Here is a 46,728-nt window from a genome sequence, read left to right as displayed (position 1 = left end):
GCGGCACGGGCCAATCCGGATGTGACCCATTCGGTGGAACATTGGGTCCGCTGCTGGGACGAGCAGCGGCGTTCCATCGAGTTCCGCTTCCGGTTCGTCCGGGAGAAGCTCGTCTTCATCATCCTCGACAACACCGACCAGCGGCTCATGGAGGCCGAGCTCCGGCACATCGGCAGGGTCGACACGCTGACGGGCACGGCGAACCGGCGCGCGTTCATGGAAGAGGCGGAGCGCGCGCGTGGCGATGCGCGGACCGCAGGGGCGCCGCTGTCGGTGCTGATGATCGACATCGACCATTTCAAATCGATCAACGATCGCTACGGCCATTCGACGGGAGACGAGGTGCTCGTGGCCGTTGCCGCGCGGATCCGGGCAAGCCTTGGCGAGGGGGAAGTGCTGGCGCGGATCGGCGGCGAGGAATTCGCGATCGTGCTGCCGGGCATCTCGGGGGAGGCGGCCCGGGCCGCCGCGGACCGCGTCCGTGTGTCGATCAGCGGCTCTCCGATGTCGTCCGCCACCGGGCCGGTCGAGGTGACGGTCAGCATCGGCGCCACCGAGTATGGTGGCGGGGACGACAGCGTGGAGGATCTGCTCCGGCAGGCGGACCGGGCGCTCTACGAGGCGAAGGCGCGCGGCCGCAACTGCGTCGTCTGGGACGTCGCCGGCGGCTGATGCCGGTCGCCGCTTCCGGCGCGACCGGCTTTTGGAGGACACGATGCCCGCATCCGATCTCGCCTTCTGGTCCGCGACCGAGCTCCTCCACGGGTTCGCGCGTCGAACCGTCTCGCCCGTCGAGGCGACGGAGGCTGCGCTGTCGCAGATCACGCGCCTCAACGGGGAGCTGAACGCCTTCTGTCTGGTCGATGAAGTGGCTGCCCGGGACAGCGCCAGGGCCTCCGAGGCGCGCTGGACCCGCGGGGCTCCGCTCGGACCGGTGGATGGCGTTCCCACCTCGATCAAGGACCTTTCGCTGACGCGCGGCTGGCCGACCTTGAGGGGATCGAAGACGACCGATCCGGCGGGGCCCTGGGACGTCGACGCGCCGTTCGTCGCGCGGATGCGCGATAGCGGGGCCGTGCTGCTCGGCAAGACCACCACGCCGGAATTCGGCTGGAAGGGCGTCACCGACGGCCCGCTCACCGGGGTCACCCGCAACCCCTGGGATCCCGAGAAGACACCCGGGGGCAGTTCAGGCGGCGCGGCGGTCGCCTGCGCCACGGGCATGGGCGCGCTGCATCAGGGCTCGGACGGCGGCGGCTCGGTGCGCATACCTGCGGCCTTCACGGGGGTCTACGGCATCAAGCCGACGTTCGGCCGGGTGCCGGCCTATCCGTCCTCCCCCTTTGGCACCGTCGCGCATATCGGCCCGCTGACGCGCACCGTCGCCGACGCGGCGCTGATGCTGTCGGTGATGAGCGGACCGGACCCGCGCGACTGGTACGCCATGACCGAGGCCGCGGATTTCGCGCACGCCTGCCGGATGCCGGTGCGGGGATGGCGGATCGCGTTCTGCCCGGACCTCGGCGTGGGAACGCTCGATCCGGAGGTGGCGACGCTGGTGGCTGCGGCCGCGGCGGCGTTCGCCGAGCTCGGGGCCGTCGTCGAGACCATCGAGCCGCCGTTCGAGAACGCCGAGCCGATCTTCCGGGCCCACTGGTTCGCGGGCGCCGCCAACCTGCTCGCCAGCATCCCCGCCGAGCGGCGCGAGCGCGTCGATCCCGGCCTGCTCGCGGTCGCGGGCGAGGGCGCCGAGATCCCGCTGCTTTCCTATCTGGCTGCGGTCAAGGCGCGCGAAACGCTGGGCGCCCGGATGAACGCGTTCCACGAGACGTGGGACCTGCTGCTGACACCGACGCTGCCGATCCCCGCGTTCGACGTCGGGCTGGAGGTGCCGCCGGGGTCGGGGATGGAGCGCTGGACCGAATGGACCCCGTTCTCCTATCCCTTCAACCTGACCCAGCAACCGGCCGCCTCCATTCCGTGCGGTCGCACGACGTCCGGGCTGCCCGTCGGGCTGCAGATCGTCGCGGCAAAGGGCCGGGACGACAGGGTGCTCGCCGCGTCGGCGGCCTTCGAGGCGCTACATCCGATCGAGCTGCCGCACCTCTGACCGCGGCCGTCGGTCCGGACGGGCGGCCTTAGGGACGGAAGCGGGAAAACGCGCGCCCGAGCGCACGGACGCCGAGCCGGATCGGCCGGGTGATCCAGTAGAGCGCGTGGAGGCGCGGCGGCAGCGGCAGGGCCTGATAGTCGGCCACCTGCGGGCCGGCCAGCGCCGTCAGCGCCGCCAGGCGCGCGGTCCAGCGATCGCGGAACCGCCAGCGGCGGCGGAGATCCTCGCCAGCGCCGGCGAGAAGGGCCAGGCCCCGGTATTCACGTGCAATCCGCTCGGGCGCGCGCGCCGGATCGAGATGCGCCAGGCAGTCGGCGGCGAACGCGGTCGCCATCGGCGGGGGCGATGGCTGCCTGCCCTCGACGATCGCCGACAGCGTCTCCGGCAGCAGCATCGCGGCGTCGACGACGCGGCTGAAGCCGCTCTCCGCCGCGCGGCGACGGACCGCGTCGGCGTCGAACGAGGGGTGCCGCATCATCATCGACAGGTCGAGCACCCAATGCAGCCTGGACCAGCGATGCTGGGCGTGGTGCGCGCAGATGTAGACGAACAGGTCCGTCGTGGAGAGGACGGGCCACGGGCGCTTCCAGATCTCGATCGTCTCCGCGCGGGCGAGGAGGTCCGCCGTGGGAAAGGCGTTTCCGGAGGCGTCCACCCGATGGTGGATCTCGACCGTCACGCCGTCCGGAGAGACCAGTGCGACCTCCTTGGAGAGATGCGCGATCGCGATCGCATGATCGACGGGCCGGCCACCGCCCCGATCGACCCGCAGCCGTCCGATCAGGTCGTAGCCGGCACCCATCAGGCTGCGCAGGAGCCGCTCGATGTCGGATGGCGCGACCAGGACGTCGATGTCGCGCGCCACCCGCAGGCCGGGCGATCCGTAATAGCGGGCGCCGAGGGTGAGGCCCTTGAACATGGCGTGGGAGACGTCGAGGGGGGCCAGGTGGTCGTCGCGAAGCCCGCCCATGGTTGCCTGCAGCAGCAGAGCCTTCTTCAGGCGGCCCGACACGGCCTGCTTGAGCGGGCCCAGGCGCGCCTCGGCCGCCGGACCGGCGACCTCGTTCAGCCGCGACAGGACGACCGGCGCCAGGAAGTGGTGATTGAAGAGGCGGACGGCTTCGGGCCAGTCGGCGTCCGGGATCGCGGCCGCGGCCGCATCGATGGTGGCGGTATCGCAGGCGCACGCGCAGGCGAGCGCGAGCCGCTGGTCAGGGCGCAGCGTATCGGTGGGACCCTGCCGAAGCCTCATCGTCTCGCCATCACGTCGTCGCACCGATCTGGGTGGAGGAGATCCTTCCCCGGCTGAGGTGGTGGACGAAATCCGGTGCCCAGGTCCAGGGATCCCGGTGGGTGATGACCAGGATGGTCGTGCGCCCGCGCAGGCCGGCGACCGTGACGGCGAGCTTCTGCTCGGTTTCGGCGTCCAGGGCGCTGGAGGGTTCGTCGAGGATCAGCAGGCGCGGCCGGCGCACCAGCGCGCGGGCCAGCGAAAGCCGCTGGCGCTCGCCACCCGAAAGCCGCCCGCCGCGCGGCCCGAGCGGCTCGTCGAGACCCAGCGGAAGCTGCCGGACGAAATCCTCGGCGGCGGCCAGGCTCAGGGCCTCCCACAGCGCATCGTCCGCGACGTCGCCGGTGTTCCAGACGAGGTTTTCCCGCACGGTCCCGGCGTGGATGAGCGAGTCCTGCGGCACGTAGGCGACGTGCCGGCGCCAGGCATGGGTCGTGTCCTCGGTCAGCATTTCGCCGTCGATCGAGAGATGCCCGGACGTGGGGCGAAGCAGCCCGCCCAGCACGTCGGCAAGGGTCGACTTGCCGCTTCCCGAGGGACCGCACAGCACGCTGATGGCGCCCTTCGGCAGGCTGAGAGAAAGGCCGTCCAGCACGATGGGCATGTCCGGGCCGTGGCGCAGCCTGACCTCATGACAGCCGATCGCTTCCTCCAGCGACGGCGCTTCCGCGTGCACGACGGGATCGGCCGCGGCCTCGGCCTCGGCGGTGAGGGCAACGATCGACTCATAGGCCGGCAGCGCGTGAGAGACGGAAACCGCGCCCTGCATGATCTGCTGGGCCATCGGCGTGGCCCTCATCAGCACTCCGGCGAACACGAGAACCTCGGGCCCGGTGAGATGATGCGTCGCCAGCGTCAGCTGGATCACCAGCGCGACAACGATCGCGGCCGCCACCTGAAGGGTGAGCCGCAGCCGGACCGTGTCACCGATGAAGGCGAACTGGCTGTCCCGAAGCGAGGTCATGCGAAGGGCGAACTGGCGGATCCGCCAGTCCTCGCCCTGATGCGCCTTGGCGATCTTCAGCGTGTCGAAGAACCGGCCGATGTCGTCGGAGAGGTCCGATTGCGCGCGGCTGAGCTGCGCTCCATGCGCCGCCGCGCTCATCCGGCCCCGGGTCACGATCGCCGCGATCAGGCCGACGGCCACGACGACGGCAAGCGTGGCCGGAATGGAAATCCACAGCGCCACGGCCATCTGGGCAACGAGCAGCAGCCCAAGCACCGGCAGCCGCAGCAGGAAATGTGTCCCCTGCTGCAGGCGGGTCATCTCCCATCCCAGCACGTTCGTCGCCCGTCCCTGGGACTGGCGCGCCAGGAAGGGCCAGTCCGCATGGCACAGCGCGGTCGCCAGCCGGATCCGCAGGTTCACGATGAACGTGAGCTGCATGCGCGACATGACGATTTCCTGCCGCGCGCCGAGCAGGGCCCGGCAGATGCCCGTCACGGCGAGCAGGCCCAGCAGGGCCGCGGTCGTCGTGGGAAGATGAAAGCCGCCCAGCCCGGCGGCGATCCGCTGCGGCATTACGGCCTGCCCGGTAATGGCGCCCAGCAGCGGCAGCGCCAGCGAAAGGCTGATCGCCTCGAAGAGCGCCGTCAGCACGAAAAGGCCGAGCGCGGCCGCCACCCTGCGCGCCCCGATCTCGGCGATGAAATGCGCAAGCAGAGGCTTCAGCGAGGACGCAAGGCGACGAGATAACATGCAGGTCCGTGTGTGCGGCAGCGGGTCGGGAGGATCGATCTCGGATCGATCAGGACGAGGCCAGGTCGGCGAGCGGCACGAAGTTTGCGGTGTCGGCGCCGCCGCCCAGAACGATTGCCTCCCCGACCATCAGCCACGCGTGGGCGGCGAGGGCGTCGTTCTCCTTGCGCACACCCAGGCGGATGCTCGAGCCGATCCCGCGCCGCCACAGCAGCATCGATCCGGCGAGCGCGCGCACGAGGCAGGTGCTCTTCCAGGGAAGCCGGTCGGCGACACGCTCCACCCGGATGCCGATGGTCCGTCCGAACGCGTGCCGTGCGTTGGCCTCGATCCCGCCGCTGGGCTTGCGGACGTCAAACAGCCGCGCGGTCAGCCGAAACGGCAGGCCGAAGACGAGCCCCTGGGCGATCAGCAGCGCAAGGAATGTTTCGGCTCCCTTCATCGCGCGAAGGAAGACGGATGTCGGAGAGGCCACTCGGTGTTGTCCTTCGCACGTCCTGTCGGGCGACGCGGAGTGTAGCCGATTTTCTCGGCGATGCGGGGTCGATTTCGTGCAGTTCCGCGCCCCCGAGAAGGGGCGGGAGCCTTTCGATGCGCTGCCGGGGTGGCGCGGCGTCAGACGCCGAGGCTGGCCATCTGTCCGGCCGGATAGCGCGTGCCGGCGGCCACGCCCGGCTGGAACGCCGCGTCGAGGGCCTTGAGCGTCTCGGCCGACGGCGACACCGACAGCGCCGCCACGTTCTCGTCGAGCCATTTGCGCTGCTTGGTGCCCGGCAGCGGAACGATGGTCTTGCCGCGCGACGCCACCCACGCCAGCGCCAGCTGCGCCGGAGAGCAGGACTCCCTGGCCGCGAGCTCCGACAGCGTCTCCAGGAGCTTCACGTTGCGAGCCAGGTTCTCCGCCGCGAAGCGGGGATGCTGGCGGCGCCGGTCGCCCTCTTCCAGGCTGTCCTCGCCGGTGATGGTGCCGGTCAGGAAGCCGCGCCCGAGCGGCGAGTAGGCGACGTATCCGACCCCCAGCTCGGCACACAGCGGCAGCAGCTCCGCCTCGCAGTCGCGCGTCCACAGCGAGTATTCGGTCTGCAGCGCCGCGATGGGGTGCGTGGCGTGGGCGCGCTTCAGGGTCTCCGGCGAGGCCTCGGAGAGGCCGATGTGGCGGATCTTGCCTTCACGCTTCAGGTCGGCGAGCGCCCCCACGGTGTCCTCGATGGGGACGGTCGGATCGATGCGGTGGACGTAGTAGAGGTCGATGGTATCCACCCCCAGCCGCCGGAGGCTCGCCTCGCACGACTGGCGCGCGAACTCCGGATCGCCCTTGGCGCCGGGGCGGCCGTCGGGCAGGCGGATGTTGCCGAACTTGCTGGCGATCACCGCCCTGTCGCGACGGTCCTTCAGGGCCCGGCCGACCAACTCCTCGTTCTTTCCGCCGCCATAGGCGTCGGAGGTGTCGATCAGGTCGATGCCGTGCTCGAGCGCGCGGTGGATGGTGGCGATCGCCTCGCCCTCGTCCGGCGTCCCGTAGATCTGGGTCATGCTCATGCAGCCGAGCCCGATCGCGGAGACTTCCAGCTCGCCCAGCATCCGTCGTTCCATGGTCGTCACTCCCGTTGGCTGCCGGCAGGGTCCGGCGTCGTCGTCATCTCTACATGAGGCCGGGGAGGAACAACACGATCCCCGGGAACGCCGCCATCAGGCCGATCAGCACCAGGTCGCATCCGAGGAACGGCGCCGCCGCGATGGCCACCTGGCGCAGCGTCGTTCCCTTGGGTGCCACCCCCAGCATGACGAACAGAAGCAGCCCGAACGGCGGCGTCGTCTGGCTCATTTCCAGCGCGATCAGCATCAGGATGCCGAACCACAGCGGGTTGATGTCCAGCGCCACGATCAGCGGGAAGAAGATCGGGATGGTGATCAGCATGATGGACACCGGGTCCATGAACATGCCGAGGATCAGCAGCGAGATGAAGATCATCACCAGCACGACCGCCAGCGGCACGTCGAACGAGGTGGCGAAGGCGAGCATGCCCGAGCTCGCGCCCGAATAGGCGAGCAGCTGGCTGAAGATCGACGAGTTCAGGATGATGAAGAACACCATGCCGCTGACCTTGATGGTCGACAGCATCGACGTCTTCAGCACCTCGAGGCTGAAGAGGCGGAAGGCGAAGGTGAGGATCAGCACACCCACCACGCCGAAGGCGGCGGATTCGGTCGGCGTGGCGATGCCGAAGATGATCAGGCCGATCACCATGAACACGACCAGCGCCATCGGGGTGATGTTGACGAGCGCCAGCTTCAGCCCCTGGCGCCAGGGCACTTCCTCGATGTCGTAGCGCGGCGTGAGCGACGGGTTCACGCGGATCTGCACGGTGATGAGGATCGTGAAGAGGATCGCCAGCAGCAGGCCGGGAATGATGCCGGCGATCAGGAACCGCCCGACGTCGATGCCCGCGAGCGAGGCGAGCAGCACGCCCAGCGTCGAGGGCGGGATGATCATGGCGAGGCCGCCGGTGCCCAGGATGGGTCCCAGCGACATCCGCCAGTGATAGCCGCGGCGCTGCATCTCCGGCACCATCAGCGAGCCCAGCATCGCCGTGTTCGCCATCGAGGAGCCGGTGAGGGTGGAGAAGATCGTGCCGCCGGCGACCGTCAGGTAGCAGAGCCGTCCGGGGATCCGTCCGAAGAAGGTGTCCAGCGTGTCGAACACGCGGATCGCCAGCCCGGAATAGAAGAACAGCGACCCCATGAAGATGAAGAACGGGACCGGCGCCAGCTGGAAGCGGGTGATCAGCGAGGTGGAGTTGTCCACCACCTGCAGCAGCGAGCCGGGGCCACCGATGAAGACCAGCGCGCCGATGATGTTCGTCACCATGAAGGCGAAGGCCACGGGGACGGCGAAGAACATGAACCCGATGACCATGAAGATCAGCAGGGCGAGGGCGTAATACCATTCCATCTACATGGACTCCGGGGCGGCGTCGCGGACGTACATGGAATCGAAGCCCAGCAGATAGCGGGTGAACTCGATCGCGATCATCGTGAAGCAGATCGGGAACAGCACGTAGAGCGCCCAGTAGGGGACATCGACCGAGCGTTCGTCGACGTAGCCGTAGCGCAGCGCCTCGTCGAACAGCAGGCCGCCCTCGTAGGCGAACACGAGGGAGACCGCGATGCAGAGGCAGTAGACGATCTTCTCGCAGATCCGCTTCGACTTCGGCCCGAGCTGGGTGAACAGCACCTCGGCCGTCACGTGCCCCTTTTCCCGCACCAGGTAGGGCGCCGCCAAAAGCACGAAGTAGAGGAGCACGTATTCGACGAAGGCGACGGTGAAGCCGAAGGGCTGGAACCCCAGGGCCCGCATCGACACGTCGACCACGACAAGGAGGATCCCCGCTCCGATGAGCGTGCCGGCCAGCACGACACAGCCGATCAGGATGGCGTTGTAGAGCCGCCAGAGCACGAACATCGCAGCGGGTTACCTTGCGTTGGGGTCGAAACGGTCGATGGAGGCGGCCGGTGGAACGGCCGTCAGTTCTTGGCGTCCAGGAGCGCGCGCAGCTTCTTGGACTCTTCCTCGCCGACCTTGTCGGTCACCCGGGCCCACATGGCGTCGTTGGCGATGGCGAGATACTTCTCGCCGTCCGCGCCTTCCATGGTGAGCGCCTGGACGCCGGCCTTGTCGGCCGCCGCGATGTCGTCCTTGTTGCGGTCGATCATCTCCTGCACCGAGGCCAGCTCGTAGGCGCGCGCCGTGTCGGTCAGGATCTTCTTCGCCTCGTCGGACATGCCGTCCCAGGCGCGGTTGGAGACCAGCACCACGTTGGCGAGGTGATAGAAGGACGGCTCGATGCGGTACTTCACGGCGTTGGCGAGACCGATCGAGGCGAGACCAACGGTGGGCCAGCCGAAGCCGTCGATGACGCCGCGTTCCAGCCCGGTCGGCACGTCGCCCGACGGGATCTGCACGGTGGTGGCGTTCAGCGCTTCCTCGATCGGGCGATAGGCGCCGGTCGTGCGCATCGACATGCCGCTGAGGTCGACGACCCCGTCCTTCATCGCCGGCTTCTTGTTGGTGTATAGATAGTAGCCCGATCCCGGGCCCGTCTCCGACCACGCGAGGAAGTGGGCGTCGAGCTTGTCGTCGAAGATGTCGGCGAACAGGTCGAACGCGCCGTTCTCGTGCAGCTTCTCCACGCCGACGGTCTGCAGCATCATCGACTGGGCCTGCGGCACGACGCCGGAGACGTAGGCGGCGGGGATGAACAGGATGTCGATGACGCCGCGCTGGAGCGCCTGCGGGGCGCGGTCGGCGGGGGTCACCTCCGGGCCGCCGAGCAGGTCGACCTTCACGACGCCCTTGCCGGCCGCGTTCAGCGGCTCGATGAAGTGCTTGATGTAGCTCTGCGAGAGCGCGTGCTGGGTCGGCAGCGCGGTCTGGGTCTTGAGCGTGACTTCGGCGGCCGACGCGATGGTGCCCGTGCAGGCGCCCGCGACGGCGATGACGGCGAGTTTCGCCAGGGTCTGGTGGATCCGCATGCTGTTTCCTCCCGTTTGATGGTCTTGTCGTCTTGTCTGCCCCTCGCCCGAAAGGCGCGGGGCGCGATTGGCGGGGCGGACGAACGGCACGTCCCGCATGAGGTCCCTGGCCGGCTTCCCTCCGCCGGACAGGCGTCCCGTGACCGACCGGGCGGACCGGTGCCGGCCCCTCAGCCGACCGGGTTCGTCAGTTCCCCGAGCCCGGTGATGGCGACGCTCATGGTGTCGCCCTTGGCCAGGTATTTCGGCGGCGTGAAGCCGATGCCGACGCCCGCCGGCGTGCCGGTCGCGATGATGTCGCCCGGCAGCAGCGTCATGGTCGCCGTGATGGTCTCGATCAGCGTCGGAATGTCGAAGATGAGGTCGGCGACGCTCGCCGACTGGCGCGTCTCGCCGTTCACCGTGGTGGTCAGCTCCAGGCGGGTGACGTCGCCGACTTCATCGGCGGTGACCAGCCACGGCCCCATCGGGCAGAAGGTGTCGATGCCCTTGCCGATGACCCACTGGTTGTGCTTGCGCTGCAGCTCCCGCGACGTCACGTCGTTGATGATCACGTAGCCGAAGACCACGTCGTAGGCGTCGGCCTTGGCGACCTGGAACGCCTTCGTGCCGATGACCAGCCCCAGTTCGCCCTCGTAGTCGACGGTGCCGGTGGGATCGAGCGATCCGCGCACCACGTCGCCCGGCCCGACCACGCTTGTGGTCGCCTTGGTGAAGATGATCGGCGCCGTCGGAGAGGCTTCCTTGCCGCTGGAATCGAAGCCGCTGGAGTGAAACTCCTTGGCGTGCTCGTGATAGTTCTTGCCGACGCACAGGATGTCGCGCAGCGGCGTCGGGATCGGCGCCACGATCCGCACGTCGGCGAGCGGAACGCGCCGTCCGTTCGCCCCCGACCAGGTCTTTGTACCGGCCCCGGCCTCGATGAGGCCGCGCACCGCGTAGCCCGCGTCCGCCCCTTCCGAACAGACCACCACGTCCGTCCCGTCCACGTAGCCGGCGATCAGCCCGCCGTCGAATTCACATGTCACCAGCTTCATAATATCGACAACATCCGTTTCTCTCGATAATAATGCAATACATATCGAAAACGGCGTGTCAAATCGGAACGTGCGCGCCCGGCGGATTGCGCGGTAGGATCCGCCCCCGTTCGAGGAAGAGGACGTCAGACTGTGGTGTACGAGTCGTCGCAGACGAAGGACGACCTTCAGCCGGCCGCGCTGGTGCGCGACGGGTCGGAAACGCTCACCCAGGTGGCCTATCGCGCCATCCGCAGCGATGTCATCCGCGGCGTGCGGCCGCCGGGCGAGCGGCTGCGCATCGAAAAGCTCAAGCAGATCTACGACATCGGGCCGACGCCGATCCGCGAGGCGCTGCAGAAGCTCAACGCCGAGCAGCTGGTGCTGAGCGAGGGCAATCGCGGCTTCACCGTCGCGCCGCTCGACCCGGACGAGTTCCGCGATCTCAACATCGCCCGCACGGAGGTGGAGATCGCCGCGCTCCGGCTGTCCATCGCCAAGGGCGATGGGGCCTGGGAGGCCCGTGTGGTCGCCGCGAGCTACACCATGGACAAGGAAGACAAGCTGCTGGCCCGCGACGCCACCGTCGCCGACAGCTGGGAGCGCGCCAACGCGGCCTTCCACACGGCGATGGTCGATGCCTGCGGGTCCCGCTGGCTGCTGCACAGCCGGGACACGCTCCAGGATCTCTGCGAGCGCTATCGCCGGGCCTCGGTGCACCGCAACCGCGGCGAGCGGGATCTCGCCGGCGAGCACGCCGCCATTGCGAGCGCGGTGCTGGCGCGCGACGTCGAGGCCGCCTGCGACCTGACGCGCCGCCACTTCGAGCTCACCGCGACGAACCTCGACGTGGTGGTTCCGCCCGCCGGCAAAGCGCGATCGAAGCGCTGATGGTTGCAGAGATTCTGCTGTTCCTCGCCGTGGGTCTCGCGGGCGGGGTGGTCAACGCCGCCGCCGGCGGCGCCAAGCTGTTCGTGTTTCCGCTGCTGCTGGCGACGGGTCTGCCGCCGCTGGCGGCCAACGCCACCGGCACCGTCGCGCTCTGGCCGGCAACCCTGCCGGCCGCCTGGCACTACCGGCGGGAACTGTTCGCCGACTGGAAGCTGCTCGCGCTGACGCTGCTACCGGGCCTCGCCGGGGCGCTGTGCGGCGCGCTGGTGCTCATCAGCTCGTCGGAATCGGCTTTCGTGGCGGTCACGCCGTTCCTGCTGGCCATCGCGGTCACCGCCATCCTGCTCGGCCGGCGGCTCGCCACGCTGATGCAGCGCATCCTGCCCCAGCGCTCGATACTCTGGATCGCCGGGGTCCTGATGTTCGGGGTGGGCTTCTACGGCGGCTACTTCGGCGCCGGCATGGGCTTCATGCTGCTGGCGGTGCTGGCCACGACCTTCGGCGGCGATCTTCACCGCGCCAACGCGAAGAAGAACCTGTTCGCCTTCTGCATCAATTCCGTCGCGGTCATCCCGCTGATGATGTCGGGGTACGTGAACCTGCTCGCCGCCGTGCTGGTGCTCATCGGCGGGCTGACCGGCGGCTATCTGGGCGGTCACATCATCCGCAGGGTTCCGGACTGGCTGCTGCGCGTCGTGGTGGCCTCGCTGGGGCTCATCCTGACGGCGTTCTTCCTGCTGCGGTGAGGGCCGGGCGGGGTCCGTCGAGGGGCGGACGGGGTGCGAACGAACAAGAAGAGGGGAAACGACCATGGCAATGGACGCGGCCGAAATCGTCGGCCTGACGCTGAACGGGGTGGATGTGGAGGTGCGGGTCGATCCCGACACCCCGCTGCTCTACGTGCTGCGCACCATGCTGGGGGCGAAGGGGGCCCGCTTCGGCTGCGGCGTCGGGCTTTGCGGCGCCTGCACCGTCGTGATCGACGGCAAGGCCGAATTCTCCTGCGACATGCCGGTGTCGGTTGCCGCCGGCCGCCGGATCGAGACCATCGAGGGCCTTGCCGCCGAGGTCCCGCCCCACCCCCTCATCGAGGAGGTGATCGAGCGCCAGGCGGCCCAGTGCGGCTACTGCCTGCCGGGCATCGTCATGGCGAGCAAGGCGTTCCTCGACCGCACGCCGCGGCCCAGCCGCCAGGAGATCGCCGAGGCGCTGGACGGCAACCTGTGCCGCTGCGGCACCCATCACCGCATTCTCGATGCGGTGGAATCCGCAGCGAAGCGGATGGCGGAGGACGCGCGATGAAGATCCCCCCGCCGCTGGCCGGCGCCCCCCTCATCTCCGACTGGGTCCGCTTCGCGCGCGACCGGCGCCTCACGGTCCTGTCCGGCCGCGTCGAACTCGGTCAGGGCAACATGACGGCGCTGGCCCAGATCGCCGCCGACGAGCTCGACGTGGATCCGGCGGCCGTCGCCATCACCGGCGCCGACACCACCCGCACGCCGAACGAGGGGTTCACCTCGGGCAGCATGTCGATCGTTCAGGGCGGCATGGCGATCCGCTTCGCCGCCTCCGCCGCCCGGCACGTGCTGCTGGCCGAGGCGGCCAAGCTGCTGCAGCAGGACGTGGCCGCCCTCTCCATCGTCGACGGCGCGGTGCTGCGCGACGGGCTCGACGCCGAGCTCGATCTCTGGCGGCTCGCCGAAACGGCCGACCTCGACGTGCCGGTCCTGGATCACGCAGCGCCGAAGCCGCCGGAGGCGAGGCGCGTCGCCGGAACGTCCCTGCCGAGGATCGATATCGCCGAGCGCGTCACCGGCCATCCCTTCGTGCACGATCTCGAACCGGACGGGCTCCTGCACGGCCGCCCGGTTCATCCTCCGGCGATGTCGTCCCGGCTCGTCTCCCTCGACCTCGACGGCCTGAAGGCGCGGCCGGGGGTGGTGGCGGTGGTGCGCGACGGCTCGTTCGTCGGCGTGGTCGCCGAGACCGAATACCAGGCGATCCTCGCCGCGCGGTGGGCCGCCAACCGGGCCGAGTGGTCGACGGACGTGAGCGTCCCGCCGGATCCGGTGGCGGCGATCGGCGCGTCGGACGAAGCCGTCGAGGTGGTCCATTCGGCGGGCGAGGATCCGGCGGGCTGCCAGGGTCGCGTCTTCGAGACCGCGGTGTCGCGCCAGTATCTGAGCCACGCGCCGATCGGCCCGTCGGCGGCGCTGGCTGAATGGCGCGACGGTCACCTGACGGTCTGGTCGCACTCCCAGGGCGCCTATCCGCTGCGCGAGGCACTGGCCACGGTGTTCGGCGTGCCCGCCACCGACATCGACGTCATCCATCATCCGGGCTCCGGCTGCTACGGCCACAACGGCGCCGACGACGTGGCGCTCGACGCGTCGCTGATGGCGCGCGCCGTGCCCGGGCGTCCGGTGCTGGTGGTGTGGGCGCGCGCCGACGAGTTCCGCAGCGCCCCGCTCGGCGCCGGCATGGTCACCCGTGTCCGCGCGGTGGTCGGCGGCGACGGGCGCATCGCCGCGATGGACGTCGTCGCCAACAGCGCGCCGCACGGCAACCGGCCCGGCCGCAGCGGCTCGCCGAACCTCCGCGCGGCCGCCTATCTGGAGCGGCCGCACCCGCCGGCGCGCTCCGCCGACATTCCGCTCGCCAACGGCGGCGGGGCGGATCGCAACGCGGTTCCCGGCTATGCCATCCCCAACCTGAAGATCGCCAAGCGGGTCGTGCACGCGGTGCCCTACCGCACCTCGTCGCTGCGCGCGCTGGGCGGGCACCTCAACGTCTACGCCATCGAAACGCTGATGGACGACATCGCGGCCGAGCTGGACGAGGACCCGGTCGCCTTCCGCCTCTCCCATCTGGACGACGCGCGGGCCCGCGCGGTCATCAAGGCGGTGGCGGGCGACGTCGGGCCGGCCTTCGCGTCGGAAGGCGGCGAGGGGACCGGCTGGGGCTTTGGCTATGCCCGCTACAAGAACACCGCCGCCTACTGCGCGATCGCCGCGCGCGTCGAGGTGGAGGAAAGCGTCCGCGTCACCGACGTGTTCGCGGCGATCGACCCGGGCGAGGCGATCAACCCGGACGGCATCGTCAACCAGACCGAGGGCGGCATCCTGCAGGCCACCAGCTGGGCGCTGAAGGAAGCGATCCGCTTCGACGGCGCGGCGGTGGCGACCGAAACCTGGCTGGACTATCCGATCCTCACCTTCTCGGAGGTGCCGCGCCTCTCCGTCCGCGTGCTGGCGCGTCCGGAAGAGCCGCCGCTCGGCTGTGCCGAGGCGGCCCAGGGGCCGATGTCGGCAGCCCTGGGCAACGCCGTGTTCCGCGCCCTCGGCGTGCGGGTGCGGGATCTTCCGCTGACCCGCGACGCCATCGTCGCCGCCCTGTCCTGAAGAGGTGAACCTGATGGACCTGAAGATCTTGAGCGGCGGCGCGGCCAACGGGCTCGTGAGCGCCCTGACCCCCGCCTTCTCGCGGCAGGCGGGCATGGGGATCACCGGCGACTTCGGCGCCGTGGGCGGGATGCGCGACCGCATCCTCGCCGGCGAGGCGGTCGACGTCATCCTGCTGACGCGGGCGATCGTCGACGACCTCGCGGCGAGCGGTTACGCCGATCCGCGGACGGTCGCCGATGTCGGCACGGTGGAAACGGCGGTGGCGGTGCGCGATGGCGCGCCCCGGCCCGACGTCTCGACCGGTCCGGCGCTCGCCGCCGCGCTGCGGGCGGCGGATGCCATCTACGTGCCCGATCTGGTGAAATCGACCGCCGGCATCCACTTCGCGCGCGTCATGGCTGCGCTCGGGGTGGCGGACGACGTGGCGGACAGGCTCCGCCAGTTCCCCAACGGCCAGACCGCGATGACGGCGATGGCCGCGGCTGACGACGTCCACCCGATCGGCTGCACGCAGATCACCGAGATCCTCAACACCCCGGGCGTCGGCGCCTGCGGGATGCTGCCCGAGCCCCACGGCCTCGCCACCGTCTACACCGCCGCGGTGGCAACGGGCGCGGCCGCGCCCGACGCGGCGCGGGCGCTGATCGGTCTCCTGACGGCGCCGGAAAATGCCGCTGCCCGCACGGCCGCCGGCTTCAGCTGAGCCGTCGGCGCGGCGCTTGGGCGGACGGAAATCCGGGCCGTGTGCCCGGATACCGGGGGCAATCCTCCCTCGGCGCCGGCACCCGCAAGCCGCGTTTTGCGGCGCGCCGTTTCCGCCAATCGAGTGGTCTGGGCCACGGCGGCCGGCCGGCCGGAGAGCGGTCTCCGACAGCGTATGTGATCGTGCGGCGGGACTTGTCGCCGCCGCGCTATATTTACTCCGTCACGATTACGGTCGATTCTCTGCGGCTGGACGGACCGTCATCGCTGCGGGAGATCGTCCGGTGAGGGCAGCACATGAACGGGCTTCATTTCCTGTCCGATGACATCGACAGCAGCGGCGCCCTTGCGGGGGTCTATTCTCCCGAGCTCGTGCTTGCCTCCGTCCTCATCTCCATGGTCGCCGCCTTCGTGGCGTTCAATCATGTCCGTCTGATCCGGGCGGCCGGTGCGCAGGGCGTCGGCGTCGCCTGGAACGCGGTGGCCGCCGTGACCCTGGGCATCGGCATCTGGGCCATGCATTTCGTCGGGATGCTGGCGTTCACGCTGCCGGTGCTGGTGTCCTTCAGGATCGACAGGACCGTGCTGTCGCTTGTCCCCGCCATCGTCGCGTCGGTGATCGCGATGAAGGTGATGGCGGCCGAGCGTCCGAGCGTCGGCTTGCTCGTGTTCGGTGGCGTGTCGATGGGCATCGGCATCTGCCTGATGCACTACATCGGCATGGCCGCCATGGTGGCGCCGGTCGACATGTACTACGTGCCGTCGCTCCTCGTCGCTTCGGTGGTGATCGCGACGGTCCTGGCCACGCTGTCGCTGTTTCTCTGCGCTTCCATCGAGCGGACCGCGCTGTGGCCGACGGGCGTCATGCTGTTCGGCTCGTTCATCATGGGCGGCGCCGTCTCGTCGATGCACTACGTCGCGATGCAGGCGACGGTCTACCTGCCCGCGAAGGCCTATGCGCCGATGGCGGGCTGGCCGCGGGTGTCGGTCTCGACGCTGGCGTGGAGCACCGTCTCCGCGGTGCTGCTGATCTTCGTCATGGCGGCGGCCTCCGCCTATCTCCGCCGCCGCGAGATCCGCGCCCTCAGCGCGGCCGATGCCTCCGGCCTTCAGGCCGACCTGCTCTACGACCAGCTGAAGACGGTGGCGTCGCGCGTGCCGGGGATGGTCTACCAGTTTCGCCGGACGCCGGATGGCCGCTACTCCTTCCCCTACGCCAGCGAGAAGATCTACGAGATCTATCGCGTCACGCCCGATGAGGTCGTCGACGATGCCGGGCCGCTGGTCGGGGTGCTGCATCCGGACGATCGCGATCGCGTGCTGGAAGAGATCGAGGAATCGGCGAAATCCCTGACGATCTGGCGCAGCCGCTACCGGCTGCGCTTTCCCGACGGTGCGGAGCGCTGGCTGCTGGGCAACGCCGCGCCGCGCCGCGAGGACGACGGCACGGTGAACTGGAGCGGCTTCATCATGGACGTCACGGCCCAGCAGGAGGCCGAACAGACGATCCAGCGCCTCGCCTACTACGACAGCCTCACCGGTCTGCCGAACCGGACCATGCTCTACGAGCGCCTCGACCACGGCATCGCCCGGCTGGCGCGCTCAGGCGAGTACGGCGCCCTCTTCTTCATCGACATCGACCGCTTCAAGTTCCTCAACGAGCAGCTCGGCCATTCGACCGGCGACCGCCTCCTCCAGCTGGTGGCGGAGCGGCTGACGCGCATGGCGCGCCGGGACGACATCACCGCGCGCCTCGCCGGCGACGAGTTCGTCTTCGCCATCGAGGGGATCGGCGACGACCGCGACCTCGCCGCGGCGGAGGCGGAGAAGACCGGCATCGCGCTCCTGGCGGCGGTGGCCGACAGCGGCGCCCAGTTTCACGGGCTGGGCCAGCCGCCCACCGGGAGCGTCGGCATCTCGCTCTACGGCGGGCCGCGGCAGTTGAGCCGCGACGAGGTCGTCAAGCGCGCCGAGATCGCGAAGTCGGCGGCGAAGGAGCATGGCGGCAACGCGATGCGCTTCTTCGACCGGGAAATGAGCGCGGCGGTGACGGCCCGCGCCACCCTCGAGCGCGACCTGCGTGCCGCGCTCTGCAACGACGAGATGGTTCTCTACTACCAGCGCCAGGTGAACCGCCACGGGGAGAACGTCGGGGTGGAGGCGCTGGCGCGATGGCAGCATCCGAAGCAGGGCCTTCTCGCGCCGGACCGCTTCATTCCGCTCGCCGAGCAGATCGGCGTGATCGCGCCGCTGGGGTCCTGGGCGCTGAAGACCGCCTGCGCGCAACTGATCGACTGGCGCGCGTCCCCGGCGATGGGAAACGTCAGCATCGCGGTCAACGTGAGCCCCCGGCAGTTCTACCGCGACGACTTCGTCGCGGAGGTCGCCGACGCGCTGGACCAGTCGGCGGTCGACCCACGGCTTCTCAAGCTGGAAATCACCGAGTCGCTGCTGCTCCACGACCTGGAGGACGCGCGCACCAAGGTCCAGCTGCTGCGCGAGATCGGCGTGCGCACCTCCATCGACGATTTCGGGACGGGCTACTCCTCGCTGTCCTACCTCGCGCATCTGGACGTCGCCGAGCTGAAGATCGACCGCACCTTCATCTGGGACCTCAGCTCGCCCCGGAACGACAAGGCGCGGATGATCGTTGATGCGATTGCCAACCTCGGAATGCGGATGGGGCTGACCGTGTGCGCGGAGGGCGTGGAGACCGAGGAGCAGTTCGAGCTGCTGAAGCAGACCGGCTGCCAGCACTTCCAGGGATACCTTTTCGGCCGGCCGGCGCCCGCCGGCGTCCTGCGGGAAGCCACCCATGCCTGACGTTCAGGCCGTGGGGGACGGACGGCGCGGGCGGGGCCAGGGAACGGCAAATGACCGATTTGCACGATGAGGAACTGGACTCCCGCCGCGCCCAGGTGTTTCCCCGGCTGTCGGCGGGCGCGATCGAGCGCATCCGGCGGTTCGGCCAGGCGCGCCGCTACGCCAGCGGCGAGCGCCTGCTGACGGCGGGCCGGCCCGGCGTCGGGCTGATGGTCATCCTGTCCGGCACCGTCGAGGTGAGCCAGCATGACCCGGAGGGGCATCCGATCCTGATCGTCACCCACTCCGCGGGCGATTATCTGGGCGAGCTCGCCCAGCTGACGGGTCGGCCATCGCTTGTCGATGCGACGGCGACCGAACCGGTCGAAACGCTGATCCTGCCGCCGGAACAGCTGCGCGCGCTGCTGGTCGCCGAGGCGGAAATCGGCGAGACGATGATGCGGGCGCTCATCCTGCGACGCGTCAATCTCATTCGCGCGCGGCTCGGCGGGCCGGTCATTCTGGGTCGGGCCGACGACCGCAACGTGCTGCGGCTGGAGGGCTTCCTCACCCGCAACGGCTACCCGCACGAGCGGCTGGATCCCTCCACCGATCCCGGCGCGCAGGCACTGGTGACCCGCTTCGATCTCGATGCCGCCGAGCTGCCGATCGTCGTCTGCCCGGGCGGCGAGGTGCTGCGCAATCCGTCGGAAAGCGAGCTCGGGCGCTGCATCGGCATGACCCGCTCGGTCGATCCCGCCCGCACCTACGACGTGGTCATCATCGGCGCCGGCCCGGCCGGGCTGGCGGCCTCCGTCTACGCGGCGTCGGAAGGGCTGTCGGTGCTGACGCTCGACTGCCGCGCCTTCGGCGGTCAGGCGGGCGCGTCCGCGCGGATCGAGAACTATCTCGGCTTTCCCACTGGCATCAGCGGGCTCGCGCTGATGGCGCGGGCCTACAATCAGGCGGAGAAGTTCGGGGCCGAGATGGCGATCCCGGTGGAGGCCGTGGGCCTGCAGCCTGCCGGCGAGGCGGGCGGCGTCTCCCGCATCCTGCTTCAGGGCGGCGAGAGCATCGCCGCGCGCTCGGTGGTGATCGCCACCGGCGCCAACTACCGTCGCCTCGGCTTCGACGGCGTCGACCAGTTTGACGGCGCCAACGTCCACTACTGGGCCTCGCCGCTAGAGGGCAAGCTGTGCGCCCGGCAGGAGGTGGTGCTCGTCGGCGGCGGTAACTCGGCCGGTCAGGCAACCGTCTATCTTGCCAGCCAGGCGGACAGGGTCACCCTGCTGGTGCGGGGCGACAGCCTCGACGACAGCATGTCGCGCTATCTGGTGGACCGCATCGAGGGCCTGGCGAACGTCGAGGTCCTCACCCGCACCAGCCTGACCTCGCTGGAAGGCAGCGACGGCAGGCTCGAGGCGGTGTACTGGCGCACCCGCGGTTCCGACGTGGACACCCGCCGGGAGACGCACCATCTGTTCCTGTTCATAGGCGCCGAGCCGCGGACCGGCTGGCTCGCCGGGTCCGGTGTCGTGCTCGACCAGAAGGGCTTCGTGCTCACCGGGCCCGAGGTCGGCGCGGGCGAGTTTCCGCTGATGTCGAGCCGCCCCGGTGTGTTCGCCATCGGCGACATCCGGTCCGGATCGACGAAGCGGGTGGCCGGTGCCGTCGGCGAAGGCGCCCACGTTGTGGCGCTTCTCCATCGCTACCTCGGCCTGTCGACGCTCTCTGCCGACGCGTCCGGCGGAACCGCTGGCGCGATCGCCATGGCTGCGACCGCGGCCCCTTTCCCGATATCCGCCCCAGGGAGGCAGGAATGACCAAGCAGACCTATCGCATCGTCGAACACGACGGGGGCTGGGCCTACCAGGCCGATGGCGTGTTCTCCGAAACCTTCGCCAGCCACGACCAGGCGTTCGCGGCGGCCTGCCGCGCGGCGCGCGAGCAGCGGACGCCGGGCGAGGGGGCCCAGATCACCTGGGAGGACGAAGGGGGCACCTGGCACGCGGACATCAGCCGCGGCAACGACCGGCCCATCACCGAAGTCAAATCCTAGGGCAACTCCCGTTCAGATCGTCGCGGTCTGAGCGGGAAGGAAGCGATCCTCTTCGCCGGCCGGGCGCACGTCGAAGGCGAAACTGATCCGCCGGTCCTTCGCTGCGAACGGGATCGTGCGGTGATGAACCTGCGACGGCATCAGGAGAAGCATGCCCTCGCGCGGGGCGATGCGCAGCGTTTCCGGGAGCATCTCCGCCAGCGCCGGCGGCGCGCCGAACTCGATGCAGCCGGCGCCGTCGCCGTCGGCGGAAAGGCCCCCCGGGACCTCCACATAGTAGACGCCGCTCAGCCAGCCGGCGCGATGGGCGTGCCAGTCCTCATAGCCGCCCGGCCCCTGGATGTTGGCCCAGGCCCGCAGCGTGGCGCGGGCGGGTTGGCAGGCCAGCCAGGGGTCGGTGCCGTCCTCCGCCCGATCCGGCGCTGCGGCCAACGCGCGATCGATGCGGTCCCGGATGGCCGCGAGAAGCGCGCCGATCAGCTCGGGCCGTCGCCCCGCCATCGGGTGGGAGACCCGCGTCGAGTTGCGGATCGCCAGCTCGTCGGCCGGAATGTCCGACCGCTTGAAGGGGTTGTCGGCCAGCTCCGCGGCGACGGCCGCATTGAACGCGGCCAGGGTGGGGAAGCCCGCCGGTGTCTCGATCGACGTCCGGGTGACCATCGAGGGGGCGAACAGCAGGTGGCGGGCCTCCTCGACCCGGCCGGCGCTCGCCAGCGTCCGGCCCCAGTCGAGCAGCAGCTGGACATGGCGTGCGCCCCGCTCCCAAAGCTCGGCGCGGACGGTTTCGAGCGCGTCGAGACGGCCGGATGCCCGCAGGATGCGGCCGAGCTCGAAATAGGCTTCCCGGTGATGGGCGTCGCGCTCGAGCACGGCATGGAAATCGCGCTCGGCCCGCTCGATCTCGCCCGAAGCCAGCGCCGCCATGCCGCGCAAATAGAGGGCGTGTGCGGATGCGTCGGTGTCGTCGCGGTCGAGGAGGGTGAGGACATCCCCGTGCCGTCCCATCCGGGTCCAGCAGCGGGCGAGCGCCAGCCGGGCATCGTGGCGGGACGGATCGAGGACAAGGGCCGCCTCGAACGCATCCACCGCCGCCGGAAATTTCAACTGCCGCAGCAGAACGAGGCCGAGGTTGACGCGGATAGAAGCGTCGTCCGGAGCGCGCGCTGCGGCGCGCTGCAGCAGTGCAGCCGCGGTGTCGGGGGCGACGATCGGGTCGGACAAGACGTCAGACCATTCGATCTCGATACGGTTCTCTCGGGGGCGATCCATCCGGCATGCCATCCCCGGTTGCCTGACGATCTCCAGAGCCCTTTCCGATCGGGGGCAGATCTGGCGATGAAGATATGGCTCCGGGTCCAGTCCCTCGGCCGATGCCTTCTTCGTTTGGATCGCGTCGATCTGAACGTGACGTGCTCTAGGAGTTGGTGTCGCCGTCAGGATTGGCGTTGAACGCGGATTGGGTCAGGCCGATGTCCAGGCGGACCAGCTTCGGCTCCATCCAGACGGCCTTGCCTGCCGCCGCATCGAGAGCCGGCACTTCGCCGCCATCCTGCGCGCAAGCGCCCGGCTCGGCGCCAATGGGATCAGTCATCTCGTACCTCATGCAGTGGTCGGTGCGGGCGGCGCTCAAGAGATGGTGCTGCCGTCGGGAGTGATATTGAAAGATGTCTGGCTGTAACCGATTTCCGGCTGGCTCGGTTCCGCTCTTCCGCGACGGCGAAGCCCGCGCTCACCCGATCGCCCATGTCACCCGGCAGTGGGCCGGACGTATGAGGGCCGACATGGGACAGGGAGACGGTGCGCAACTGGAACAGTCAGACTTCATCTGAGCCGCACGTCTAAGTAGAGCGGCCTCCTTGTGGGGGATTCGCACAATGCCTAGCACCGAGGCCGATGGCTGACAAGGTTTGCGAAGTAACGACAGCCAGAAAGAACGAGCCCTGCCTGACCTGGAATGAGGATGAACATTGCGTTGCCTTTCGCAAATGCCTGACAACGGCCGGATCTCTGGCGGAGTTTTCGCGCAGCTCGCGGGTTGCCTTACTCAAATTGGTCCATATCGGCCGCGATATGCCGTGGCGAGGGTCGCCAAAGCCTCCGGGACACCGGTTCGGCGCGATCGATGGTGTCCGTCGGTTGCCCCGTGCAGAAGGACGGAAAGGGAGCCATACGCAGTGTTTTCCGCGAATAGCGGCGGCTGGGCTGCGGGGATCACATCCATCCGGGACCCCTCGCCATGGCGGTGAACGGCGCGCATCTGGTGGCCTCGCGCCAGGGCCTCTATCGCGTCGATCATGTCGGCTACCGCAAGCTGGTCGACGGTCATTTCTTCGGCGTGACGGTTCGCGACGGCTGGGTCTATTGCTTCAAGACCGTGCCCTTGGCCGAGGCGGAGGCCAATCCGAACTCGGGCAGCCTGGTCCGCTATCCGTACCTCGACGATGCGCTCGGCGCGCCGGAGCTCCTGGTCGACGGTCTGGACTACAATGGTCACCAGGTCGCCTTCTTCGATGGCGCCTTCTGGCTGGTCGACAGTGGCAACCAGCAGATCCTCGAGTTCGACGCCGGCTGGAACTGCAAGGCCCATCGGATCGGTCCCGCCGTGGCGCGGCGAGGCAGCGACGACGCGCACATCAATTCGTTTCACGGCAAGGACGACCGCATCTACCTGATGTTTCACAACGGCCATCGGAAGGTACCCAGCGAGATCGTCGAGTTCGACCGCGACTTCACGGAGCTGCGGCGTACCGGGCTGCCGTCGACGGGGTGCCACGATGTCGTGCCGCTGGAGGACGGGTCGCTGCTCTACTGCGAATCCATCAGGGGACGCATCGCGGTGGTGGGCGGCGGCGCCCACAAGATCGACGAACTCTACACGCGCGGCCTGGCCGTCGGCGCGCATGAGATCGCGGTTGGCAGCTCGCTCTACGGCGCGCGCGCCTCGCGCAGCCTGCTGCCCGGCTTCGTGACCTTCCTCGATCGCGCCTACCAGCGCATCGCGCGGGTCTATCTTCCCGCCGCGCCCACCCAGATCTGCCGGCTCGACGGCATGGACCTGTCGCTGTCCACGCCCCGCTAGGCCGCCATCCAAAGGGCGCGACGACGGCGCTGGCGCGATCCGCGTCGACGCCGGGCGCGGTGGACCTGTAAGGCTGTGGTCACCGGAATATATGTGGGTGCAGGCGGTCGGTCCGTGTGAGATACCGTGCCGCTGGCCATCATCAACCGAACCCCAGGATGTGATGTGACGCTTTCAATGGACTCCGTGATCGCCCGGCAGGACGGAACGCTGTTTGAAGAAGCCGACGACGAGCTGGTGGCGATCAATCTCGACAACGGTGCCTTCTACGCCATGAACGCGGTGGCCAGCAGCATCTTCAAGTTCATCGAGGAGCCGCGCCGCGCCGCCGATATCCGGGACTTCCTGCTGGAAACCTACGACGTCGACGCGGCGGTCTGCGAGCGTCAGATGCTCGCCGTGCTCGAGGAGATGCTGGCGGAACGGCTGATCGTGCGTCAGGCCGGACCGGGGGCCGCCGGCACAGCCGCCCCGTGAGCGCGATCGCGGGGCTCTGGCGCTTCGACGGCAAGCCCGGCGCTGGCGCCGAGTGCGAGCGCATGCTCTCCGCCCAGCGGATCTACGGTCCGGATGACGGCCGCCAGTGGGCCGACGGGCCGATCGCCATGGGCCGGCGGCTTTACCGCACGCTCCCCGAGGACATCTCCGACCGCCAGCCGCTCACCGCGCGCGACGGCCGGCTCGTCCTCGTGGCCGACGTGCGGCTCGACAACCGCGACGAGCTGATCGCCGCGCTCGGCCTGCCGGCGGAGGCCCGGCGCGCCTGCGACGCGGAAATCCTGCTTGCCTGCCTGGACCGCTGGGACGAAGCCGCCCTCGATCGCATGGCTGGCGATTTCGCCTTCGCGCTCTGGGACGCCGATCGCCAGCGGCTGCTGCTCGCCCGCGACTTCCTCGGCCAGCGGCCGCTCCATTATCATTGCGGCACGGATTTCTTCGCCTTCGCCAGCATGGCCAAGGGACTGCACGTCCTCGCCGACATCCCCTACGCCGCCGACGAGCAGACCGTCGCCGAACTGGTGATGCTGATGCCCCAGGCGGGCCCGCGCAGCTTCTTCGAGCATGTCTGCCGGGTCGAGCCCGGCCACGTCGTCGCGGTCACCCGCGAGGGCGTGTCGAGCCGGGGCTACTGGGAGCCCAGGCGTCCGGACCGGGGCGACCCGGGGCCCGCCGACTGGGTGGAGGGCGTGCGGCACCACCTGGACGAGGCGACCCGCTCGCGGCTGCGCGGCGGCGACGGCGCGATCGCCACTCATCTCAGTTCCGGCTTCGACAGCTCGGCGGTCACCGCCACCGCGGCACGGCTGCTCGCGCCCGAGGGCGGCCGGGTCACGGCGTTCACCTCGGTGTCGTCGGATGCGGCCGGCGCCGCGCCGCTGCCGAACCGGATCGTCGACGAAGGCCCGCTGGCGGCCGCCACGGCGGCGCTCTACCCCAACGTCGAGCACGTCAGCCTGCGCACCGGCCACCTCTCGCCCTTCGCCGGCTTCGACCAGGCGTTCTTCCTGTTCGAACGGCCGGTCCTCAACCCCTGCAACTGGGTGTGGATGCGGGCGATCAACCAGGAGGCGCGTGACCGCAGGCTCAGGGTGCTTCTGCACGCCACCATGGGCAACATGACGTTCAGCTACTTCGGTTTCGAGCTGATGCCGGAACTGCTGCGCACCGGGCGCTGGGGGCGGCTTCTGAGGGAATATCGCGGGCTGGTCCGGAACGGCGGCATGCGCTGGCGCGGGCCGGCCGGCATCACCTTCGGGCCCTACGTTCCCGGCTGGGTGTGGAGCCGGCTGACGCGCGCGTTTCAGGGCGCGGTCGACGACGTCCATGACTACACCGCGATCAGCCGCGAGCGCTACGAGGCGCTGGACCTCGAACGGATCGCCAGGGAGCGGAAGCTCGACCTTGCCTATCGCCCGCGCAAGGACGCCTTCGCCGACCGCATCTGGGTGATGCGCCGGACCGATTCCGGCAACATCAACAAGGGCACGCTCGCCGGCTGGGGGGTCGACCAGCGGGATCCGAGTGCCGACCGGCGGCTGGTGGAATACTGCCTGAGCATCCCCACCGACCGCTATCTCGTCGACGGGGTGCCGCGGGCGGTGGCACGGGCCGCGCTCCGCGACCGGCTGCCGGCGGAGGTGCTCGGGGAACGGCGCCGGGGCTACCAGGCGCCGGACTGGCACGTGGGTCTGACGTCGGCCCGGGCCGACGCCGCCGTCGAGCTCGACCAGATCGCCTCCTGCGAGGCCGCCGCGCGGACGCTCGACGTCGCCCGGATGAAGCGGCTCCTGGACGACCTGCCGGCGTCCGGATGGGACAGGCCGGCCGCCATGAAGGCCTACCGGCTGGCCCTGCTGCGTGGCATGTCCGTCGGCCATTTCCTGCGCAAGGCCTCCCGCTCCAATGGCTGAGACCGCGCGGTCGCGCGCTCAGACGAAGGTCAGCAGCCGCCGCGGTGTCTTCACCAGGATGGTGTCGATCTGGTCGTCGGTGAAGCCGCGGCGGCGCATCAGCGGCACCACGTTGGCGAAGATGTGCTGGTAGCCGTGGCCGCCGAAGCGTTCCAGCCGGCCCTTGGTGCAGATGTCGTGGCTGATCAGGATCTGGTCGAGGTGGCCGTTGTCCACCAGCAGCCGCAGCCACTTGAGGCGCATGCCGTCGTTCGGCATGTCGATCGCCGGGTTGGGGAAGTAGTTGGTCTCCTCCCAGCCGAACAGGTCGAACTCGACGATACAGCCCGTCTGGGCGAGCTTCAGGAGCCGGTCGGCGTCGAAGATCGTGCGGTCGATGTGGCTGATGACCAGGCGCTCCAGCGGTCCGCCGCGCGCCTTCACGAAGTCGGCGACCTCCTGCGGCTGGTCGGCGTGGCGGCCGGGGTGGACGTTGAGGGCGGCGCCGGTGCGCCGCTGCGCCTCGATGGCGCCCTCCATCACCCGCTTCTCCTGGTCGGTCCACGGCGACTGGCAGCCGATCTCGCCGATGATGCCGGCGCGCACGTCGGTGCCCCAGGCACCGTCGAGGATCTGGCCGGTGATCTCGTCGGCGAAGTCGCCGACGCTCTTCTCCGCGTTCTCCGGCGCCTGGTAGTCGTCGACGTAGTGGCCGCATCCCATGACGATCTGGACGCCGCTCGTCTGCGCCATCTCGCGCAGCATCGTCGGCTGCGGCTGCAGCCCGCCGACGGTGAGGTCGACCACGGTCCGTCCGCCGGCGCGTGCCATTTCCTGGAGCTCGGCGACCACCACGTCGGCGCAGTCGAGCCGGAAGTTGTCCCGGTAGTAGGCCTGGCCGTAGCGCGCCCGGAAGCAGTTGCAGAGATCGACCGGCTCGTCGTGGACGTGGGCGCCCGGCGCCTCGCCGCGCAGGCTGGGCGGATTGAGGTCGATCAGCAGGTGCTCGTGCATCAGCGTCGGCCCGAGCTCCGCCGGATCGACGAGGCCGGTGACGGTCTGGGCCTTGCCCTTGAGGTCGGACGGGGTCATTGCGCCGCCTCCACCGACGCGGCCGCCAGCGCCGCGCCCCGGCGGTCGATGAACGCGTCGACCGCAGCGAGGAAGCCCTCGGTTTCCGCCTCGCCGATCGGCAGCGACAGCGCGATCAGGCCGCGCGGCGCGAAATACCAGCCGGCCTCGGCCAGGTCGAACTGCATCAGCCGGCGCAGCGCCGTGTCGGTCGCCGGCGCGCCGTGGCCGTGCACGTTCATGATCGAGCCCATGCCGGTCGCCGCGTAGGGCGCGCCCCGGGCGGCGAACCGCGCGTTGAGGGCGGCGCGGAAAGCCTCGCCGCGGGCGAACAGCGCCTCGAGGTTCTCCGCGGTCAGGTAGGTCTCGATGGCGGCGATGCCGGCGGCCATCGTCAGGGTGTTGTTGTTGAAGGTGCCGGCGTGGCCGATCGCGTCGGGCCGGCGCGGGTCGAGCCGCTCCATGATCTCCCGCCTGCCGCCGAAGCAGCCGAAGGCGAGGCCGCCGCCGAAGAACTTGCCCACCGTCGTCATGTCCGGGACGATGCCGTAGAGACCCTGGCAGCCGCCGACCGCCATCCGCGCCGTCTGCACCTCGTCGAAGATCAGGACCGTGCCGTGGCGCTCGCTCAGCGTGCGCAGCGCCTGCAGGAACTCTCGCGAGGCCGGCCGGCAGCCGCCGGCGCCGAGCATCGGCTCGACCAGCACGGCCGCGATCTCGTCCCCCGCCTCGGCGAAGGCGGCCTCGGCGGCCGCGATGTCGTCGTAGGGCAGGATGACGAACTTGTGGGGCACGTTCACCGCGGCGCCGCCCGGCGGAAACGTCAGCACCCCGCCATGATAGCCGCGCTCGAACACCACGATCTTCTCGCGGCCAGTGACGATCTTGGCGACCGCGACGGCCATCACGTTGGCCTCGGTGCCGGAGTTGGCCAGCCGCACCATGTCCATCGACGGGAAGCGTGCGGTGATCAGCTCGGCGAGCCGGATCTCCAGCTCGTTGTGGGCCGACAGGTTGATGCCGGCGGCGTGGGCGCGCGTTACCGCGTCGGCGAGTACCTTCGAGGAGTGCCCGAAGATGCCGGCGGTGAACTCGCCGAGGAAGTCCACATAGGTATGCCCGTCGATGTCCATGATCCGGCATCCCGCGCCGCTTGCCGCGCAAAGTGGGAACGGGTCGCTCCACAGCGACGTCCGGGTGTTTCCGCCGGGCAGCACGCGGGCGGCGCGTTCATGGGCCGCGGCGCTCTTCGGGTTGCGTCGGACATGGGCCGCCTCGGCCTCGGCCAGCGCCTCGGAGAGGGCCGGCGTCACAACCGCACTGTTCACAACTCGTACTCCTGATTCATTTCGGAAGGCGCCCATGGGGCAGCCATGTCCCGGCCGTCGCGCCGGGGCTTCGGGTCAAGGGGCGCGCGGCGCGCCGAACGGAAGGAGCGGGTCGCGCGGGTTGGACGACAGGACCGGCGGGACGGAGTGCCCGGCCCGCCGGTCGCTCGGGAGGGCCCGAGGCTACTTCTTCGCCGCTTCGATCTCGGCCAGGTAGGCGTCCTTGTTCGGCACGTCGAGCGTGTCGCGCATGGACTGGGTGGCGGCGATGAACTCGGCGCGGGCGTCGGGAGACAGCTCGGTGATCTCGAAGCCGGCGTCCGTCAGCTTCTGCTTCTCGGCGGCCGCCGCGGCGGACGCCCAGTCGAACAGATCCGCATTGGCGGCGTCGATCGCCGTCTGGACCTTCGCCTTGTCGGCGTCGGAGAGGCCGTCCCACCACTGCTCGGAGGCGAGCGCCAGGCGCGCGCCGACCATGATCTCCGCGTCGGTGTAGTACTTCAGCAGGTCGCCGTGGCCGAAGGTCAGCGGCACGTTCACCGGGTTGATGTAGCCGTCGGCGACGCCGGTCTGCAGCGCGGAAGGCACTTCGCTGAACGGGATCACCACGCCGTCGGCGCCCAGCGCCTTGATCAGGTTCATCTGCGAGGCATCGAGGGCGCGCAGCCGGATGCCGCCGAGATCGGCCTTGGAGGCGACCGGATGCTCGTCGTTGAAGATGCCCATGAAGCCGGCGAGCGGCACGATCGCCAGCACCCGCGCGCCGGACGGGGCCATCTTCTCGTTCACCTTCTCCAGGAAGTCGGAGTCGCTGATGAAGCGGGCGAGATGGTCCATGTCGTCGAAGACGTAGGGAAGCCGCACGACCTCCATCTCCGGCACCAGCTGCACGCCGAAGGCGTAGCCGGCCATGTCGACGTTCAGGAGGCCGGCGCGCAGCTGGTCGAAGCGCTCCGCTTCGCCGCCGATGGAGTTGTAGGCGAACAGCTCCGTCTTGAAGCCTTCCTCGGCCAGCTTGTCGGTGAAGTTCTTCGCCCAGCGGTAGGTCGGCTGCACGTCGTAGGAGGGCGGTGAATCGAGCGCGAGGTTGACCGACTGCGCCTCAGCCTGGCTCGCGCCGAGAAGCAGGAGCGCCGACAGGAGGCCGGCCGAAAACCTGGTCATGTGCATGGTTTGAGTTCCCCTCAGTGTAGGTCCGATTGCGGATCGTGAACGGGTTCGGGTGGCAGGAGCGGTTGCGCGATTGCCAGGATCAGCGCGTGGAAGCAGACGAGGATGGCCGCGACCGGCACCGCGAGCGACATCCACACCGGCGAGATGCCGAGCCCTTCGGAGACCTGCTGGGACTGGCGCTGGATGAACGGCAGCGAGAAGGCGATGACGGTGCCCATGAACACCCCGGCGCCGATCAGCCGGGCGGCGCCCTGGATGGCGCGCATCACGGGCCGCGCCAGCGGCGGCTGATAGAGCTTGGGGTCGGCGCTTTCGTGGAAGGCGACGGTGATGCCGAGAAGGCCGCCCCAGACCATCGCCCAGCGCGCCAGCTCCTCCGTCCAGAACGGCGGCGAGGCGAACAGGTAGCGCGCGACGACCTGCAGCGTGACGGTCGCCAGCATCACCGCGAAGCAGCCGACGGAGGCGGCGACGACGACGCGGTTCACCGCATCGGATACCGCCTTCAGGCGGCGGGCGAGGGCGTGCATCATCCGCCTCCCGCGAAGCCGACGAGGCGCGGCAGCGTCATCGTCAGCGCCGGCACGTAGGTGACGATCATCAGGACGGCGATTTCCAGCAGCACGAACGGAATCACCGCCCGGCAGAGCTTCCAGTAGCCGACGCCGGTCACCGTCGAGACGATGATCAGGCACGACCCGAACGGCGGCGAGGCCATGCCGATCGTCAGGTTGAGGCAGATGATGATGCCGAGATGGACCGGGTCGATGCCCATGGCGAGGGCGGTGGGCGCGAGCAGCGGCACCAGCAGCGCCAGCGCCACCGGCACCTCCAGGAACATGCCCGCCACCAGGAACACGACGTTCAGGAGCAGGAGGTAGGTCAGCCCCTCGAAGCCCCAGCCGATCAGCCAGGCGGCGAGCTTGGTGGGCAGCTGCTGCAGGCCGGCGAGATAGCCGAAGGCGGCGACCGCGGACAGAAGCAGGAAGATCGAGCCGGACAGAACCGCGGTGCGCTTGAACGCCTCGAACAGGTCGCCCGCTTCGATGCGGCCGTAGAGGCGTCCGACGCCGAGCGCGCAGAGCACCGCCAGCGCCGCCGCCTCCGTCGGCGTCACCACGCCGAAGACGATGCCGCCGATGATGATGAGCGGGATCATGAGCGCGGGCAGCGCCTCCAGGATCACCCCTCGCCGGTCGCCTGCGTCGACGGTGGAGCGCGGATGCCCCTGCGCCCGGGCGTAGAGGGCGTTCGCGGCCATCAGCACCAGCGCGATCATCAGGCCCGGCACGATGCCGGCGACGAACAGCCCGGCGACCGACGTTCCCATCAGCGCGCCGTAGAAGATCATGATGATCGACGGCGGGATGATCGGCCCGATGATCGACGAGGCCGCCGTGATCGCCGCGGCGTAGGTGGCCGGATAACCCTCCTTGCGCATCTGCGGCACCAGCATGTTCGACAGCGAGGCCGCGTCGGCGACGGCCGAGCCGGAGATCCCGGCGAAGAACACGCTGGTCGCCACGTTCACATGGCCGAGCCCGCCGCGCAGCCCGCCGAACATCAGCATCGCGCACCGCAGCAGCGCGCGCGTCACCCCGGTGCGGTTCATGATCTCACCGGCCAGGATGAAGAGCGGCATGCTCATCAGGGTGAAGTTGTCGACCTGGGCCACGATGCGTTGCGGCAGCGCGGCCAGGAACATCGCCCGGTCGGCCGCCACGAAGGACAGCACCGCCGTCGCGCCGATCACGTAGGCGAGCGCCGCCCCACCGGCGAGGAGGACGGCCGCGAGGATCAGCGCTGGCGCCACCTAGAGCCTCCCTGCATGGAAAAGGCGGCCGCGACCGACCATGGCACGGTCGGGGGCAAGGCCCCTCGGCGGGTGGAGAACGAAACGCATCGGCGAATGGGCCCTGTGTCCGGTCACATGTCAGGATGGTGACTGTACGCTGTTGATGTACGGTGTACAAGAAGGGGCGGAGTGGGCGGTTGCGGCAATTTCCAGCGGCTGCCGCGCGTTCGCTGGGCGGTCCGATGAAATCGTGGGCGGTCCAGGCCTGCGGCGCGTCTGCGTCGGGTTCGTGCCGCCGCGCGCGCTTGGTTTCGGGTGGCGAAGGACTATGCTGCGCGCCCGGGCCGGTCGCCGGAACAGGGCGCTTGCGGATCGAACGATCCGGGCGAAAAGGCGTTGCTCAGGGCGTTCGCCCGGCACGGGTGCATCGGTTGCGTGGATGGCTCCGGATCGTGCCGGCAGCCGCCGTGATCCAGGGAGTTGTGGTCGACGATGTCGGTGTTTCAGGGAAAGGGCCGCCGAGGCGCCGCGCGCACCCGCGGGGTGGACGACAGCGCGCTGTCGCGCGATCGCATCGTCGACACGGCCCTGAAGCTGATCGACGCCCAGGGGCTGGAGGCGTTCAGCCTGCGCGCCGTCGCCAAGGAGCTCGGCGTCTATCCGACCGCCCTCTACTGGCACGTCCCGAGCCGCAACGAGCTCGTCGTCGAGATCATCTCCGACGTCCTCGCCGACATCGTGCCGCCCCAGGAGCTGCCCTGGGAGGACTGGATCCGGGCGCTGCTGCACCGCTACCGCGCCGTCATCCGCCGCCATCCGAACGTGGCGCCGCTGATCGGGGTGCAGCTCGTCTCCAACGCCAGCGCCGATCTCGGCATGATCGAGCGCATCCTCGCCAAGCTGCACGAGGCCGGCTTCGAGGGCGCGCGCCTCGTCGCCGCCTACAACGCGCTGCTGGGCACCATGGTGGGCTTCGTCACTCAGGAATTCGCGATGGTGCTCACCGACGACACCGAGCAGTGGATGGACCGGATGAGCCGCATCATCTCCACCATCGATCCCGAGCGGTATCCGCTGCTGGCCGCCCACCGGGACCAGATGATCAACCGCTCGTTCATCCTGCGCTGGGAGAACGGCGCCACCGCGCCGCTGGACGGCGGCTTCGAGTTCTACTGCGAGCTGCTGGTCGCCGGGCTGAAGGCGCTGGCGCGGCCCGGGCCGGAGGCTCAGTCGCGGTCGGGCGCGCCGAGCGGGAAGTAGGACCGGTAGCGCCGGCCCTCCTCGACGGCGCGGGCGAACGACGGGCGGGACAACAGCCGCGAACGGTAGGCGCGCAGCCCCGGAAACGCCGCGCCGATCGGATGCACCCAGTCGGCGTAGAAGAGCGAGGGCGCGGCGGCGCAGTCGGCCATCGTGAAGGCCTCGCCGGCCGCCCACGTCCGGCCGGTAAGCCGCTCCTCCAGCCAGGCATAGGCGGTGTCGAGCGCCCGCCGGGCGTCCGCCATCACCTCCTGCCCGCGACCTCCGTCTGCGCGCAGCGCCTCGAACACCGGCTTCTGCATCTCCGTCATCACGTAGGTGTCGAACATGCGGTCCATCAACCGCACCTCCAGCGCCGCGTCGCGGTCGTCGGGGATGAGCCGCACCGGCCCGGCGTGGTGGATGTCGAGGTGCTCGATGATGATGCTCGATTCCGCGATCGTGCGGCCGTCGTCCACCAGCACGGGGAAGCGGCCGAACGGCCACAGCGCCGCGCGCTCCTCCGACGCGCCTTCATCCTCCAGGTGGCGGTAGGTGAACGGAATGTCGTTCTCCCACAGCGCCACCAGCACCTTCTGGCAGTAGGAGGAGAAGGGATGGGCATAGAGCGTCAACGACATGGGGGCCTCTGACCGATTGCATCTTGCAAGCAGTTGCAGGCTAGCGCGACCGATCCTACTTTGCAAGCAGATGGAGGGATGGCCGTGCCGGACGCGCATCGATCGGGCTGCCCGATCAACCTGACCCTGGAACTGCTCGGCGACCGCTGGAGCCTGATCGTCATCCGCGACATCGTCTTCGGCGACCGCCGCCGCTACCGCGAGCTCCTCACCCGCTCGGAGGAGGGCATCGCCTCCAACGTGCTGGCCGCCCGGCTGAAGCGGCTGCTGGCCGCCGGCATGCTGATCCGGGCCGACGATCCGAAGCACCGCCAGAGCGCCATCTACAGCCTCACCGAGCCGGCGATCCAGCTCGTCCCGCTGCTCGCCCAGATGGGTGCGTGGGGCCGGCGGCACGCGCCGGCGTCCGAGGCGCTGTCGATCCGCGCGGAGCTTTTGGAGGAGGGCGGGCCGGCGATGTGGGAGGAGCTGATGGACGAGCTGCGCGCCCGGCACCTCAAGGGCGCGTCCGGCCCCTCCGCCGTCCTGGGCCGCCTGCAGGCCGCCTTCGAGGAGACGCAGCGCCGGACGGTCCACGACGCCTGACGCCCACCGGGCGTGTGTGCGCACCGGGTTGCTGACGTCGCGGGAGGTCGGGGCCAACGGCGGGGAAAGGTGGAGCGGGCGATCGGGATCGAACCGACGACATTCAGCTTGGGAAGCTGACGTTCTACCACTGAACTACGCCCGCGAAGCGCCCTGAAAAGAGCGCTCTGGAAGGATCCTGTCAAGCGCATTAGATGAGGGGCCGCCGCCGCCGCCGCCCCGGGGCATCATCGCTTGGGGAGGAGGGCACGGCCTCGCCCCGAACGTTTCCCGCCCGACGAGCCCCCCCGATGCGCCAGCGCCTGAAGTCATTCCTCGAGAGCTCCACCTGGGAGTGGTTCATCGCGTCGCTCATCGTCTTCAACGCCGTCGTGCTGGGGCTGATGACCTGGGAGGACGCGACGTCCGCCGCCGGGCCGCTGCTCGCCTTCCTCGATGCCGCCGTCATCGCGATCTTCGTCGTCGAGATCGCCGCGCGGCTCTACGTCCACCGGCTGCGGTTCTTCCGGGATCCGTGGAGCCTGTTCGACTTCGTCGTGGTGGCCATCGCGGTGGTGCCCAGCCAGCACGGCCTGTCGGTCCTGCGCTCGCTGCGGATCCTGCGCGTGCTGCGCCTGATCAGCGTGGTGCCGTCGCTGCGCCGGGTGGTCGGAGGGCTGATCGCCGCCCTGCCGGGCATGGGCTCGATCGTGCTCCTGATGACCATCATCTTCTACGTCTTCGCGGTCATGGCGACGAACCTCTACGGGGCCTCCTTCCCCGAGTGGTTCGGAACGCTCGGCGCGTCGGCCTACTCGCTGTTCCAGATCATGACGCTGGAATCCTGGTCGATGGGCATCGTCCGGCCGGTGATGGAACAGTACCCGATGGCCTGGGCGTTCTTCGTGCCGTTCATCATGGCGACGGCCTTCACCGTCCTGAACCTGTTCATCGGCATCATCGTCTCCGCCATGCAGCAGGAGCACGAGGCGGCGCTCGACGCCGAGCGTCAGGTGCTGCACGACGAGCAGGCCCAGATCGCCGAGGAGATGCGGGCGCTCAGGCGCGAGATCTCCGGCCTGCGCGGGGAAATCGCCGCGGTCCGGCCGGCGCAGGCGCCGTCGACCGCCTGAGGCCGCCGCCCGGGAAGCGACCTATCCGGCCCGGAAGTGCTTCGACAGCTTCAGCCGCTGCGCCTGGTAGTTGGAGCCGACGCCCGCGCCGTAGAGCGTGTCGGGCAGCTCCCCCATCCGCTCGTAGACCAGCCGGCCGACCACCTGGCCGTGGTCGAGGATGAACGGCACCTCGTGGCTGCGCACCTCCAGCACGGCGCGCGCGCCGGCCCCCGACGTGCCGTGGCCGAAGCCCGGATCGAAGAAGCCGGCGTAGTGCACCCGGAACTCGCCCACCAGCGGATCGAACGGCACCATTTCGGCCGCGCACTGGGGCGGCACCTGCACCGCCTCGCGCGACACCAGGATGTAGAACTCGTCCGGGTCGAGGATCAGGCCCCGGCCAGGGCGCACCGTCACCGGGTCCCAGAAGTCGGCGACGTCGTAGCCGTCCTTGCGGTCGACGTCGATGACGGCGGTGTGGCGCTTGCCGCGGTAGCCGACGAGGCCGCTGTCGTCGGCGCTCTTCAGGTCGATGGAGAGCTGCAGCCCGTCCTCGATGCCGGCGTTGCCCGGCACCACCAGCGGCTCGCGCTCGTGCAGGGCGCGCAGTTCGGTGTCGGTCAGCGTCGCGTTGCCGCGCCGGAAGCGGATCTGCGACAACCGCGAGCCGGCGCGCACCAGCACGGGGAAGGTGCGCGGCGAGATCTCGGCGTAGAGCGGCCCGGCGTAGCCGGCCGGCACCCGGTCGAAGGCGCCGGCGCGGTCGGCCGTTACCCGGGTGAACACGTCGAGGCGGCCGGTCGAGCTCTTCGGATTGGTGGAGGCCGCCACGTCGGCCGGCAGCGCCAGGCGCTCCTGCAGCGGCACGACGTAGACGCAGCCGGTCTCCAGCACGGCGCCTTGCGTCAGGTCGATGGTGTGCATCGTCACTTCGGCCAGCTTGTCGGCCACCGGGCCGTCGGGGCCGGGCAGGAAGCTCGCGCGGATGCGGTGGGCCACCGTTCCCAGGCGCAGGTCGAGGCTCGCCGGCTGGATCTGGTCGGCATCGAACGGCGCGTCGCAGGATATCGCGCCCGAGCGGCCAAGCGCTTCGATCGCCTGGCGCGGAAGGATGCCTGCGGTTTCCTGCATGTGTTGGTCGTCCCGCGCTTGAAAGCCCCGTTGGGTCAGATCTTCCCAAGACCTAAACCGATCGGTGCATTGACGCCAAGGAAAGCCGGGCGTAAAGAGCTTTTTGTCCCGTGGTCATTTGAGCCGGCCGGCTTGCAGCCACGTTAAAGAAATCGCTAAAAAGGCCGGGCGAGGTACGCCCCGGTCGTTCGTTTCGGCCGGGTTTTTTTGTGCCTTGCCTCTGGCTGGCGGGCACGCACCCGGATCGACCGCGACGCGGACACGCCGGGTCCTGCCCCGTCCGCGCCGCGCCGCCAGACGCCCCGACATGGGGCGCTGCCGGCGGATCTGGAAAGGATGTGTCCATGTCGTCGTCGTCGCTGCCTTCGGATGCCGGACCCTCGACCCGCCTCGTTCACGGCGGCATCGAGCGGTCCCAGTTCGGCGAAACCTCCGAGGCGCTCTATCTCACCCAGGGCTTCGTCTACGAGAGCGCGGAAGCCGCCGAAGCCCGCTTCGCCGGCGAGGAGGACGGATACGTCTACTCCCGCTATGGCAATCCCACGGTGACGATGTTCCAGGACCGCATGGCGCTGCTGGAAGGCGCCGAGGCTGCCCGCGCCACCGCCAGCGGCATGGCCGCGGTGACGGCGGCGATGGTGGCCTGCGTGAAGGCCGGCGACCATGTCGTCGCCTCCCGGGCGCTGTTCGGCGGCTGTCGCTACGTGGTCGAGGAGTTCCTGCCCCGCTTCGGCGTCGAGGCGACCCTCGTCGACGGCGGAGATCTCGACGCCTGGAAGCAGGCGGCGCGTCCCAACACCACCGCCATGTTCACCGAGACCCCGGCCAACCCGACGCTGGCGCTGGTCGACATCGCCGGCGTCGCCGACATCGCCCACTCGGTCGGCGCCCGGCTGGTGGTCGACAACGTGTTCGCCACCGCGCTGCACCAGTCGCCGCTGAAGCTCGGCGCCGACGTGGTCGTCTATTCCGCCACCAAGCACGTCGACGGCCAGGGCCGCTGCCTCGGCGGCACCATCCTCTCCGACGAGGAGTGGGTCACGGAGAAGCTCGACACCATCCTGCGCCAGACCGGCCCGGCGATGTCGCCGTTCAACGCGTGGGTGATGCTGAAGTCGCTGGAGACCTACCCGCTCCGGGTGCGCCAGCAGACCGCCAACGCGGCCGCCGTCGCCGATGCGATCGCCGGCCATCCGGCCGTCCGCAAGGTGATCTATCCCGGCCGCGACGACCATCCCCAGGCCGAGATCGCCCGCAAGCAGATGACCGGCGGCGGCACGCTGATCGCCATCGACATGCAGGGCGGCCGCGACGCGGCGTTCGCCTTCTCCAACGCGCTGCGGGTGGTGAAGATCTCCAACAACCTCGGCGACGCCAAGAGCCTGATCACCCATCCGTCCACCACCACCCACCAGCGCCTCACCGAGGAACAGCGGGCCGAGCTGGGGATCGGCCAGGGCCTGCTGCGGCTCTCCATCGGGCTGGAGGACGTCGAGGACCTGATCGCCGACATGACCCAGGCGCTCGACCGGTCGGGCACGAAGTCGGCCGTCAGCGTCGGCTAACGGCCGGTGTCGGAAAGCGTCCGCGCGGCCAGCAGCAGCCGCGCCGTCGCCGACACCAGGCACACGCCGGCGAAGATCCAGGCGATCGCCGGGAACCAGCCCGGCGCCAGGCACATCAGCACGAAGGCGGCGATCGTCTCGCCGCCTTCCGCCAGCCCGCCCAGATAGAACAGCGACTTCGACCCCTGGGAGCTGGTCTCCAGGCCGCGCCGCTCCGCGAAGATGGCGAACGCCAGGAAGCCCGCGCCGTTCACGTAGAACGACAGCAGCAGCGCCGCAGCCGCCAGCGCGTTGTGCGCCGGGTCGGCCACCGCGAAGGCGAACGGGATCGCCCCGTAGAACGCGAAATCCAGCACGATATCGAGGAAGCCGCCCCGGTCGGTCTTCGCCGAGGCCCGGGCCACCGCGCCGTCGAGCCCGTCGGCGATCCGGTTGAGCGCCACGAAGCCGAGCCCCAGCAGGAACAGGCCGCCCGCGATGGCGATGGCCGCCGCAACGCCGAGCGCGAAGCCCGCGACGGTGATCGCGTCTGCCGAGACGCCCGAGGCGGCGATCCGCCGGCCGGCCGCGTCCAGCGGCGGATCGATGAGCGGTCTCAGTCGGGCGTCGAACATGGTCCGTCCTGGCTGGCGAGGGGAGGGCGCCCGCAGGCGTAACGCTCGATCAGCGCCACCGCGTTGGCGACGCCGTCCTCGGCCCGGATCCGCCGGCCGATCTCGGCGGCGCGCGCCATCATCGCAGAATCGGCGGTCGCCTGCCCGAGGGCGGTGGCGAGCGTGCGCGCGCGCAGGCGCCTGGCCGGGATCGGCTTCGGGCCCGCGCCCAGCGCGTGCACGCGGTCGGCCCAGAAGGGCTGGTCGGCGAAGAACGGCACGACGACGGAGGGCCTGCCGGCCCTCAGCGCCGCCGCCGTGGTGCCGGCGCCGCCATGGTGCACCACCGCCGCCACCCGGGGCAGCAGCCAGCCGTGCGGGGCGTGATCGACCTGCAGGATCGACGCCGGCAGGTCGTGGCCCTTCAGGCCGCCCCATCCCGTCGCCAGGATGCCGCGCAGCCCGCGCTCCCGGAGCGCCTCGACCACCAGCGCGGCCAGCCGCGCCGGGTCGCGCCCGGACATGGAGCCGAAGCCCACGTAGACGGGCGGCGGGCCCTGCTCGAGGAAGCGCGGCAGCTCAGGCGGCGGCGGCCCGTCCTCGTCCAGGAACCAGTAGCCGGTCACGTGGGCCTCGTCGGGCCAGTCCGGCGGCTTCGGCACCACGGCCTCGCTGTGGGCGTGCAGGATCGGGATGGGCCGTCCGTCGGCCATCCGCGTCAGGCTGTAGTCCCTGAGCGGCGGCAGTCCGAGCTCCTGGCGGAAGTCCCGCACGTAGCCGCGGAGCGACCGGTTGATGAGCGTCCGGATGGCCCGGTGGGTCGCGTGGTTGTACCGGCCGCCCAGTGGCAGGTTTGGGAAGATCGGAAACCGCCAGTCGCGGGTCGGCAGCAGGATCGGGACCGGCGTCGCCAGCACGCAGCCGATTCCGAGCTTCTCGGCGATGTGCGGGGCGCCCGCCATCTTGGGATGGAACACGATGAGGTCCGGGCCGGTCGCCGCGGCCGCCCGGTAGCTGTCGCGCAGCAGCTGTTCGTTCGCCGGTCGCATGCGCTTCGCCAGCCGGATGGCGCGCGTCGCCAGCCCGAGCAGGCGCCCGCCGTTCTCCATCAGGTCCTTGCCTTCGTCGGTGTCGACGAGGGCGAGCAGCGCGTCGCTCATCGGCTGGAACGCCAGGCCGTGGTCCTCCACGAACGAGCGGAAACGGCTACTGGTCGCCAGCGTCACCCGGTGGCCGGCGTCCCGCAGGCCCCTGCCGAGGGCCACGAAGGGCTGCACATCGCCCCGCGAACCGTAGGTGAGGATCAGGATGTTCACGGCGATCCGTTCGTCTGATGCGGCCCGCAGAGACTACGGACTTTCCCCGCCCGGTCCATCCCGGCGGCCAGGCCGGGGCGCGGGGCCGGCCGCGATTGACGGCGCTCCGGCATCGAAGTAGAGCGCCGCGCAAGCTTGTCGGTGTTCTCTGGTCTCCGGTGACGGTTCGGCAGAGAATGGGCGAATCGGCGCTGCCGTCTCCGGCCGAGGTAAGCCGGAGCGAAAATCAGTTGGGTCGGACCATGTACGAAGCCATCACACGCAATCTGCGGGTCACCGTGAATCCCCATTATCTGGAGGAGGAGTCGGAGCCGGAGGAGAAGCGCTTTCTCTGGGCCTACACGGTCGAGATCACCAATGTCGGGTCCGAGACCGTCCAGCTCATGAACCGCTACTGGCAGATCACCGATGCGCGCGGCCAGGTGCAGGAGGTGCGGGGCCCGGGCGTGGTTGGCGAGCAGCCGGTGCTCGCGCCGGGCGATGCCTTCACCTACACGTCGGGCTGCCCGCTGCCGACGCCGTCCGGCATCATGGTCGGCGCCTACGAGATGGAAACGTCCGGCGGCGAGCGCTTCGAGGTCCACATCCCGGCCTTCTCGCTCGACATGCCCGACGCCCAGCCGACGCTGAATTAGTGTTTGGTCCCCTCACGCAGCCGGTGCGCAACGCGCACCTGGCGTGAGGGGAAAACGTCTCGCACCAACCAGCGGACGACCGTCCGCCGCCCGGTCAGGGCGCCCTCCCGGAGCCGGTGCGCAACGCGCACTCGGCGTGAGGGAAATAATCCTTAGAGCGTCCGGTAGCGGGCCCGGGCGCCGCGCTCGATGGCGGCGGTGGTCAGCTTGTCGAGGTTGAGCCGGTCGCGCAGCATCGCCAGCAGCCGGAGCTCCTCCGGTTCCACGTGCAGGTCGGCGGCGGCCACTTCGACGCCGAGCGCGTAGGCGGTCTCGTAGAGCCGCTCCGGCAGGCAGGTGCGCACCAGTTCCAGCACCGTCTCGAGGCCGTCCTCGGCCTGCAGGATGTCGGCGCAGGTTTCGGCGGAGGAGACGAGTTTCTCTTCGCGGTAGTCCCGGAACACCGGTGTCGTGCGGACGACCTCGCCGATCTGGTGAAGCTCGGCGTCCGTCATCGTGCTGTCGGCCGCCGACATGGTGACCATCACGTAGATGAGGGCGTCGTGATGCGAAATCGTCTGGTTCATCAGGTGTGCTCGCGAAAGAGTTGCGGTGCGCGGAGGCTCGTGGGACCGGACCCTAGAGCCTTTTCCCGGCAAGTGGAATCACCTGGTCGCACAGAAATGGCGCCGGAGCGCCGGGTTCGGCGTTTCCCGCTCCCCCAGGGCCGGTCGATCGGCGCACCCGTGCCGGTTGCCGGCGGGGTTTTGCGCGTTCCGGCCCGTTTCCGCCGTCGAGACTGCTTTTGTCCGGCCGGGATATGCTCTAGACCAACCGCCGGAACCGGGCAGCCTGCGCCTTCAGGGCCGATGCCGGTGATCCGAGCCATTCCGACACACCCGACTGAGAAAGCGCCATCATGACCGTCCGTCCCGCCTCCGCCGATCTGACCGAAGAGATCGTGGCCGCGGCGAAGGTCGGCAAAGCGTGGACCTTCGAGGAGGCGCGCCGCATCGTCGAGCGGGTGGAGCGGTCCGGCAAGCGGGAGGTCCTGTTCGAAACGGGCTACGGCCCGTCGGGCCTGCCGCACATCGGCACCTTCGGCGAGGTGCTGCGGACCACGATGGTGCGCCACGCCTTCCGCGTCATCACCGAGGACCGGATCCCGACGCGGCTCCTGTGCTTCTCCGACGACATGGACGGCATGCGCAAGGTGCCGGAGAACGTGCCGAACCAGGCGCTGCTGCAGGAGAATCTCGGCCGGCCGCTGACCCGGGTGCCCGACCCGTTCGGCACCCACGAGTCCTTCGGCGCCCACAACAACGCGCGCCTGCGCGCCTTCCTCGATGCCTTCGGCTTCGACTACGAGTTCGCCAGCGCCACCGACTACTACACCTCCGGCCGCTTCGACGAGATCCTGCTCAGGGTCGCCGAGCGCTACCAGGCGATCATGGACGTCATGCTGCCGACCCTGCGCGAGGAGCGCCAGGCGACCTACAGCCCGTTCCTGCCGATCTCGCCCACCACCGGCCGCGTCCTGTACGTGCCGATGAAGGCGGTGGACGCCGCCGCCGGCACCGTGACCTTCGCCGACGAGGACGGCACCGAGGTCACCCTGCCGGTCACCGGCGGCAACGTGAAGCTCCAGTGGAAGCCCGATTTCGGCGCCCGCTGGGCGGCCCTCGACGTCGACTTCGAGATGTTCGGCAAGGACCACCTCTCCAACCAGCCGGTCTACGACCGCATCTGCAAGGTGCTGGGCGGCAAGCCGCCGGAGCACTTCGTCTACGAGCTCTTCCTCGACGACAACGGCGAGAAGATCTCTAAGTCCAAGGGCAACGGGCTCACCATCGACGAGTGGCTCACCTACGCCTCGCCCGACAGCCTGGCGCTGTTCATGTTCCAGAAGCCGAAGACGGCGAAGCGACTCTATTTCGACGTCATCCCGCGCGCGGTCGACGAGTACTACGCCCACCTGTCGGCATTCCGCCGCCAGGACGCGGCCGGCCAGGTCAACAACCCCGTCTGGCACATCCACAACGGCAACCCGCCGGACATCACCCTGCCGGTGTCGTTCGCGCTGCTCCTGAACCTCGTCTCGGCGTCGAACGCGGAAACGGCGGACGTGCTGTGGGGCTACATCTCCCGCCACGTGCCGGGCGTCTCGCCGCAGACCGCGCCGGAACTCGATGCGCTGGTCGGCTATGCGATCCGCTACTTCGAGGATTTCGTCAGGCCGAAGAAGGTCTACCGCGCCCCCGACGAGACCGAGCGGGCGGCGCTCGCGGCGCTGGAGGCGAAGCTCGCCACGCTGCCGGCCGACAGCGACCCCGCCGCCATCCAGGACGCGATCCTCGACGTGGCGCGGCCGATCGAGCGCTACCAGGACGCCAAGCGGAAGAGCCCCGACGGCGGCCCCGGCGTGTCCGGCACCTGGTTCCAGGCGCTCTATCAGGTGCTGCTGGGTCAGGACCAGGGCCCCCGCTTCGGCTCCTTCGTGGCGCTCTACGGGATCGACGAGACCCGCGCGCTGATCGGCAAGGCGCTCGCCGGAGAGCTGATCGCCGACGCGGGCTGATCCCCGCGCGGCCGTCCGCCAGCCGCGCCTACTGGGTGGTCGGGGGCACCGGCCGCCACAGGCCGCGCTTCTGTTCCTGGGCGATCCACGACAGCACCTTCAGCCGGTCCGGCGCGCCCTCGGCGGGCTGCGCCCACCCCTGCGACACCAGCCAGCTGGCGATATCGGTGCCGCCGACCGAACAGCTGGCCGGGAACGGTCCGCCCTCCGGCGGCTCGCCGTTGCCGTCGGCGGCGGCCTCCAGCCGGCGGGCCGCGTCCTCGTCCAGCGCCTGGCACTCGATCGCCCGCGACCGCACCAGCTGCCGCAGCGCCGTGCGGGCGCGCAGCTCGCAGCTCCACTGCACCGGCGAGCCGTCCTCGCACGCCTTGAACGACGACGGGCCGGTGACCTCGCCGACCTTCAGCACCGTCCCGGCCGCGTTCACGGTGGTGGCGTCCTCCACCACCACCAGGTGGTAGCGCACCGGCTTCGGCGGCTGCGGCGGCGGCGGTTCCACCGAGCTCGGCAGCCGCTGCAGCGGCGCCGCCAGCTCGGGGCTGCGGGTGATGCGGTCGGAGGAGACGTCGCGGACCAGCCGGTCGGGCTCGATGCCGAGGTCGCCGCCGGCCGCGCCGTCCGCCTCGGTCGGCGCCTGGAAGCCGAGGGTCCCCTGGCGCTTCGGCTCGACGCCGCCCCAGTCCGACGGCGTCTGCGGCTCGTCTTCCGGCGCCCCCAGCGGCAGCGACTTCATCTTCTGCACGATCGGGCCCAGCACCGACTCGTCGAGCAGCAGCAGCGGCAGCACGCTGACCGCGGCCGCCGTCACCACCACCAGCGCATAGATCGCCCGCGTCACGGTGTCGGACCGCCGCCGCCCGCGTGCGGTATAGCCGGGAGTGTACGCCATCACTGACTCGCCCAAAGGATCCGCGCCATCCACTCGATGTCGGCCAGCGGCACCGTGCGGTCGGGATGCTCGGGATTGAGCGAGGTCAGCTCGATCTGCCTGGCCGTGCGCCGGTGCAGGATCTTCGCCATCACTTCGCCGTCCGTCGTCTTCACCACCACGCGGTCGCCGCGCCGCACCGAAGAGGCGCGCGAGACGATCAATACGTCACCGTGGCGGTAAAGCGGAAGCATGGAATCGCCCGAAATCTCCAAAGCGTAAACGGGCTCGTCCCGCCGCTCGGGAAACGAGATCTCGTCCCAGCCCGTACCGACCGGGAAGCCGCCGTCGTCGAAGAAGCCGCCGGCGCCGGCCTGGGCGAAGCCGAGCAGCGGCACCGCGCGGGGCACCGGCAGCGCGTCGCCGCCGATCGCCGCGGCCGCCCGTCCGAAGAACTCGGTCAGGTCGGCGCCGGTCGCCTCCAGCACCTTGGCGATGGATTCCGTTGACGGCCAGCGCGGGCGGCCGTCCCCCGCCAGCCGCTTCGACTTGTTGAAGGTCGTCGGATCGAGGCCGGCGCGGCGCGCGAGACCGGAGGGGCTGAGCCCCTGCCGTTCGGCAAGGCGGTCGATGGCCGCCCAGACCTGCTCGTGCGTGAGCATGCTGCGTCACCTCTCCGTCGTCGGGACGGAAGCCGGCCCGGGTTCTCCCCGGGAAAAGAAAAAGGAATACATACCTAGGCCGCACCCTAATCCCCGGGGCGCGTCCTGTCCAGAAATCAGTCATGGAGAACGTCGTCGGCGGGCGCGCGTTGACTTGTCCGGGGGGTGCCGGAGCCGCTAGAGCATCCGGTGTCCGGATCGCGGCGGTGCCGGCGGAGGCGCCCGCGGCGGGCGGGCAGGGGCCGACAGCCGTTTCCGGTCGTCCGGGTGTTTCCACCGGGCCGGAAAACGCTCTACGCTCGGGGAAAAATCGGGAGGACGGGACGATGCGACCGCAGACCGTTTACAAGATCGTTGACAGGGAATCCTGGGAGGCGGCCACCGCCGAGGGCGTCTATCGCGGCGCCCCCGTCGACCTCGCCGACGGCTTCATCCATCTGTCCGCGCGCGGCCAGGTGATGGAGACCGCCCGCAAGCATTTCCGCGGCATGCGGGGGCTGCTTCTGGTGGCGATCCGCTCGGACAGCCTCGGCGACGCGCTCAAGTGGGAAAAATCCCGGGGCAACGAGCTGTTCCCGCACCTTTATGCCGACCTGCCGACCGGCGCCGCGGTATGGGTGAAGCCCCTGCCGCTGTCGCCGGCGGGCCACATCTTTCCGGAGCTTGACGCGTGATTCCAGGACTGTCGACCGCCGCCCCCGCGCTGCTGCGCCGCCTCGATGCCGAGCGCGCGCACCGGCTGACCATCGCGGCGCTCGCCTCCGGTCTGGCCCCGGCCGAGACCGTGCCGAGGGACGCGGCGCTCGCCGTCGACGCCTTCGGCCTTTCCTTCCCCAACCCGCTCGGCATGGCGGCGGGCTTCGACAAGGACGCCGAGGTGCCCGGGCCGCTCCTCAAGCTCGGCTTCGGCTTCGTCGAGATCGGCACGGTGACGCCGCTCGCCCAGCCCGGCAATCCCAAGCCACGGGTCTTCCGGCTGCGCGAGGACCGGGCGCTCATCAACCGGCTCGGCTTCAACAACGGCGGCCATGCGGCGGCCCATGCGCGCCTCGCCGCGCGCCGCTTCGAGGGCATCGTCGGGGTCAATCTCGGGGCCAACAAGGTCACCCACGACCGGATCGACGACTATGTTCGCGGCATCCGCACCTTCGCCGACGTGGCCGACTACTTCACCATCAACATCTCCTCGCCCAACACGCCGGGTCTGCGCGACCTGCAGGGCGCGGAGGCCCTCGACGAGCTCCTGACGCGGGTGCTGGCCGCCCGTGCCGAGATGGCCGAGATCGGCCGCCGGGTGCCGCTCCTGGTGAAGGTCGCGCCGGACCTCGACGACGCCGGCATCGACGCCATCGCCGCCGCCGCGCTGACCCATGCGGTCGACGGCCTCATCGTCTCCAACACCACCATCGCCCGGCCGCCGCTGAAGGATGCGCGCACGGCGGCGGAGACCGGCGGGCTGTCCGGCCGGCCGCTGTTCGAACCCTCGACGGTGGTGCTCGCCAAGGTCGCCGAGCGGATCGACGGGCGGATGCCCATCATCGGCGTCGGCGGCGTCTGGTCGGGCGAGACGGCATTCGCCAAGATCGCCGCCGGCGCCAGCCTCGTGCAGCTCTACACCGGCCTCGTCTACGAGGGCGGCGGGCTGGTCGGAAAGATCCTGCGCCACCTCGGCGAGGAGGTCCGCCGCCGCGGCATGACCTCGCTCAGCGAGGCCGTCGGCTGCGACCGCGCCGCCTGGGCGAAGGGGGAAGCGACCATCGGAGCCGGCCGATAGGCCCGAACGGCGCCACGCGTTAGCGCCAATCCGGGGCAGCGGCCGCGGCGACCATCCGCCGCAACGCAAGAGAGGCGGCCGTTGCCGGCCGCCTCCCGTCATTGCGTGAGCTGGATCTGCGCGCTCCGGATCCGGAGCGCCGGGCAGGCGGCGCCTAGGCGGCCTTCTGCCGGGGCGTGATGAGCTTGCGGTTCACCAGCAGTTCGGCGATCTGCACCGTGTTGAGCGCCGCGCCCTTGCGCAGGTTGTCGGAGACCACCCACATCGACAGGCCGTTGTCGACGGTCATGTCCTCGCGGATGCGGCTGATGTAGGTCGCGTCCTCGCCGGCCGCCTCGTAGGGCGTCACGTAGCCGCCGGGCTCGTGCTTGTCGACGACCAGGCAGCCGGGCGCCTCGCGCAGGATGTCGCGCGCCTCGTCGGCCGAGATCGGGTTCTCGAACTCGATGTTCACCGCCTCGGAATGGGAGATGAATACCGGCACGCGGACGCACGTCGCCGTCAGCTTGATCTTCGGGTCGAGGATCTTCTTGGTCTCCACCACCATCTTCCACTCTTCCTTGGTCGAGCCGTCTTCCATGAAGACGTCGATCTGCGGAATGAGGTTGAAGGCGATGCGCTTGGGGAACTTCTGCGTCTCCAGCGGATCGGAGACGAACACCGCGCGCGTCTGGGTGAACAGCTCGTCCATGCCTTCCTTGCCGGCGCCGGAGACTGACTGG

The 46,728-nt window shown here is 69.8% G+C and carries 44 protein-coding genes, 1 tRNA gene and 1 riboswitch (2 of these 46 cut by a window edge); of the genes, 21 read left to right on the top strand and 24 right to left on the bottom strand.

Annotated elements, in window-relative coordinates:
* A protein-coding gene (locus AB7M35_RS12865) for a GGDEF domain-containing protein (RefSeq protein ID WP_453960319.1) crosses the window boundary here: on the top strand, positions 1–672 show its 3' portion. The gene continues 435 nt to the left of window position 1, outside the view; the window shows 672 of its 1,107 coding nt (coding positions 436–1,107); the start codon falls outside the window, past its left edge; its stop codon occupies positions 670–672.
* 43 nt (positions 673–715) lie between these two features.
* Positions 716–2,110: an amidase gene (locus AB7M35_RS12860; RefSeq protein WP_453960318.1), complete on the top strand. Its 1,395-nt coding sequence runs from the start codon at positions 716–718 to the stop codon at positions 2,108–2,110.
* 28 nt (positions 2,111–2,138) lie between these two features.
* Here AB7M35_RS12860 and AB7M35_RS12855 read toward each other — a convergent pair whose 3' ends face one another.
* From AB7M35_RS12855 to AB7M35_RS12820, 8 genes are all read right to left on the bottom strand, one after another.
* The gene (locus AB7M35_RS12855) at positions 2,139–3,365 is read right to left on the bottom strand and encodes a nucleotidyltransferase family protein (RefSeq protein WP_453960317.1); all 1,227 of its coding nucleotides are present in this window, start codon (positions 3,363–3,365) and stop codon (positions 2,139–2,141) included.
* Positions 3,366–3,375: 10 nt separating this feature from the next.
* Positions 3,376–5,103 carry an ABC transporter ATP-binding protein gene (locus tag AB7M35_RS12850; RefSeq protein ID WP_453960316.1) on the bottom strand — a complete coding sequence of 576 codons (1,728 nt, stop codon included), beginning with the start codon at positions 5,101–5,103 and terminating at the stop codon, positions 3,376–3,378.
* Between the two features lie 49 nt (positions 5,104–5,152).
* Positions 5,153–5,578 (bottom strand): lasso peptide biosynthesis B2 protein, encoded by a 426-nt coding sequence (locus tag AB7M35_RS12845; protein ID WP_453960315.1) that lies wholly within the window; start codon positions 5,576–5,578, stop codon positions 5,153–5,155.
* 140 nt (positions 5,579–5,718) lie between these two features.
* The gene (locus AB7M35_RS12840) at positions 5,719–6,696 is read right to left on the bottom strand and encodes an aldo/keto reductase (RefSeq protein WP_453960313.1); all 978 of its coding nucleotides are present in this window, start codon (positions 6,694–6,696) and stop codon (positions 5,719–5,721) included.
* Between the two features lie 49 nt (positions 6,697–6,745).
* A complete protein-coding gene (locus AB7M35_RS12835; RefSeq protein ID WP_453960311.1) occupies positions 6,746–8,056 on the bottom strand; it encodes a TRAP transporter large permease in 1,311 nt (436 codons plus the stop codon).
* Complete coding sequence (locus AB7M35_RS12830; RefSeq protein WP_453960309.1) at positions 8,057–8,566, bottom strand: TRAP transporter small permease; 510 nt, start codon at positions 8,564–8,566, stop codon at positions 8,057–8,059.
* Between the two features lie 62 nt (positions 8,567–8,628).
* Positions 8,629–9,636 carry a TRAP transporter substrate-binding protein DctP gene (dctP, locus tag AB7M35_RS12825; RefSeq protein WP_453960308.1) on the bottom strand — a complete coding sequence of 336 codons (1,008 nt, stop codon included), beginning with the start codon at positions 9,634–9,636 and terminating at the stop codon, positions 8,629–8,631.
* 170 nt (positions 9,637–9,806) lie between these two features.
* Positions 9,807–10,673, bottom strand: coding sequence for a fumarylacetoacetate hydrolase family protein (locus AB7M35_RS12820; RefSeq protein ID WP_453960306.1), 867 nt, complete (start codon positions 10,671–10,673; stop codon positions 9,807–9,809).
* 135 nt (positions 10,674–10,808) lie between these two features.
* Here AB7M35_RS12820 and AB7M35_RS12815 point away from each other — a divergent pair, with 135 nt between their 5' ends.
* From AB7M35_RS12815 to AB7M35_RS12780, 8 genes are all read left to right on the top strand, one after another.
* The gene (locus tag AB7M35_RS12815) at positions 10,809–11,543 is read left to right on the top strand and encodes a GntR family transcriptional regulator (RefSeq protein ID WP_453960304.1); all 735 of its coding nucleotides are present in this window, start codon (positions 10,809–10,811) and stop codon (positions 11,541–11,543) included.
* On the top strand, positions 11,543–12,289 hold the full coding sequence (locus AB7M35_RS12810) for a sulfite exporter TauE/SafE family protein (RefSeq protein WP_453960303.1): 747 nt from the start codon (positions 11,543–11,545) through the stop codon (positions 12,287–12,289). Before AB7M35_RS12815 ends, AB7M35_RS12810 begins: the two co-directional genes overlap by 1 nt.
* Before the next feature lie 64 nt (positions 12,290–12,353).
* Positions 12,354–12,845, top strand: a complete 492-nt coding sequence (locus AB7M35_RS12805) for a (2Fe-2S)-binding protein (RefSeq protein ID WP_453960302.1) — start codon at positions 12,354–12,356, stop codon at positions 12,843–12,845.
* On the top strand, positions 12,842–14,944 hold the full coding sequence (locus AB7M35_RS12800) for a molybdopterin cofactor-binding domain-containing protein (protein WP_453960300.1): 2,103 nt from the start codon (positions 12,842–12,844) through the stop codon (positions 14,942–14,944). Before AB7M35_RS12805 ends, AB7M35_RS12800 begins: the two co-directional genes overlap by 4 nt.
* 13 nt (positions 14,945–14,957) lie before the next feature.
* Positions 14,958–15,650, top strand: a complete 693-nt coding sequence (locus AB7M35_RS12795; RefSeq protein ID WP_453960299.1) for a substrate-binding domain-containing protein — start codon at positions 14,958–14,960, stop codon at positions 15,648–15,650.
* Positions 15,651–15,946: 296 nt separating this feature from the next.
* Positions 15,947–18,472 carry an EAL domain-containing protein gene (locus tag AB7M35_RS12790; RefSeq protein WP_453960297.1) on the top strand — a complete coding sequence of 842 codons (2,526 nt, stop codon included), beginning with the start codon at positions 15,947–15,949 and terminating at the stop codon, positions 18,470–18,472.
* A gap of 50 nt (positions 18,473–18,522) precedes the next feature.
* Positions 18,523–20,274, top strand: a complete 1,752-nt coding sequence (locus AB7M35_RS12785; RefSeq protein WP_453960296.1) for an FAD-dependent oxidoreductase — start codon at positions 18,523–18,525, stop codon at positions 20,272–20,274.
* Positions 20,271–20,510, top strand: coding sequence for a DUF2188 domain-containing protein (locus tag AB7M35_RS12780; protein WP_453960294.1), 240 nt, complete (start codon positions 20,271–20,273; stop codon positions 20,508–20,510). The genes AB7M35_RS12785 and AB7M35_RS12780 overlap by 4 nt, the downstream gene beginning before the upstream one ends.
* A 12-nt stretch (positions 20,511–20,522) precedes the next feature.
* On the opposite strand, the gene AB7M35_RS12775 is transcribed toward AB7M35_RS12780, so the two are convergent.
* Positions 20,523–21,779, bottom strand: a complete 1,257-nt coding sequence (locus AB7M35_RS12775) for a 2OG-Fe(II) oxygenase family protein (protein ID WP_453960292.1) — start codon at positions 21,777–21,779, stop codon at positions 20,523–20,525.
* Between the two features lie 145 nt (positions 21,780–21,924).
* Positions 21,925–22,101, bottom strand: a complete 177-nt coding sequence (locus AB7M35_RS12770) for a hypothetical protein (RefSeq protein WP_453960291.1) — start codon at positions 22,099–22,101, stop codon at positions 21,925–21,927.
* 645 nt (positions 22,102–22,746) lie between these two features.
* Between AB7M35_RS12770 and AB7M35_RS12765 the strand changes: the two genes are divergently transcribed.
* The 3 genes from AB7M35_RS12765 (at position 22,747) to AB7M35_RS12755 (ending at position 26,000) form a co-directional block, all read left to right on the top strand.
* On the top strand, positions 22,747–23,589 hold the full coding sequence (locus tag AB7M35_RS12765; RefSeq protein WP_453960289.1) for a hypothetical protein: 843 nt from the start codon (positions 22,747–22,749) through the stop codon (positions 23,587–23,589).
* A gap of 126 nt (positions 23,590–23,715) precedes the next feature.
* Positions 23,716–24,066, top strand: a complete 351-nt coding sequence (locus tag AB7M35_RS12760; protein WP_453960287.1) for a PqqD family peptide modification chaperone — start codon at positions 23,716–23,718, stop codon at positions 24,064–24,066.
* Entirely contained in the window at positions 24,063–26,000 is a 1,938-nt protein-coding gene (locus AB7M35_RS12755; RefSeq protein WP_453960285.1) for an asparagine synthetase B family protein, read from the top strand. The genes AB7M35_RS12760 and AB7M35_RS12755 overlap by 4 nt, the downstream gene beginning before the upstream one ends.
* An 18-nt stretch (positions 26,001–26,018) precedes the next feature.
* On the opposite strand, the gene AB7M35_RS12750 is transcribed toward AB7M35_RS12755, so the two are convergent.
* The 5 genes from AB7M35_RS12750 to AB7M35_RS12730 all read right to left on the bottom strand — a co-directional run bounded on the left by AB7M35_RS12750 (position 26,019) and on the right by AB7M35_RS12730 (position 31,364).
* Complete coding sequence (locus AB7M35_RS12750; RefSeq protein WP_453960284.1) at positions 26,019–27,071, bottom strand: phosphotriesterase family protein; 1,053 nt, start codon at positions 27,069–27,071, stop codon at positions 26,019–26,021.
* A complete protein-coding gene (locus AB7M35_RS12745; RefSeq protein WP_453960283.1) occupies positions 27,068–28,378 on the bottom strand; it encodes an aspartate aminotransferase family protein in 1,311 nt (436 codons plus the stop codon). Before AB7M35_RS12745 ends, AB7M35_RS12750 begins: the two co-directional genes overlap by 4 nt.
* Before the next feature lie 183 nt (positions 28,379–28,561).
* Entirely contained in the window at positions 28,562–29,548 is a 987-nt protein-coding gene (locus AB7M35_RS12740) for a TRAP transporter substrate-binding protein (protein ID WP_453960282.1), read from the bottom strand.
* 14 nt (positions 29,549–29,562) lie between these two features.
* On the bottom strand, positions 29,563–30,081 hold the full coding sequence (locus tag AB7M35_RS12735; RefSeq protein WP_453960281.1) for a TRAP transporter small permease: 519 nt from the start codon (positions 30,079–30,081) through the stop codon (positions 29,563–29,565).
* A complete protein-coding gene (locus AB7M35_RS12730) occupies positions 30,081–31,364 on the bottom strand; it encodes a TRAP transporter large permease (protein ID WP_453960279.1) in 1,284 nt (427 codons plus the stop codon). The genes AB7M35_RS12735 and AB7M35_RS12730 overlap by 1 nt, the downstream gene beginning before the upstream one ends.
* 474 nt (positions 31,365–31,838) lie before the next feature.
* Here AB7M35_RS12730 and AB7M35_RS12725 point away from each other — a divergent pair, with 474 nt between their 5' ends.
* A complete protein-coding gene (locus tag AB7M35_RS12725) occupies positions 31,839–32,606 on the top strand; it encodes a TetR/AcrR family transcriptional regulator (protein WP_453960278.1) in 768 nt (255 codons plus the stop codon).
* Here AB7M35_RS12725 and AB7M35_RS12720 read toward each other — a convergent pair.
* Complete coding sequence (locus AB7M35_RS12720) at positions 32,573–33,226, bottom strand: glutathione S-transferase family protein (protein ID WP_453960276.1); 654 nt, start codon at positions 33,224–33,226, stop codon at positions 32,573–32,575. The genes AB7M35_RS12725 and AB7M35_RS12720 overlap by 34 nt on opposite strands.
* 78 nt (positions 33,227–33,304) lie before the next feature.
* On the opposite strand from AB7M35_RS12720, the gene AB7M35_RS12715 reads away from it, so the two are divergent.
* Positions 33,305–33,811, top strand: coding sequence for a winged helix-turn-helix transcriptional regulator (locus AB7M35_RS12715; RefSeq protein ID WP_453960275.1), 507 nt, complete (start codon positions 33,305–33,307; stop codon positions 33,809–33,811).
* Between the two features lie 70 nt (positions 33,812–33,881).
* On the opposite strand, the gene AB7M35_RS12710 is transcribed toward AB7M35_RS12715, so the two are convergent.
* A tRNA-Gly gene (locus AB7M35_RS12710) sits at positions 33,882–33,956 on the bottom strand.
* 145 nt (positions 33,957–34,101) lie between these two features.
* Between AB7M35_RS12710 and AB7M35_RS12705 the strand changes: the two genes are divergently transcribed.
* On the top strand, positions 34,102–34,923 hold the full coding sequence (locus AB7M35_RS12705) for an ion transporter (protein WP_453960273.1): 822 nt from the start codon (positions 34,102–34,104) through the stop codon (positions 34,921–34,923).
* Positions 34,924–34,944: 21 nt separating this feature from the next.
* Here AB7M35_RS12705 and AB7M35_RS12700 read toward each other — a convergent pair whose 3' ends face one another.
* Positions 34,945–36,036 carry a 2'-deoxycytidine 5'-triphosphate deaminase gene (locus tag AB7M35_RS12700; RefSeq protein WP_453960272.1) on the bottom strand — a complete coding sequence of 364 codons (1,092 nt, stop codon included), beginning with the start codon at positions 36,034–36,036 and terminating at the stop codon, positions 34,945–34,947.
* Between the two features lie 100 nt (positions 36,037–36,136).
* A riboswitch (SAM riboswitch) is annotated at positions 36,137–36,216 on the top strand.
* Positions 36,217–36,380: 164 nt separating this feature from the next.
* On the opposite strand from AB7M35_RS12700, the gene AB7M35_RS12695 reads away from it, so the two are divergent.
* On the top strand, positions 36,381–37,601 hold the full coding sequence (locus AB7M35_RS12695; protein ID WP_453960271.1) for an O-succinylhomoserine sulfhydrylase: 1,221 nt from the start codon (positions 36,381–36,383) through the stop codon (positions 37,599–37,601).
* Here AB7M35_RS12695 and AB7M35_RS12690 read toward each other — a convergent pair.
* Both AB7M35_RS12690 and AB7M35_RS12685 read right to left on the bottom strand, forming a co-directional pair.
* The gene (locus AB7M35_RS12690) at positions 37,598–38,215 is read right to left on the bottom strand and encodes a CDP-alcohol phosphatidyltransferase family protein (RefSeq protein ID WP_453960270.1); all 618 of its coding nucleotides are present in this window, start codon (positions 38,213–38,215) and stop codon (positions 37,598–37,600) included. The two genes, AB7M35_RS12695 and AB7M35_RS12690, sit on opposite strands and share 4 nt — an antisense overlap.
* Positions 38,197–39,510, bottom strand: coding sequence for a glycosyltransferase (locus AB7M35_RS12685; protein ID WP_453960268.1), 1,314 nt, complete (start codon positions 39,508–39,510; stop codon positions 38,197–38,199). Before AB7M35_RS12685 ends, AB7M35_RS12690 begins: the two co-directional genes overlap by 19 nt.
* A 242-nt stretch (positions 39,511–39,752) precedes the next feature.
* Between AB7M35_RS12685 and apaG the strand changes: the two genes are divergently transcribed.
* Complete coding sequence (gene apaG / locus AB7M35_RS12680) at positions 39,753–40,145, top strand: Co2+/Mg2+ efflux protein ApaG (RefSeq protein ID WP_453960266.1); 393 nt, start codon at positions 39,753–39,755, stop codon at positions 40,143–40,145.
* Positions 40,146–40,297: 152 nt separating this feature from the next.
* Here the strand turns inward: apaG and AB7M35_RS12675 are convergent, their stop codons facing one another.
* On the bottom strand, positions 40,298–40,711 hold the full coding sequence (locus AB7M35_RS12675; RefSeq protein WP_453960264.1) for a tellurite resistance TerB family protein: 414 nt from the start codon (positions 40,709–40,711) through the stop codon (positions 40,298–40,300).
* A gap of 332 nt (positions 40,712–41,043) precedes the next feature.
* Here AB7M35_RS12675 and AB7M35_RS12670 point away from each other — a divergent pair, with 332 nt between their 5' ends.
* Positions 41,044–42,702, top strand: a complete 1,659-nt coding sequence (locus tag AB7M35_RS12670; protein ID WP_453960263.1) for a lysine--tRNA ligase — start codon at positions 41,044–41,046, stop codon at positions 42,700–42,702.
* 28 nt (positions 42,703–42,730) lie between these two features.
* Here AB7M35_RS12670 and AB7M35_RS12665 read toward each other — a convergent pair whose 3' ends face one another.
* Both AB7M35_RS12665 and AB7M35_RS12660 read right to left on the bottom strand, forming a co-directional pair.
* On the bottom strand, positions 42,731–43,591 hold the full coding sequence (locus AB7M35_RS12665) for a thermonuclease family protein (protein WP_453960261.1): 861 nt from the start codon (positions 43,589–43,591) through the stop codon (positions 42,731–42,733).
* Positions 43,591–44,232, bottom strand: coding sequence for a S24 family peptidase (locus AB7M35_RS12660; protein WP_453960259.1), 642 nt, complete (start codon positions 44,230–44,232; stop codon positions 43,591–43,593). Before AB7M35_RS12660 ends, AB7M35_RS12665 begins: the two co-directional genes overlap by 1 nt.
* Positions 44,233–44,354: 122 nt before the next feature.
* On the opposite strand from AB7M35_RS12660, the gene AB7M35_RS12655 reads away from it, so the two are divergent.
* Positions 44,355–44,906 (top strand): DUF952 domain-containing protein, encoded by a 552-nt coding sequence (locus AB7M35_RS12655; RefSeq protein WP_453960257.1) that lies wholly within the window; start codon positions 44,355–44,357, stop codon positions 44,904–44,906.
* Positions 44,903–46,006: a quinone-dependent dihydroorotate dehydrogenase gene (locus AB7M35_RS12650; protein WP_453960255.1), complete on the top strand. Its 1,104-nt coding sequence runs from the start codon at positions 44,903–44,905 to the stop codon at positions 46,004–46,006. Before AB7M35_RS12655 ends, AB7M35_RS12650 begins: the two co-directional genes overlap by 4 nt.
* 154 nt (positions 46,007–46,160) lie before the next feature.
* On the opposite strand, the gene AB7M35_RS12645 is transcribed toward AB7M35_RS12650, so the two are convergent.
* On the bottom strand, positions 46,161–46,728 hold the 3' portion of the coding sequence (locus AB7M35_RS12645; RefSeq protein WP_453960724.1) for an aspartate-semialdehyde dehydrogenase. It continues 467 nt past the right edge of the window; only the last 568 of its 1,035 coding nucleotides appear in the window; its start codon lies beyond the right edge, outside the window — the gene reads right to left on this strand; its stop codon occupies positions 46,161–46,163.

The organism is Amorphus suaedae, assembly GCF_053629675.1.
Note: the sequence above shows the minus strand (reverse complement) of the source record. Positions and strands in the feature narration are given on the sequence as shown.

Coding starts and splice junctions, on each gene's coding strand:
- AB7M35_RS12860 (WP_453960318.1), top strand. CDS start 716: ATGCCCGCATCCGATCTCGCCTTCTGGTCCGCGACCGAGCTCCTCCAC.
- AB7M35_RS12855 (WP_453960317.1), bottom strand. CDS start 3,365: ATGAGGCTTCGGCAGGGTCCCACCGATACGCTGCGCCCTGACCAGCGG.
- AB7M35_RS12850 (WP_453960316.1), bottom strand. CDS start 5,103: ATGTTATCTCGTCGCCTTGCGTCCTCGCTGAAGCCTCTGCTTGCGCAT.
- AB7M35_RS12840 (WP_453960313.1), bottom strand. CDS start 6,696: ATGGAACGACGGATGCTGGGCGAGCTGGAAGTCTCCGCGATCGGGCTC.
- AB7M35_RS12835 (WP_453960311.1), bottom strand. CDS start 8,056: ATGGAATGGTATTACGCCCTCGCCCTGCTGATCTTCATGGTCATCGGG.
- AB7M35_RS12830 (WP_453960309.1), bottom strand. CDS start 8,566: ATGTTCGTGCTCTGGCGGCTCTACAACGCCATCCTGATCGGCTGTGTC.
- dctP (WP_453960308.1), bottom strand. CDS start 9,636: ATGCGGATCCACCAGACCCTGGCGAAACTCGCCGTCATCGCCGTCGCG.
- AB7M35_RS12820 (WP_453960306.1), bottom strand. CDS start 10,673: ATGAAGCTGGTGACATGTGAATTCGACGGCGGGCTGATCGCCGGCTAC.
- AB7M35_RS12810 (WP_453960303.1), top strand. CDS start 11,543: ATGGTTGCAGAGATTCTGCTGTTCCTCGCCGTGGGTCTCGCGGGCGGG.
- AB7M35_RS12805 (WP_453960302.1), top strand. CDS start 12,354: ATGGCAATGGACGCGGCCGAAATCGTCGGCCTGACGCTGAACGGGGTG.
- AB7M35_RS12800 (WP_453960300.1), top strand. CDS start 12,842: ATGAAGATCCCCCCGCCGCTGGCCGGCGCCCCCCTCATCTCCGACTGG.
- AB7M35_RS12795 (WP_453960299.1), top strand. CDS start 14,958: ATGGACCTGAAGATCTTGAGCGGCGGCGCGGCCAACGGGCTCGTGAGC.
- AB7M35_RS12790 (WP_453960297.1), top strand. CDS start 15,947: ATGAACGGGCTTCATTTCCTGTCCGATGACATCGACAGCAGCGGCGCC.
- AB7M35_RS12785 (WP_453960296.1), top strand. CDS start 18,523: ATGACCGATTTGCACGATGAGGAACTGGACTCCCGCCGCGCCCAGGTG.
- AB7M35_RS12780 (WP_453960294.1), top strand. CDS start 20,271: ATGACCAAGCAGACCTATCGCATCGTCGAACACGACGGGGGCTGGGCC.
- AB7M35_RS12775 (WP_453960292.1), bottom strand. CDS start 21,779: ATGGATCGCCCCCGAGAGAACCGTATCGAGATCGAATGGTCTGACGTC.
- AB7M35_RS12770 (WP_453960291.1), bottom strand. CDS start 22,101: ATGACTGATCCCATTGGCGCCGAGCCGGGCGCTTGCGCGCAGGATGGC.
- AB7M35_RS12765 (WP_453960289.1), top strand. CDS start 22,747: ATGGCGGTGAACGGCGCGCATCTGGTGGCCTCGCGCCAGGGCCTCTAT.
- AB7M35_RS12750 (WP_453960284.1), bottom strand. CDS start 27,071: ATGACCCCGTCCGACCTCAAGGGCAAGGCCCAGACCGTCACCGGCCTC.
- AB7M35_RS12740 (WP_453960282.1), bottom strand. CDS start 29,548: ATGCACATGACCAGGTTTTCGGCCGGCCTCCTGTCGGCGCTCCTGCTT.
- AB7M35_RS12735 (WP_453960281.1), bottom strand. CDS start 30,081: ATGCACGCCCTCGCCCGCCGCCTGAAGGCGGTATCCGATGCGGTGAAC.
- AB7M35_RS12725 (WP_453960278.1), top strand. CDS start 31,839: ATGTCGGTGTTTCAGGGAAAGGGCCGCCGAGGCGCCGCGCGCACCCGC.
- AB7M35_RS12720 (WP_453960276.1), bottom strand. CDS start 33,226: ATGTCGTTGACGCTCTATGCCCATCCCTTCTCCTCCTACTGCCAGAAG.
- AB7M35_RS12715 (WP_453960275.1), top strand. CDS start 33,305: ATGGCCGTGCCGGACGCGCATCGATCGGGCTGCCCGATCAACCTGACC.
- AB7M35_RS12705 (WP_453960273.1), top strand. CDS start 34,102: ATGCGCCAGCGCCTGAAGTCATTCCTCGAGAGCTCCACCTGGGAGTGG.
- AB7M35_RS12700 (WP_453960272.1), bottom strand. CDS start 36,036: ATGCAGGAAACCGCAGGCATCCTTCCGCGCCAGGCGATCGAAGCGCTT.
- AB7M35_RS12695 (WP_453960271.1), top strand. CDS start 36,381: ATGTCGTCGTCGTCGCTGCCTTCGGATGCCGGACCCTCGACCCGCCTC.
- AB7M35_RS12690 (WP_453960270.1), bottom strand. CDS start 38,215: ATGTTCGACGCCCGACTGAGACCGCTCATCGATCCGCCGCTGGACGCG.
- apaG (WP_453960266.1), top strand. CDS start 39,753: ATGTACGAAGCCATCACACGCAATCTGCGGGTCACCGTGAATCCCCAT.
- AB7M35_RS12675 (WP_453960264.1), bottom strand. CDS start 40,711: ATGAACCAGACGATTTCGCATCACGACGCCCTCATCTACGTGATGGTC.
- AB7M35_RS12670 (WP_453960263.1), top strand. CDS start 41,044: ATGACCGTCCGTCCCGCCTCCGCCGATCTGACCGAAGAGATCGTGGCC.
- AB7M35_RS12665 (WP_453960261.1), bottom strand. CDS start 43,591: ATGGCGTACACTCCCGGCTATACCGCACGCGGGCGGCGGCGGTCCGAC.
- AB7M35_RS12660 (WP_453960259.1), bottom strand. CDS start 44,232: ATGCTCACGCACGAGCAGGTCTGGGCGGCCATCGACCGCCTTGCCGAA.
- AB7M35_RS12655 (WP_453960257.1), top strand. CDS start 44,355: ATGGAGAACGTCGTCGGCGGGCGCGCGTTGACTTGTCCGGGGGGTGCC.